Origin of the sequence: Pseudotenacibaculum sp. MALMAid0570 (assembly GCF_040151415.1) — a bacterium.
Taxonomy (GTDB): domain Bacteria; phylum Bacteroidota; class Bacteroidia; order Flavobacteriales; family Flavobacteriaceae; genus Polaribacter.
The window spans coordinates 288,356-344,624 of record NZ_JBDKWF010000046.1; the positions used below are offsets into that span (position 1 = coordinate 288,356).

Annotated in this window: 63 protein-coding genes and 3 tRNA genes (2 of these 66 cut by a window edge); 37 read left to right on the forward strand and 29 right to left on the reverse strand. The window is 32.2% G+C overall.

Annotation, left to right across the window (positions count from 1 at the left end; genetic code table 11):
- From pyrH to AAON49_RS06010, 6 genes are all read left to right on the forward strand, one after another.
- Positions 1-307: the final stretch of a UMP kinase gene (pyrH, locus tag AAON49_RS05985; protein ID WP_349553355.1), read on the forward strand. Its footprint begins 401 nt before the window's first position; 307 of the gene's 708 nt are visible here — the last part of the coding sequence; its start codon lies off the left edge, out of view; the stop codon is at positions 305-307.
- Positions 308-320: 13 nt separating this feature from the next.
- Positions 321-875 carry a ribosome recycling factor gene (gene frr / locus AAON49_RS05990; RefSeq protein WP_349553357.1) on the forward strand — a complete coding sequence of 185 codons (555 nt, stop codon included), beginning with the start codon at positions 321-323 and terminating at the stop codon, positions 873-875.
- A gap of 94 nt (positions 876-969) precedes the next feature.
- Entirely contained in the window at positions 970-3,339 is a 2,370-nt protein-coding gene (locus tag AAON49_RS05995; protein WP_349553359.1) for an efflux RND transporter permease subunit, read from the forward strand.
- Positions 3,340-3,449: 110 nt separating this feature from the next.
- Positions 3,450-4,883 carry an asparagine--tRNA ligase gene (gene asnS, locus AAON49_RS06000; protein WP_349553360.1) on the forward strand — a complete coding sequence of 478 codons (1,434 nt, stop codon included), beginning with the start codon at positions 3,450-3,452 and terminating at the stop codon, positions 4,881-4,883.
- Between the two features lie 28 nt (positions 4,884-4,911).
- The gene (gene rpoN, locus AAON49_RS06005; protein WP_349553361.1) at positions 4,912-6,369 is read left to right on the forward strand and encodes an RNA polymerase factor sigma-54; all 1,458 of its coding nucleotides are present in this window, start codon (positions 4,912-4,914) and stop codon (positions 6,367-6,369) included.
- Complete coding sequence (locus AAON49_RS06010; protein ID WP_349553363.1) at positions 6,369-6,971, forward strand: hypothetical protein; 603 nt, start codon at positions 6,369-6,371, stop codon at positions 6,969-6,971. Before rpoN ends, AAON49_RS06010 begins: the two co-directional genes overlap by 1 nt.
- Here the strand turns inward: AAON49_RS06010 and AAON49_RS06015 are convergent.
- From AAON49_RS06015 to AAON49_RS06040, 6 genes are all read right to left on the reverse strand, one after another.
- Complete coding sequence (locus AAON49_RS06015) at positions 6,963-7,637, reverse strand: porin family protein (RefSeq protein ID WP_349553364.1); 675 nt, start codon at positions 7,635-7,637, stop codon at positions 6,963-6,965. The genes AAON49_RS06010 and AAON49_RS06015 overlap by 9 nt on opposite strands.
- A 120-nt stretch (positions 7,638-7,757) precedes the next feature.
- The gene (locus AAON49_RS06020; RefSeq protein ID WP_349553366.1) at positions 7,758-8,222 is read right to left on the reverse strand and encodes an ExbD/TolR family protein; all 465 of its coding nucleotides are present in this window, start codon (positions 8,220-8,222) and stop codon (positions 7,758-7,760) included.
- Positions 8,223-8,242: 20 nt separating this feature from the next.
- Positions 8,243-8,875: an ExbD/TolR family protein gene (locus tag AAON49_RS06025; RefSeq protein WP_349553367.1), complete on the reverse strand. Its 633-nt coding sequence runs from the start codon at positions 8,873-8,875 to the stop codon at positions 8,243-8,245.
- A gap of 3 nt (positions 8,876-8,878) precedes the next feature.
- Positions 8,879-9,349, reverse strand: coding sequence for a hypothetical protein (locus tag AAON49_RS06030; protein ID WP_349553369.1), 471 nt, complete (start codon positions 9,347-9,349; stop codon positions 8,879-8,881).
- A gap of 9 nt (positions 9,350-9,358) precedes the next feature.
- Positions 9,359-10,072 carry a MotA/TolQ/ExbB proton channel family protein gene (locus AAON49_RS06035; RefSeq protein ID WP_349553370.1) on the reverse strand — a complete coding sequence of 238 codons (714 nt, stop codon included), beginning with the start codon at positions 10,070-10,072 and terminating at the stop codon, positions 9,359-9,361.
- Positions 10,073-10,294: 222 nt separating this feature from the next.
- Positions 10,295-11,323: an asparaginase gene (locus AAON49_RS06040; RefSeq protein ID WP_349553372.1), complete on the reverse strand. Its 1,029-nt coding sequence runs from the start codon at positions 11,321-11,323 to the stop codon at positions 10,295-10,297.
- Positions 11,324-11,415: 92 nt separating this feature from the next.
- Here AAON49_RS06040 and AAON49_RS06045 point away from each other — a divergent pair, with 92 nt between their 5' ends.
- The 4 genes from AAON49_RS06045 (at position 11,416) to AAON49_RS06060 (ending at position 16,457) form a co-directional block, all read left to right on the forward strand.
- Positions 11,416-12,123, forward strand: a complete 708-nt coding sequence (locus AAON49_RS06045) for a zinc metallopeptidase (protein ID WP_349553373.1) — start codon at positions 11,416-11,418, stop codon at positions 12,121-12,123.
- Between the two features lie 164 nt (positions 12,124-12,287).
- On the forward strand, positions 12,288-14,663 hold the full coding sequence (locus AAON49_RS06050) for a TonB-dependent receptor (protein ID WP_349553375.1): 2,376 nt from the start codon (positions 12,288-12,290) through the stop codon (positions 14,661-14,663).
- An 18-nt stretch (positions 14,664-14,681) separates the two neighbouring features.
- Positions 14,682-15,689 carry a sensor histidine kinase gene (locus tag AAON49_RS06055; protein ID WP_349553377.1) on the forward strand — a complete coding sequence of 336 codons (1,008 nt, stop codon included), beginning with the start codon at positions 14,682-14,684 and terminating at the stop codon, positions 15,687-15,689.
- 3 nt (positions 15,690-15,692) lie between these two features.
- A complete protein-coding gene (locus AAON49_RS06060) occupies positions 15,693-16,457 on the forward strand; it encodes a LytR/AlgR family response regulator transcription factor (RefSeq protein ID WP_349553378.1) in 765 nt (254 codons plus the stop codon).
- A 32-nt stretch (positions 16,458-16,489) separates the two neighbouring features.
- Here the strand turns inward: AAON49_RS06060 and lepA are convergent, their stop codons facing one another.
- Positions 16,490-18,286 (reverse strand): translation elongation factor 4, encoded by a 1,797-nt coding sequence (lepA, locus tag AAON49_RS06065; RefSeq protein WP_349553380.1) that lies wholly within the window; start codon positions 18,284-18,286, stop codon positions 16,490-16,492.
- Between the two features lie 84 nt (positions 18,287-18,370).
- Positions 18,371-19,474 (reverse strand): TolB family protein, encoded by a 1,104-nt coding sequence (locus AAON49_RS06070; RefSeq protein WP_349553382.1) that lies wholly within the window; start codon positions 19,472-19,474, stop codon positions 18,371-18,373.
- A 175-nt stretch (positions 19,475-19,649) separates the two neighbouring features.
- Between AAON49_RS06070 and AAON49_RS06075 the strand changes: the two genes are divergently transcribed.
- On the forward strand, positions 19,650-20,873 hold the full coding sequence (locus tag AAON49_RS06075) for a M28 family peptidase (protein ID WP_349553383.1): 1,224 nt from the start codon (positions 19,650-19,652) through the stop codon (positions 20,871-20,873).
- Between the two features lie 6 nt (positions 20,874-20,879).
- Here AAON49_RS06075 and AAON49_RS06080 read toward each other — a convergent pair whose 3' ends face one another.
- Genes AAON49_RS06080 through AAON49_RS06095 form a run of 4 tightly spaced genes read right to left on the reverse strand, consistent with a single transcriptional unit; the run spans position 20,880 to position 23,116 of the window.
- Positions 20,880-21,596, reverse strand: a complete 717-nt coding sequence (locus AAON49_RS06080) for a VOC family protein (RefSeq protein WP_349553385.1) — start codon at positions 21,594-21,596, stop codon at positions 20,880-20,882.
- A gap of 5 nt (positions 21,597-21,601) precedes the next feature.
- Entirely contained in the window at positions 21,602-22,555 is a 954-nt protein-coding gene (locus AAON49_RS06085; protein ID WP_349553387.1) for a sterol desaturase family protein, read from the reverse strand.
- Between the two features lie 43 nt (positions 22,556-22,598).
- A complete protein-coding gene (locus AAON49_RS06090) occupies positions 22,599-22,853 on the reverse strand; it encodes a hypothetical protein (protein ID WP_349553388.1) in 255 nt (84 codons plus the stop codon).
- Positions 22,853-23,116, reverse strand: a complete 264-nt coding sequence (locus tag AAON49_RS06095) for a hypothetical protein (RefSeq protein WP_349553390.1) — start codon at positions 23,114-23,116, stop codon at positions 22,853-22,855. The genes AAON49_RS06090 and AAON49_RS06095 overlap by 1 nt, the downstream gene beginning before the upstream one ends.
- A gap of 131 nt (positions 23,117-23,247) precedes the next feature.
- Between AAON49_RS06095 and AAON49_RS06100 the strand changes: the two genes are divergently transcribed.
- The 6 genes from AAON49_RS06100 (at position 23,248) to AAON49_RS06125 (ending at position 27,131) form a co-directional block, all read left to right on the forward strand.
- A complete protein-coding gene (locus AAON49_RS06100; protein ID WP_349553392.1) occupies positions 23,248-23,634 on the forward strand; it encodes a hypothetical protein in 387 nt (128 codons plus the stop codon).
- Positions 23,631-24,782, forward strand: a complete 1,152-nt coding sequence (locus AAON49_RS06105) for a hypothetical protein (RefSeq protein WP_349553394.1) — start codon at positions 23,631-23,633, stop codon at positions 24,780-24,782. Before AAON49_RS06100 ends, AAON49_RS06105 begins: the two co-directional genes overlap by 4 nt.
- 196 nt (positions 24,783-24,978) lie before the next feature.
- Entirely contained in the window at positions 24,979-25,335 is a 357-nt protein-coding gene (locus tag AAON49_RS06110; protein WP_349553395.1) for a hypothetical protein, read from the forward strand.
- A gap of 5 nt (positions 25,336-25,340) precedes the next feature.
- Entirely contained in the window at positions 25,341-25,886 is a 546-nt protein-coding gene (locus AAON49_RS06115) for a YceI family protein (protein WP_349553397.1), read from the forward strand.
- Positions 25,864-26,253: a hypothetical protein gene (locus AAON49_RS06120; protein WP_349553399.1), complete on the forward strand. Its 390-nt coding sequence runs from the start codon at positions 25,864-25,866 to the stop codon at positions 26,251-26,253. Before AAON49_RS06115 ends, AAON49_RS06120 begins: the two co-directional genes overlap by 23 nt.
- Before the next feature lie 8 nt (positions 26,254-26,261).
- Positions 26,262-27,131: a DUF5777 family beta-barrel protein gene (locus AAON49_RS06125; RefSeq protein WP_349553401.1), complete on the forward strand. Its 870-nt coding sequence runs from the start codon at positions 26,262-26,264 to the stop codon at positions 27,129-27,131.
- Between the two features lie 52 nt (positions 27,132-27,183).
- Here the strand turns inward: AAON49_RS06125 and AAON49_RS06130 are convergent, their stop codons facing one another.
- Positions 27,184-27,744 (reverse strand): Crp/Fnr family transcriptional regulator, encoded by a 561-nt coding sequence (locus AAON49_RS06130; RefSeq protein ID WP_349553403.1) that lies wholly within the window; start codon positions 27,742-27,744, stop codon positions 27,184-27,186.
- Positions 27,745-27,827: 83 nt separating this feature from the next.
- Here AAON49_RS06130 and dusB point away from each other — a divergent pair, with 83 nt between their 5' ends.
- Positions 27,828-28,829 (forward strand): tRNA dihydrouridine synthase DusB, encoded by a 1,002-nt coding sequence (dusB, locus tag AAON49_RS06135; RefSeq protein WP_349553405.1) that lies wholly within the window; start codon positions 27,828-27,830, stop codon positions 28,827-28,829.
- On the opposite strand, the gene AAON49_RS06140 is transcribed toward dusB, so the two are convergent.
- The 5 genes from AAON49_RS06140 to AAON49_RS06160 all read right to left on the reverse strand — a co-directional run bounded on the left by AAON49_RS06140 (position 28,807) and on the right by AAON49_RS06160 (position 33,229).
- Entirely contained in the window at positions 28,807-29,931 is a 1,125-nt protein-coding gene (locus AAON49_RS06140; protein WP_349553407.1) for an ABC transporter permease, read from the reverse strand. The two genes, dusB and AAON49_RS06140, sit on opposite strands and share 23 nt — an antisense overlap.
- Before the next feature lie 198 nt (positions 29,932-30,129).
- A complete protein-coding gene (rbfA, locus tag AAON49_RS06145; RefSeq protein ID WP_349553408.1) occupies positions 30,130-30,525 on the reverse strand; it encodes a 30S ribosome-binding factor RbfA in 396 nt (131 codons plus the stop codon).
- Between the two features lie 19 nt (positions 30,526-30,544).
- Positions 30,545-31,186, reverse strand: a complete 642-nt coding sequence (locus tag AAON49_RS06150) for a response regulator transcription factor (RefSeq protein ID WP_349553410.1) — start codon at positions 31,184-31,186, stop codon at positions 30,545-30,547.
- Positions 31,183-31,968 (reverse strand): sensor histidine kinase, encoded by a 786-nt coding sequence (locus AAON49_RS06155; protein WP_349553411.1) that lies wholly within the window; start codon positions 31,966-31,968, stop codon positions 31,183-31,185. The genes AAON49_RS06150 and AAON49_RS06155 overlap by 4 nt, the downstream gene beginning before the upstream one ends.
- A gap of 613 nt (positions 31,969-32,581) precedes the next feature.
- Complete coding sequence (locus AAON49_RS06160; RefSeq protein WP_349553413.1) at positions 32,582-33,229, reverse strand: hypothetical protein; 648 nt, start codon at positions 33,227-33,229, stop codon at positions 32,582-32,584.
- A gap of 182 nt (positions 33,230-33,411) precedes the next feature.
- Between AAON49_RS06160 and mce the strand changes: the two genes are divergently transcribed.
- The 6 genes from mce (at position 33,412) to AAON49_RS06190 (ending at position 37,060) form a co-directional block, all read left to right on the forward strand.
- The gene (gene mce / locus AAON49_RS06165; RefSeq protein WP_349553414.1) at positions 33,412-33,813 is read left to right on the forward strand and encodes a methylmalonyl-CoA epimerase; all 402 of its coding nucleotides are present in this window, start codon (positions 33,412-33,414) and stop codon (positions 33,811-33,813) included.
- Positions 33,814-33,876: 63 nt separating this feature from the next.
- Positions 33,877-34,755, forward strand: a complete 879-nt coding sequence (locus AAON49_RS06170; RefSeq protein ID WP_349553416.1) for a cell division protein FtsX — start codon at positions 33,877-33,879, stop codon at positions 34,753-34,755.
- A gap of 4 nt (positions 34,756-34,759) precedes the next feature.
- Positions 34,760-35,005, forward strand: coding sequence for a DUF3098 domain-containing protein (locus tag AAON49_RS06175; protein ID WP_349553418.1), 246 nt, complete (start codon positions 34,760-34,762; stop codon positions 35,003-35,005).
- 2 nt (positions 35,006-35,007) lie between these two features.
- Positions 35,008-35,799 (forward strand): undecaprenyl-diphosphate phosphatase, encoded by a 792-nt coding sequence (locus tag AAON49_RS06180; protein ID WP_349553420.1) that lies wholly within the window; start codon positions 35,008-35,010, stop codon positions 35,797-35,799.
- Complete coding sequence (gene truB, locus AAON49_RS06185) at positions 35,799-36,491, forward strand: tRNA pseudouridine(55) synthase TruB (protein WP_349553421.1); 693 nt, start codon at positions 35,799-35,801, stop codon at positions 36,489-36,491. The genes AAON49_RS06180 and truB overlap by 1 nt, the downstream gene beginning before the upstream one ends.
- Before the next feature lie 29 nt (positions 36,492-36,520).
- Positions 36,521-37,060, forward strand: a complete 540-nt coding sequence (locus AAON49_RS06190; protein ID WP_349553423.1) for a putative outer membrane beta-barrel protein — start codon at positions 36,521-36,523, stop codon at positions 37,058-37,060.
- 9 nt (positions 37,061-37,069) lie between these two features.
- On the opposite strand, the gene AAON49_RS06195 is transcribed toward AAON49_RS06190, so the two are convergent.
- The 3 genes from AAON49_RS06195 to AAON49_RS06205 form a co-directional block, all read right to left on the reverse strand.
- The gene (locus AAON49_RS06195) at positions 37,070-37,567 is read right to left on the reverse strand and encodes an ABC transporter ATPase (RefSeq protein WP_349553424.1); all 498 of its coding nucleotides are present in this window, start codon (positions 37,565-37,567) and stop codon (positions 37,070-37,072) included.
- 61 nt (positions 37,568-37,628) lie between these two features.
- Positions 37,629-38,216, reverse strand: coding sequence for a thioredoxin family protein (locus AAON49_RS06200; RefSeq protein ID WP_349553426.1), 588 nt, complete (start codon positions 38,214-38,216; stop codon positions 37,629-37,631).
- 47 nt (positions 38,217-38,263) lie between these two features.
- Positions 38,264-39,232: an NAD-dependent epimerase/dehydratase family protein gene (locus AAON49_RS06205; RefSeq protein WP_349553427.1), complete on the reverse strand. Its 969-nt coding sequence runs from the start codon at positions 39,230-39,232 to the stop codon at positions 38,264-38,266.
- A gap of 174 nt (positions 39,233-39,406) precedes the next feature.
- On the opposite strand from AAON49_RS06205, the gene AAON49_RS06210 reads away from it, so the two are divergent.
- On the forward strand, positions 39,407-40,063 hold the full coding sequence (locus tag AAON49_RS06210) for a hypothetical protein (RefSeq protein WP_349553429.1): 657 nt from the start codon (positions 39,407-39,409) through the stop codon (positions 40,061-40,063).
- Positions 40,041-40,574, forward strand: coding sequence for a nuclear transport factor 2 family protein (locus AAON49_RS06215; protein WP_349553431.1), 534 nt, complete (start codon positions 40,041-40,043; stop codon positions 40,572-40,574). The genes AAON49_RS06210 and AAON49_RS06215 overlap by 23 nt, the downstream gene beginning before the upstream one ends.
- On the opposite strand, the gene AAON49_RS06220 is transcribed toward AAON49_RS06215, so the two are convergent.
- From AAON49_RS06220 to AAON49_RS06240, 5 genes are all read right to left on the reverse strand, one after another.
- Positions 40,567-41,034 carry a regulatory protein RecX gene (locus tag AAON49_RS06220; RefSeq protein WP_349553432.1) on the reverse strand — a complete coding sequence of 156 codons (468 nt, stop codon included), beginning with the start codon at positions 41,032-41,034 and terminating at the stop codon, positions 40,567-40,569. The two genes, AAON49_RS06215 and AAON49_RS06220, sit on opposite strands and share 8 nt — an antisense overlap.
- A gap of 65 nt (positions 41,035-41,099) precedes the next feature.
- Complete coding sequence (locus AAON49_RS06225; RefSeq protein WP_349553433.1) at positions 41,100-44,582, reverse strand: efflux RND transporter permease subunit; 3,483 nt, start codon at positions 44,580-44,582, stop codon at positions 41,100-41,102.
- A gap of 6 nt (positions 44,583-44,588) precedes the next feature.
- Entirely contained in the window at positions 44,589-45,779 is a 1,191-nt protein-coding gene (locus tag AAON49_RS06230; protein ID WP_349553434.1) for an efflux RND transporter periplasmic adaptor subunit, read from the reverse strand.
- Between the two features lie 7 nt (positions 45,780-45,786).
- A complete protein-coding gene (locus tag AAON49_RS06235) occupies positions 45,787-47,193 on the reverse strand; it encodes a TolC family protein (protein WP_349553436.1) in 1,407 nt (468 codons plus the stop codon).
- Between the two features lie 3 nt (positions 47,194-47,196).
- Complete coding sequence (locus AAON49_RS06240) at positions 47,197-47,793, reverse strand: TetR/AcrR family transcriptional regulator (RefSeq protein ID WP_349553438.1); 597 nt, start codon at positions 47,791-47,793, stop codon at positions 47,197-47,199.
- Between the two features lie 85 nt (positions 47,794-47,878).
- Here AAON49_RS06240 and AAON49_RS06245 point away from each other — a divergent pair, with 85 nt between their 5' ends.
- The 3 genes from AAON49_RS06245 (at position 47,879) to AAON49_RS06255 (ending at position 49,296) form a co-directional block, all read left to right on the forward strand.
- Positions 47,879-48,895, forward strand: a complete 1,017-nt coding sequence (locus tag AAON49_RS06245; protein WP_349553440.1) for a polyprenyl synthetase family protein — start codon at positions 47,879-47,881, stop codon at positions 48,893-48,895.
- 62 nt (positions 48,896-48,957) lie between these two features.
- Positions 48,958-49,031: transfer RNA gene (locus tag AAON49_RS06250), tRNA-Ile, on the forward strand.
- An 85-nt stretch (positions 49,032-49,116) separates the two neighbouring features.
- The gene (locus AAON49_RS06255) at positions 49,117-49,296 is read left to right on the forward strand and encodes an Fjoh_0651 family PID-CTERM protein (RefSeq protein WP_349553442.1); all 180 of its coding nucleotides are present in this window, start codon (positions 49,117-49,119) and stop codon (positions 49,294-49,296) included.
- Here AAON49_RS06255 and AAON49_RS06260 read toward each other — a convergent pair.
- A complete protein-coding gene (locus tag AAON49_RS06260; RefSeq protein WP_349553483.1) occupies positions 49,293-49,883 on the reverse strand; it encodes a riboflavin synthase in 591 nt (196 codons plus the stop codon). The genes AAON49_RS06255 and AAON49_RS06260 overlap by 4 nt on opposite strands.
- 57 nt (positions 49,884-49,940) lie before the next feature.
- On the opposite strand from AAON49_RS06260, the gene pdxA reads away from it, so the two are divergent.
- The 7 genes from pdxA (at position 49,941) to AAON49_RS06295 (ending at position 55,458) form a co-directional block, all read left to right on the forward strand.
- Positions 49,941-50,978, forward strand: a complete 1,038-nt coding sequence (gene pdxA / locus AAON49_RS06265; RefSeq protein WP_349553443.1) for a 4-hydroxythreonine-4-phosphate dehydrogenase PdxA — start codon at positions 49,941-49,943, stop codon at positions 50,976-50,978.
- Positions 50,979-51,055: 77 nt separating this feature from the next.
- A complete protein-coding gene (locus tag AAON49_RS06270; RefSeq protein WP_349553445.1) occupies positions 51,056-51,604 on the forward strand; it encodes a YceD family protein in 549 nt (182 codons plus the stop codon).
- A gap of 1 nt (position 51,605) precedes the next feature.
- Entirely contained in the window at positions 51,606-51,800 is a 195-nt protein-coding gene (gene rpmF, locus AAON49_RS06275) for a 50S ribosomal protein L32 (RefSeq protein ID WP_349553446.1), read from the forward strand.
- A gap of 181 nt (positions 51,801-51,981) precedes the next feature.
- Positions 51,982-52,977 (forward strand): beta-ketoacyl-ACP synthase III, encoded by a 996-nt coding sequence (locus AAON49_RS06280; RefSeq protein ID WP_349553447.1) that lies wholly within the window; start codon positions 51,982-51,984, stop codon positions 52,975-52,977.
- Between the two features lie 27 nt (positions 52,978-53,004).
- Complete coding sequence (gene accB, locus AAON49_RS06285) at positions 53,005-53,496, forward strand: acetyl-CoA carboxylase biotin carboxyl carrier protein (RefSeq protein WP_349553449.1); 492 nt, start codon at positions 53,005-53,007, stop codon at positions 53,494-53,496.
- A 50-nt stretch (positions 53,497-53,546) separates the two neighbouring features.
- Complete coding sequence (gene accC, locus AAON49_RS06290) at positions 53,547-54,887, forward strand: acetyl-CoA carboxylase biotin carboxylase subunit (protein ID WP_349553450.1); 1,341 nt, start codon at positions 53,547-53,549, stop codon at positions 54,885-54,887.
- Between the two features lie 109 nt (positions 54,888-54,996).
- Positions 54,997-55,458, forward strand: a complete 462-nt coding sequence (locus tag AAON49_RS06295) for an Lrp/AsnC ligand binding domain-containing protein (RefSeq protein WP_349553451.1) — start codon at positions 54,997-54,999, stop codon at positions 55,456-55,458.
- A 35-nt stretch (positions 55,459-55,493) separates the two neighbouring features.
- Here the strand turns inward: AAON49_RS06295 and AAON49_RS06300 are convergent.
- A tRNA-Leu gene (locus tag AAON49_RS06300) sits at positions 55,494-55,579 on the reverse strand.
- A 23-nt stretch (positions 55,580-55,602) separates the two neighbouring features.
- Positions 55,603-55,674, reverse strand: a tRNA-Gly gene (locus AAON49_RS06305).
- Between the two features lie 172 nt (positions 55,675-55,846).
- Between AAON49_RS06305 and cyoE the strand changes: the two genes are divergently transcribed.
- Positions 55,847-56,269 carry the 5' portion of a heme o synthase gene (cyoE, locus tag AAON49_RS06310; protein ID WP_349553452.1) on the forward strand. It continues 480 nt past the right edge of the window, so the window shows 423 of its 903 coding nt (coding positions 1-423); its start codon is at positions 55,847-55,849; its stop codon lies off the right edge, out of view.

Sequence of the window (56,269 nt, forward strand, 5' to 3'; positions counted from 1 at the left end):
TCCGTATTTCACAACTGATACCGCAGCTGTTCTAAGAGCTATTGAAGTTAATGCCGATGCCATATTAAAAGGAACTCGTGTAGATGGAATCTACAATGCAGATCCTGAAAAGGATAAAAATGCTATCAAATTTGACACAATTACATACAAAGATGTTCTTAACAAAGGGTTAAAAGTGATGGATATGACTGCTTTTACTTTGAGTGAAGAGAACAAATTGCCTATTATTGTATTTGATATGAACAAAAAAGGAAACTTATTAAAATTAGTTTCTGGTGAACCAATAGGAACAATCGTTAATCAATAAAAGATTTTTAGCAATGAATGAAGAAATAGAATTTATTATTGACGCTGCAAAAGAACAAATGCAAAGCGCAATTGATCATTTAGCAAAAGAATTAAGAAGTATTAGAGCTGGAAAAGCTTCTCCATCTATGTTGGCAAATATTACTGTAGACTACTATGGTTCTCAAACTCCTTTAAGTCAGGTTGCCAATGTAAATACTCCCGATGCTAGAACAATTAGTATTCAACCTTGGGAAAAACAAATGCTTCAAGAAATTGAAAAAGCAATTATGATTGCTAATATTGGCTTTAACCCAATGAACAACGGAGAGAGTATCATCATTAATGTTCCTCCTTTAACAGAAGAAAGACGTAGAGATTTGGCAAAGCAAGCCAAAGCAGAGGCAGAACATGCAAAAGTTGGTGTGAGAAATGCTAGAAAGGATGCTAATAATGATGTAAAAAAATTAGATGTTTCTGATGATTTGAAAAAAAATACGGAAACAGACATCCAAGATTTAACTGATTCTTACGTAAATACAGTAGACGAAATGTTTGCTGTTAAGGAAAAAGAAATTATGACAGTTTAAATTCAATATACATATATAGTAAAAGAGTGCAATTGCACTCTTTTTTTATGCTCTCTAATCACTTCAAATAACTACCTTTGCTAAAATTTTTGAAATGGATTTCTGGTCTAGAGTATCAAGAGTTATTTTAAGGAATAGATATCTGGTACTCATTCTTATAGCTGCTTTTACTGCTTTTTTGGTAACCCAAATGAAGTATATGAAGTTTTCATATACAGAAGCCAATCTTCTCCCAGAAAATCATGAAGTAAATATTCAATACAATCAGTTTTTAGAAATCTTTGGTGAGGAAGGCAATTTAATTATTCTTGGAATAAAAGATTCTACTGTTTTTACTCCTGAAAAATTCAATGCTTGGAATCAATTAGCAAAATCGTTAGACACATTAAAAGAAGTTGATTTTACAGTTTCTATAGCTGATGTTAAAAGATTACGAGCCGACAGAAAGAACAGAAAATTCATCTTAGAACCTTTATACAATAGTGTCCCTGACACAAAACAAGAGGTAAATGAAGTGAAGAAACAGCTTTTTGAAAAGCTTCCGTTTTATGACAATTTACTCTATAATAAAGAAACGGGAACTCTTCAAACTGCTATTTATTTAGACAAAAAGATTGTAAACACTCTGGCTCGAAAAACATTTGTTTTTCAAAAATTAGATCCCATTATAAAGGCATTTGAAAAAGAACAAAGCTTAGATGTTAGAGTATCAGGAATGCCCTATATCAGAACAGTGAATTCACAAAACATTGTTGATGAAATTGGTCTTTTTGTTGGAGGAGCTTTACTGATTACTGCATTAATATTCTTCTTCTTTTTCCGTTCGTTTAGAGCCACCTTTATTACTCTTTTAGTGGTAACAATTGGGGTAACTTGGGCCTTTGGATTTATTGGTCTTTTAGGATATGAGATTACTGTATTAACTGCTTTAATTCCTCCACTTATTATTGTAATTGGAGTTCCAAATGCTGTATTCTTAATTAATAAGTATCAGCAAGAAATTAAAAAACACGGTCAGCAGGCAAAAGCTTTACAGCGCGTGATTAGTAAGATTGGAAATGCCACTTTAATGACAAATATTACAACTGCTTCAGGGTTTGCAACCTTTGTTTTTGTAAAAAGTCAACTGTTACGTGAGTTTGGTATTCTAGCTTCATTAAACATCATTAGCATTTTTATTTTAGCCCTTTTAATTATTCCTATCCTATATAGTTTTATGGCTACGCCTAAAGAAAAACATTTAAATCATCTAGAGAGACAATGGATGGAAAATGTGGTGAATTGGATGGAAAAAATGGTGCGAGAGCAAAGAATTGCTGTGTATATTACTACAGTTGCCATTATCATACTAGGAATTATAGGATTGTATCAAATTAGAGTTTCTGGAAGCCTCATAGAAGACATGCCTAAGAGCAAAGCTTTTTATAAAGACATCAAATTTTTTGAAAATGAATTTGGAGGAATCATGCCTCTAGAAATTTTGGTCGATACGAAAAAAGAAAAAGGAGTCATGAAGCTTTCCACTCTGAAAAGAATGGAAAAAATCAATGAAGAAATAGGATCATTTCCGGAGCTATCCAAACCAATATCTATAGTAAACTTGGTAAAATACTCTAAACAGGCTTACTACAAAGGAAACCCAAAATATTATCAATTACCCTCTTCACAAGAACAGAGTTATATTTTTGCTTACACAAGAAATTCTGATGGAAATGCAGACATGCTTAAGAATTTTGTTGATTCTACTGGTAGATATGCAAGAATTACAACCTTTATGAAAGATATTGGAACAGATAAAATGGACAATATTCAAGAGAGGTTACAGCAAGTAATAGACAAAGAATTTCCTAGCAAACGTTATAGTGTTTCACTTACTGGAAAAGCATTGGTGTTCTTAAAAGGAACCAATTATTTAATTAGTAATTTGGTCTTCTCACTTTCTCTTGCTATTGTATTAATCTCCTTATTTATGGCTTGGATGTTCCGATCATTACGAATGATTCTGATTTCCATCATTCCAAATATGTTGCCACTTCTTATTACTGCTGGATTAATGGGATTCTTTGATATTCCTATAAAACCTTCAACTATCTTAGTTTTTAGTATAGCTTTTGGGATCTCTGTTGATGACACAATACACTTTCTTGCAAAATATCGTCAAGAGTTAATCGCAAATAATTGGGCAATTCGAAAATCGGTATATGCTGCTTTAAGAGAAACTGGAGTGAGCATGTTCTATACATCTATTGTACTCTTTTTTGGCTTTTTAGTCTTTACAGTATCTAGCTTTGGAGGAACGATAGCCCTAGGTGGATTGGTATCTATTACCTTGTTATTTGCAATGGTATCTAACCTGTTATTACTTCCTTCATTGTTGCTTACTTTTGAAGACAAGATTGCTAATAAGAAAGTCTTTAAAGAACCTGCAATTAAGATCATTCCACAGGAAGAACAGAACAAGTAGTTTTCTAACAACATCTTACCATTATTCCTTAGGCATTCATTGCTCATTTTCTGCCAAAAAAGTATCTTTGTGCCTTTGGTAACAAAATCAATTATTGAATTATAGAAGAAATGAAAGTAAGTAGCGTAGCCGAATTATTAAAATCGGATTTATTTTTACAAGAAGTAGCTGTTAAAGGATGGGTAAGAACATTTAGAAGTAATCGTTTTATTGCTTTAAATGATGGTTCGACTATTCATAATATTCAATGTGTTGTTGATTTTGAAAATACTGATGAAGCTCTTTTAAAGAGAATTGCAACAGGAGCTGCTGTAAGCATTATTGGGACTTTGGTTGAGAGTCAAGGAAAAGGACAATCTGTAGAGATTCAAGTTACTGAGCTTGAAATTTTGGGAGATTCAAACCCCGAAGAATATCCAATACAGCCTAAAAAACACAGCATGGAGTTCCTACGCGAAAATGCACATTTACGTGTAAGAACTAATACTTTTAGTGCGGTAATGAGAATGCGTTCAGCGCTGTCATTTGCTGTTCACAAATATTTCCAAGAGAACGGCTTTAACTATGTACATACACCTATTATCACAGGGTCTGATGCTGAAGGGGCTGGTGAAATGTTTCGTTTAAGCACATTAGATCCAACTAAAATCCCATTAACTGAAGAAGGTGAGGTTGATTATTCACAGGACTTTTTCGGAAAAGAAACCAACCTTACAGTTTCTGGACAATTAGAGGCAGAAACCTATGCAATGGCATTAGGAAAAGTATATACTTTTGGCCCTACATTTAGAGCTGAAAACTCGAATACAACACGTCACTTGGCTGAGTTCTGGATGATTGAACCTGAGGTAGCGTTTATGGATTTGGATGGAAACATGGATTTATCTGAAGATTTTATCAAATCTGTTTTAAGCTATGTTTTAGAAAACTGTAAAGAAGATTTAACTTTCTTAGACCAACGTTATGCAAAAGAAGAAAGTCAAAAACCACAAGCGCAAAGAAGTGGTATGGGACTACTAGAAAAACTTCATTTTGTAGTAGACAACAATTTTAAAAGAGTAAGTTATACTGAGGCTATTGATATTTTAAGAAACTCAAAACCTAATAAAAAGAAAAAGTTCCAATTTCCAATCAACGAATGGGGAGCTGATCTACAATCTGAACACGAAAGATTTTTAGTAGAAAAGCATTTTAAATGCCCAGTAATCTTATTTGATTACCCTGCTTCTATAAAAGCATTTTACATGCGTTTGAATGACGATGGTAAAACAGTAAGAGCGATGGATGTTTTATTCCCTGGTATTGGAGAAATTGCCGGAGGTAGTCAAAGAGAAGAGCGTTTGGATGTTTTAAAAGAAAAAATTCAAGCCATGGATATTGATGAAAAAGAATTGTGGTGGTATTTAGATCTTAGAAAATACGGAACTGCAGTTCATTCTGGTTTTGGACTTGGTTTTGAACGTTTGGTTCAATTTGCAACAGGTATGGGTAACATTAGAGACGTTATTCCTTTTCCAAGAACACCTCAAAATGCTGAGTTTTAATTAGGCTTCTTTTTGTATCTTTAATCATATGCTTAAACAAAGTTTACAACAAAAACTTTTACAAAAACTATCTCCTCAACAAATTCAGTTGATGAAACTTATTCAGTTGCCAACTCAGGCATTTGAAGAGCGTCTAAAACAAGAAATTGAGGAAAATCCTGCATTGGATACTGGAAAAGAAGAACCTGATAGTTTTGAAGATTCTTTAGCAAATGAATATGATGATGACGGAACAGAAAAAATAGATACTGAAGACATTAATATTGATGAGTATCTAAGTGATGACGAGATTCCTAATTACAAAACACAAACAAATAACTACTCTGCTGATGATGATGAGAAGCATATTCCTTATGCAGCTGGAACTACCTTTCATCAATCGTTAAAAAATCAATTGAATACTTTTCGCATTGATGAAGAAGAGCGTTCTATCTGTGAGTTTTTAGTGGGTAGTATTGACGATAGTGGTTATATAAGAAGAAGCATTATTGATCTTGTAGATGATCTTGCTTTTACTCAAAATGTTTTCACAACGGAAGAAAAAGTTGAAGGACTTTTAACCAAAGTTGTTCAAACTTTAGACCCTATTGGTGTTGGAGCTAGAGATTTAAAAGAGTGCTTAATTATTCAGCTTAAGGTTAAAAAGGAAGATGTTACTCGTAACCTTGCTATTAATATATTAGAGAATGCTTTTGATCACTTTGTGAAAAAGCACTATAAGAAGTTATTGGAAAAATTTGATATTTCTGAAGAGCAATTAAAAAATGTTATCACAGAAATTTCAAAATTAAATCCGAAACCAGGCAGTTCTTATGCTGGTAATAATAAAATAGCAGAACAAATTGTTCCTGACTTTACCATTCGAATTTTAGATGGTGAATTAGATTTAACGTTAAATGCAAGAAATGCTCCTGAGCTACATGTTTCAAAAGAATATAACAACATGTTAAAAGGATATCAAGAATCTTCTGAGAAAAGTAAATCTCAAAAAGACGCAGTACTTTTTATCAAGCAAAAGTTAGATGCAGCCAAGTGGTTTATTGATGCTATTAAACAAAGGCAACAAACACTTTTGGTAACGATGAATTCTATCATGCATTATCAATATGATTATTTCCTAACAGGTGATGAGCGTAAGTTAAAGCCTATGATTTTGAAAGATATTGCAGACCAGATTAATATGGATGTATCTACAGTATCTAGGGTTGCCAATAGCAAATATGTTTCTACTCCTTATGGAACAAAACTGATTAAGGAGTTTTTCTCTGAATCGATGAAAAACGATCAAGGGGAAGATGTTTCTACCAGAGAAATTAAAAAGATTTTAGAGACTGTAATTGGTGAAGAGGATAAAAAGAAACCTTTAACGGACGAAAAGCTTTCAAAGCTTTTGAAGGAGAAAGGGTATCCAATTGCAAGAAGAACTGTAGCTAAATACAGAGAACAGTTAGATATTCCTGTAGCTCGACTTAGAAAGGAAATCTAATGAGATTTCACAAGGTAATATCTACTATTTTACATCCTATCGTAATTCCTACTTTAGGAGTTTTGCTTTACTTTATTTTTGTCAACCAATCAGTCACTCAAAAACAACAACTTTTGCTGTTAGCTTTGGTTTTTGGAATCACATACTTAATTCCTTTACTCGCTTTAATTGTGTTAAAATCGCTTGGAATTATTGAAGACTTTCAAGTTAAGACAATCAAAGAAAGACGATTTCCTGTTATTTTTATGATTGTCTTGTTCTACTTATTAGGAAATACTTTAGCAAATCTTCCAACATTGCGAAATTTAGGATTGTTATTTTTTGGAACATCACTAAGCCTTGTTATTATTTACCTACTTTTTAGTTTCAAATTAAAATCTAGTTTACACTTAGTTTCAATGGGAAATGCCGTAAGTTTTTTTCTAATTATTTCTAATATCTATTATCTATCATTACTTCCCATTGTAATGGTCTTAATTTTATTGTCAGGACTCTTGGCCAGTTCTCGTTTGTATTTAAAAGCGCATACACCTCAAGAACTAGCTTTAGGTTTTTTCATCGGAATGATAAGTCAGTTTGCTATTTTTTCTTTCTTACAATAGATAGAAAATCAATCCTATCTTAATAATTTTTGTAGAAATATCCGTTGTTCCAATTGAAGAGTCTTTAAGAATTGGTGTTAAACCATAGTAAACATGTGCTGTAAATGCATCGTATCCAACAGACATTGTTAATCCGTATTGCCATTGATTAAACCTTGAAACATTTTTAAAGGAGAACGTTTGAGCCCCATCATTATATCTAAAAGTATTAGATAAGTTATAGCTTACTTTGATTCCAGTATATATCCTCCAATAACTATATTTATTTGCATTAGAGTCTCTCCATCTAATCTCTAGAGGAAATTCTAAACTATGAATAGAAAGTTTATTAGATGTAATTGTATTGTCTACTTCAAAGGTAATTGCATTGTTAATTTCAGAGACTTTAAGTCCATGATTAAAAGAATCAAAACTATATCCAATACCAATTCCAACAGATACGCTTCCTCTTTTATTTAAAATAAAGTCTTTAATGAATCCAGAAGAAAGTCCATACGAAAACCCACTTCCTCCTACTTGACTTGGCTGATCAAATAGTTGATCATAAGCAATAAGAAAGTACAGTTGATCTTCTGCATATCGATCACCTAACTGCAAAGAGTCTTTTTGAGCATTTCCAATACTAATTGACAGTACTAGAAAAAAGAAGAGTATTGTTTTTTTCATTTAGCTTTTAAGGTTCTACTCAAAAATACAACTTTGGAATAATTAGATTATTGTTATTTGTACAAAATAAAAAGGGAACTCATAATTGAATTCCCTTTTTTATAACTTGATGACAAATTTTTAGTTGTCTGTACCTGTATTAGTTGAATAACTCAACTTTAAGGCATTAACATCTCTTAATTTTAATCTGATATCGGTAATAATACCAACACTAGCTTCTCTGTCTGCTTTGATAGAAGTTGTCATAAAAGGAATTTCTCCTTCTGATACATCTTCTCTTTCTCTAAAGATAAATGCCGGAACATCATCAGGTGTAGCAATCTTATCATTCAATTGAATTCTATTGTACCCTGTACCGTATTTTGCATCTTTAGCTTTTCCTACATAAATAGTACTTACCAAACTTTTGTGCTCTAATTTTTTAATTTCAGTAGCACTTGGTAGTCTTGGCGTATCTATTAACAAAGAAGTCTCTCTCATTGTTGTTGTTACCATAAAGAAGAACAACAACATAAAAACGATATCTGGTAAAGCGGCAGTATTTACTGCTGGCATACCTTTTTTCTTCTTTTTAAACTTAGACATACTCTATAATTTTAAAATTGTTAATTAGAAGAAGTTGGTTCTGCGTCAGAAATAATTTGAGGGTATGAAGTTTTAATATCTTCAACCTTCTTTTTTAGATCTTCATCTTGACGTTGACTATCTTTATATGCTTTTTCCAACTCAGTATACAACATTCCATATCGTTGTTGAGACAATCTATTTCTTAATACAGTATAAGCTTTCAACAACTCATTCTGTACCTCAATATATGTGCCATATTCTGTACCACGGTCACTTTGAACCGAAATAATTGCTTTGTTAGGGTGGTCTGAAGAAGACTCACTTCTTTCTCCTTGACAATAATCACAAGGTGATCCTGGTGTTCCATCTTCTCCTGGTTTTCCAACTCCTCCACCATTATCAATAAATTTAATGGCAGCTTCTTTCAAGTCTTTTATTTCCATCAACTCACCTTCTACCAACAGTTCATTATTTCTGTTGATGTTTACCTCAAAGATGTTTTTCTCTTTGATAATAGGCGGTTTATAATCTGGCGGTGGTTTCTCTGATAACTTCTTAGAAATTCCTGAATCAACATTCATTGTTGTGGTTACTAAGAAGAAAATCAATAACAGAAACGCGATATCGGCCATAGACCCCGCATTAATTTCTGGTATATCTCTTCTTGCCATATTCTAAGATTTTACTAAACTTTTTACCATATCTACTAGGAACATTCCTAATCCAACAGCACCAAGAATTACGCTAAACCAAATTCCTGTACTAGACCAAACATTTGAAGTTTCTCCTTGAGCTCCTCCATCTAACACTTTTCCTGAAGCATCTACTACTTCTGAAGCATCATGTAAGAAATAAGAAATCACCAACACTACGGCTAATGCTCCTATGCTTAAAAGAGTTTTCTTTAACTGCTCTGGTTTTTTGATTAAACTAGAAATTGATGAAATTAATGACGCTGCAACAGCAATTCCTAAAACTATAATTGTAACCCAAACGAATGGAGAAATAATAGAGTTTTGTAAATCAGCTGTACTTTCGATAGCTTCATCACCAGCAGATAAAATTCTGATGTAGAAAAAAGCACCTATTAACGCTATAACAACAGCTACAATAGTAAGTACTTTTGTTAATTTATTATTATTCATAATTACTTACTATTTTTTATATTTCACTAATAAGTCGATTAAAGTGATAGAAGCATCTTCCATGTTGTTTACAATGCTATCTACTTTAGAAACTATGTAATTGTAAAATATCTGTAAGATAATTGCAACAATTAAACCAAATACTGTTGTTAATAATGCAATTTTAATACCGTCTGCTACAACCGCAGGAGAGATATCGTTTGCAACAGCAATTTTATCAAAAGCTTCAATCATACCAATTACAGTTCCCATGAACCCTAACATCGGTGCTAGTGCAATAAATAAAGATAACCAAGAAACATTTTTCTCTAGTAATCCCATTTGAACTCCACCATAACCAATTACAGCTTTTTCTGCAGCTTCTACTCCTTCATCAACTCTATCTAAACCTTGGTAAAAGATAGATGCAACTGGCCCTTTAGAATTTCTACAAACTTCTTTTGCAGCTTCTACACCACCAGAACTTAAAGCATCATCTACACTAGCAACTAATTTCTTAGTATTTGTTGTAGCCATGTTTAAATAAATAATTCTTTCGATAGCAATTGCTAAACCTAATATTAGAGCAACTAATACAATTCCCATAAATGAAGGTCCTCCTTCAATAAAACGTTGTTTTAAAATTTGGTGAAAAGTTTGTTCAGCTTCTTGTGCAGAAATAGACTGAATGGCTCCAAAAAACATAAATCCTGTAACTGTTAGGACATTTACTACTTTTTTCATCGTTGTTATAATTAATTTTTAATAGTTAACGGGTTAAATATATGAAATTTTACTTGCAACAAAATAAAATCACATGTGTCTAAGTCCTTCAAAAATCAAGCCAAGACAATACTTTATCCTATTGCGGACAGCAAGTAACAAAAAATAGTTGGTTTCTTAAAAAAAAATATAGGGTATTTCTGGGAGATTTATGAAAAACAAAAAGATTTAACAATTTCCTTGTTAATTTGAAATTTCTCCACGTAAAGATTCTTGGTAATACTTTACAAATTCTTCTTTATTCAAACCTGCACCTAATAAATACATTAATTTGGCAATAGCAGATTCCGTAGTAATATCACTTCCTCCAATAACTCCAATTTCTTTTAACCGAGTACTGGTTTCATAGTGACCCATAATCACAGAACCTCCAGAGCATTGAGTTACATTAACTATGTGTACTCCTTTTTTTACCGTATCAGAAAGCAAATCTATAAACCAATCTTCAGTAGGTGCGTTACCTGCTCCGTAGGTTTCCATAACAATTCCCTTTAAATTTGGAATGTTTAAAATACTTTCTACTACATTTTTTGAAATTCCTGGAAATAATTTTAAAATAGCAATGTCTGTAACCAAGTCTTTCCTCACAATCAAACTTTCCTGTTTTGATTTTAATAATAAGTTTTCATTAAAGTGAAGGTGCACTCCACTTTCTGCTAATGGTGGATAATTCATTGAAGCAAATGCTTCAAATTGTTCTGCACTTAACTTTGTTGTTCTATTTGCTCTATATAGTTTGTACTCAAAATACAAACAAACTTCACTTATAATAGGCTTACCATTATTATAAGCACTAGCTATCTCTATGGAAGTAATTAGGTTCTCCTTAGCATCTGTTCTTAGATATCCTATTGGTAGTTGAGATCCTGTAAAAACAACTGGTTTTTGTAAATTTTCTAACATAAAGCTAATTGCAGAAGATGTGTAAGACATCGTATCTGAACCTGTTAAAATCACAAAGCCATCAAATTTTTTATAATTCTCTTCAATCACTTCTACAATCTTAACATAATAATGAGTATTCATGTTTGACGAATCTATAGGTTCATCAAAGGAAACCGACTCAATATCACAATCTAATTGATTCAGTTCTGGAATATTATCAAGGATTTGAGAAAAATTAAATGCTCTTAATGCATTCGTGTCATAATCTTTTATCATTCCTATCGTTCCTCCAGTATAGATCAATAGTATATTTCTTTTGGTTGCCATTTTGTCATTCATTTTAATGATAAAATCAATTGGAATAATTTATGCTATAAATTTACTGTACAAAAGTCGAATAAAATTTTAAAATACATACTATGATATACGATCCAATATATTTATTAATAATAGGAGGAATTACACTTTTTAGTTGGGCAGTAAGTAACACCTTAAAAAGAAAGTTCAAACAATACTCTAAAGTTCAATTAAGGAATGGAATGAGCGGGGCAGAAATTGCAGAAAAGATGTTAGCCGATCATGGAATTCGAGATGTGAAAGTCATTTCTACACCTGGAATGTTAACCGACCATTATAATCCTAAAAACAAAACAGTGAATTTAAGTGCTGGCGTTTACAATCAAAGAAATGCAGCTGCTGCAGCCGTTGCAGCACATGAAGTTGGGCATGCTGTGCAACATGCTAATGCTTACCAATGGCTCACCATGCGTACACAATTGGTTCCTGTTGTTAATGTTTCTTCTCGTTTTTCGATGTGGCTGGTTATTGGGGGAATTATTCTAGGAGCAGCGACATCAAATACAGGAATGGGTTTTAATATAGCTATCGCTGGTCTTGTTTTAATGGCCATGGCAACTATATTTAGTTTCATTACACTGCCTGTAGAATACGACGCCAGTAATAGAGCTTTAGCATGGTTGAAAAATAAAAACATGGTAAGTCAACAAGAATATGAAGGCTCTAAAGATGCATTAAAATGGGCCGCAAGAACATATTTAGTAGCTGCTTTAGGATCCTTAGCAATGCTACTTTACTGGGGATTCCAAATTCTTGCCAATAGAGATTAATAAAAAAGTTTTGAAGTTATAGGAGACGCTTTCAGTTTTGAAAGCGTCTTTTCTTTTTAGTAGAGGTTAAACATCTATTCAACTTGAATTTAACCCAATTCATCAGAATTTGATTTTATACCTACTTATAAATGAGAATTTTTACAACGTCAAAACAAAATACCATGAAAACCAACCTAACATTTGTCTTTATTTTTTTTCTAGGACTTTTTTCTATTCAATCTCAAAACTCAATTAGCGGAAAAGTCCTAGACACAGAAAATCAGCCATTGGCATACGCAAACATTGTACTATATTCTATTAACAAAGACGCATCTCCTAAAGGAGCTGTGTCTGATGATAATGGGAGCTATCAGTTTGAAAACATCCCTAATGGAACTTACAAAATAGAAGTTTCTATGCTTGGTTTTGAAACCAAAGAAATCAAAGAGTTTGAGTTGAACAGCAACAAAACTTTCAATATTACATTAAAAGAAGAGAGTCAAACGCTTAATGAAGTAGTAGTAAAAAGCAAACGTCCGGTTATTAAACAAACAGCAGAAAAGTTGATTGTTGATTTAGAAAAATCAGAAATGCTAAATACCAATTTACAAGATGTAATGAGGAAAATTCCAGGTGTTTTGGTTACTAATAACGGTATCTCTATTGCAGGTAATAGAGGTGTTCGAATTCTAATCAATGGGAAAACCACAGAATACATGGATGTACAAACATTACTGAGAGATTTTCCTGCTGACAACATTGCTAAAATAGAGTTGGTAGAGCAACCAGGAGCAGAGTATGAAGCTTCGGGATCTGGTGCTATTATTAATATTATTTTGAAAAAGAATGTTCGATTAGGTACTCATGGAAGCACTCGTTTTTGGGTTGGTGAAGACGAAGGATTTGAATATGGTACAGGATTTTCTATTGCTAGCTACAAAAACAAATTAAACTGGCAAACTAGTGTAAACTATTCTCAACCCACATGGAGAGACGATCTGTTTCTTGTTAGATCTGTTGGTAATGAAACGTATGATCAAGTAACCAAAGAACCTTATGATCCTGACAATTTCAACATTAGTGGAAGTCTAGATTATTATATCAATGAAAAAAATTCAATTGGAATTGGAGGTCGTTGGAACAACCGAAAATCAACAAGAATTGCTCGAAGCACAACTGTAATATCTGATGCAACGAATTCCAATACATTATTCTCAGAAAACAGTTTTGATAGAGATCGCGTAGATTATAATATCAATCCTTATTATGAGTATAACTCAGATACTGAAAAATTAGTTATTGATTTTAATTTTGTGGATTTTACAAATGATAATACAAATACCTTATCTGATTTAGTTGGTAGTACAGTTCCTTTTACAGATAGAAGATATATTCAAGATGGAAACTACAACATTAAAACCTACAGAGCAGACTACTCAAAAACATTCTCCGAAAACCTAAAGCTTAGTTTTGGAACTCGATATGCAGATGTGGCTACAGATAATGATTTACAATCCTTGTTAGAAAACAACTTAGGTAATTTCGACCTTGTTGCAAATGAGAGCAGTAGATTCTTAATAGATGAAACCATCTTTGCTTTATACTCTAAAGTAAACGCTAGCTTTGGGCAATGGTCTTTCTCGGGAGGACTAAGATATGAAGACAGTAATACCGAAGGAACTTCACGTTTCATGGATAACAATATGTTGGTAGAACAAGTGCAACAAAGACCTATTAAAAAATTATTTCCAAGTGCATCATTAAGTCGAAAATTGACAGAAAACTTAGGTGCTAGTTTATCTTATAGCTATAGAATTCAAAGACCATCATATAATAGCTTAAACTCGTTCGCGACATTTTTAGATCCATTTTCTGCCGGTGAAGGAAATCCGAATTTAAAACCATCATTCACCAATAACTATCAATTCAATTTAACCTATGATGGGCAGCCATTCTTTACTATTGGTTATAGTAAAACTAAGGATGTAATCTTTCAATTAATTCAACAAGACAACACAACTGCTCAGATAAGACAAAGAGAAGTAAATGTTGAAAATAACACCAACTGGAACTTCCGATTATTTGCTCCTTTAAATTTTGTAAAAGGCTTAGAAGGATATACAGGTTTTATCGTAACCCACACAGACTTTCAATCATCAACATATAACGTAGATTTAGATAAATGGAATTTATTCTGGTTTGTTCAAGCGAGTTATCAATTGCCTTGGGACATCAATTTTGAGGTAAGCGGTAACTATGGAACTGGTGCTTTGGAAGGTCAAATAGATGTAGATTGGTTGGCAAACTTAGATGCTTCTTTCGGGAAAAAGTTTATGAATGACAAACTAAAAGTGAACCTAGGAATTAACAAGGTGTTAAACAGAGGTTTTGTAGGAACCATCGATTACGGAAACGGAAATGCGAATGTAGAGAGTAATGGTTCTAGACAAAATATTCAACTACGATTTGTATATAGCTTTGGTTCTCAGTTTGGCAAAAAGAAGGCGAAAAGAAATTCATCAAGAGATGAAGAAAACCGTATCAATGATAATAACTAGTTGTATATTTAACTCCTGATGAATAGAAAATTAAACAAATCCGATGTTTTATTACTGGCAGCATTTTATAGTGTTTCCTCTGGTTTGGCCATATACGATTACTACAAATCAGACAACGCACTTATTGAATACCTTATAGATATTCCTTTAGATGTATTGCTTTCATTCGGACTTGTTTATATTTTCACCTTCTGGTTGATTCCAAAGTATATTGTAACACAAAAAAAGTATCTATATTTTGTTGTTTTTGGACTCATTTCTTTAATCATAGCTGGAGTAACCGATTATGCAACTGGTTTTTGGACTGGTAATAATGATTGGGCTAAATTCCCCAAAGGTTTTAGGTTCTTAATAATTACTATTGATGTAGGATCGGATTTGGTTGCTTTCCCATTAGGAATTTTACTTACTAAGAAATTCTACGAAGGAAGAACTCAACTTCTTACGATTGAAAAGCAACAAAAAGAAAACGAACTAAAATTATTGCGTTCTCAAATAGATCCTCATTTTCTATTTAACAACCTGAATACACTTGATTCGCTTATCGACAGTGATTCTGAAAAAGCAAAAGAATATATTAATAGGCTCTCATTAATCTATCGATATTTAATTCAAACCAAGGATGCTGAAGTAATGGAGTTAGAAAAAGAGATTCAGTTTGCAGAAAATTATATTTTCTTGATTGAAACTCGTTTTGGAAATGACTATGAATTTACCATTGAAAAAAACACATCAATTCAAGATAAGTTCATCCCTACAGGATCCATCCAAACATTACTTGAGAATGTAGTAAAACATAATAAACCCAAAAGCAATGGTTCTATAAAAACTTCTATTTCCATAGAAAGTGAATGGCTGAACATTGCCAATCAAAAATCAACAACAAACTTTAAAAGCGAATCACTAGGAACTGGCCTTGACAATTTGAAAACAAGGTATCAACTCCTTTCAGACAAGAAAATAAACATTGACGATTCTGAAAAAGAATTTCGTATTGCAATTCCCATTATTAGCTTAAGTGAATAACTCATGAAAGTTCTCATACTAGAAGATGAAATACCAGCATATCAAAAACTTGTTTCTTACTTGAACGAGTATTTCGAAAATTCCTATTCTCATCATTGGTCTAGATCTATTGCCGATGGAAAAGAGTTTTTAAAAGGTAATTCGTACGATTTTATCTTGTCTGATATTCAGTTGTTGGATGGGCTTTCTTTTGATCTTTTTAATATTTCAAATCCCAACTGTCCTATCATATTTTGTTCTGCTCATGACGAATATTTGTTTCAAGCATTTAATACGAATGGTATTGCTTATATCTTAAAACCTTACTCTGAATCTGATTTCGCCAAAGCATTACAGAAATACGAATCTTTATTTCAAAAAGGGGAATACGATTCTTTAAACTCAAATACTATTTCTGAACTGAAGTCTGCCTTGCAAGAAGAAAATTCTAATTTCAAAAAGAGATTTGTCATTAAGAAAACCAAAGGAATTCAGTTACTAAATGTCTCAGACATTAGTATAATTTCTGCCTCTGGAGATTTTTGCATGGCAACAGATCAACATGGGAAAAGACATCCAATTTCTCAAAACCTTGGGTCTATTCATCAAAAATTGAACCCTGCAAAGTTCTTTAAAATTAACCGAAGTGAAATTGTTCAAATCGATTTTATCGAAAATATTGAAAGTCATTTTAAGAATCGATTGCTAATTACAATGAAAGGCACTAAAGAAAAAGTAATGACAAGCTCTTCTACAACTTCAGATTTTAGGAAATGGCTGGAACAGTAATTTACTGTAGTACTTTAAAAATCTCTAAAAGACTAGTCATTTAACTTTAAGACCGCCATAAATGCCTGTTGTGGAATCTCAACATTTCCAACTTGACGCATTCTTTTCTTACCTTTTTTCTGCTTTTCAAGTAGCTTACGTTTACGAGAAATATCTCCACCATAACATTTTGCCGTTACATCTTTTCGTAATGCTTTTACAGTTTCTCTGGCAATGATTTTTGCTCCAATAGCAGCCTGAATAGGAATATCAAATTGTTGTCTTGGAATAAGCTCTTTTAATTTTTCACAAATTCGTTTTCCAATTGTATACGCATTATCGGCATGTAATAATGCAGAAAGAGCATCTACAGGTTGACCGTTTAACAACATATCAACACGAACCAATTTCGATTTTTTCATTCCAATTGGATGATAATCAAACGATGCATATCCTTTAGAAACTGTTTTCAATCGATCATAAAAATCAAATACAATCTCAGCCAAAGGCATGTCAAAAATTAATTCAACCCTTTGGGGAGTTAAATATGTTTGATTTACAATCTGACCTCTTTTTTCTATACACAAACTCATTACTTGTCCTACAAAATCGGCCTTAGTAATAATAGATGCTTTGATAAAAGGTTCTTCAACGCTTTCCAGTTTTGAAGGATCTGGCAAGTCTGAAGGATTGTTTACAATGATAATTTCTTCAGGATTTTTCTTTGTATTTGCATGATAAGATACGTTAGGAACTGTTGTAATAACCGTCATGTTAAATTCACGTTCTAAACGTTCTTGAATGATCTCCATATGTAACATTCCTAAGAATCCACAACGGAAACCAAATCCTAAAGCAGCTGAACTTTCAGGTTGAAACACTAAGGAAGCGTCGTTTAATTGCAACTTTTCCATTGAGTTTCTCAGTTCTTCATAATCTTCGGTATCTACAGGATAAATTCCAGCAAATACCATCGGTTTTACATCTTCAAAACCATCAATACTCTCTGTAGTTGGAGTTTTAGCATCTGTGATGGTATCTCCTACTTTAACTTCTTTTGCTGTTTTAATTCCTGTAATCAAGTAACCAACATCTCCTGTTTTGATAGATTGTTTTACAACCTGATTTAATTTTAACGTTCCAACCTCATCAGCAAAATATTCCTTATCGGTAGCCATAAATTTAATTCGCTGACCTTTTTTGATCTCTCCATCAATCACTCTAAAATAAGTTTCAATTCCTCTATAAGAATTGTAGACAGAATCAAATATTAAGGCTTTTAAAGGAGCATCTGGTTTTCCTTCTGGAGCAGGAACTCTTTCTATTATTGCTTCTAGAATTTTATCAACTCCAAATCCTGTTTTTCCACTAGCTGGAATTACTTCTTCTGCATCACATCCAAGAAGATCAACAATATCATCGGTTACTTCTTCTGGATTTGCTGAAGGCAAATCTACTTTATTTAATACTGGAATAATTTCCAGATCATTCTCTAAAGCTAAATATAAGTTTGAAATGGTTTGCGCCTGAATGCTTTGTGCAGCATCTACAATAAGTAATGCTCCTTCACAAGCTGCGATAGAACGAGAAACTTCGTAAGAAAAATCTACGTGACCAGGAGTATCAATTAAATTTAGAATATATTCTTCTCCTTCATGCTTATATTCCATTTGGATTGCATGCGATTTGATGGTAATTCCACGCTCACGCTCTAAATCCATATTATCTAATAGTTGGTCCTGCTTCTCACGTTCCGTAACAGCACCAGTATAATCTAACAATCTATCTGCCAATGTACTTTTACCATGATCGATGTGTGCGATGATGCAAAAGTTTCTAATATTCTTCATTTGTTAAATTGCTTTTAAGAGTCTGCAAATATAAGCTAATTAAAGGCTTCAGCAAGCAAGTTGCCTAATTTCAATTTTTCATTCTTAATCCTGCCATTCGGCAATAAATAAATTGGTGTCATGACCTCCACCATTATTTCGGTTCGAAGAAAAGATTAATTTCTTCCCATCGTTAGAAAAAACCGGAAATGCATTAAAGGAACCTCCATGAGTTATCTTTTCTAAATTCTTTCCATCAATATCTATCATGTATAAATCAAAGGGCCATCCTCCGTCATTTTCAAAATTAGATGAGAACAATATTTTCTTTCCTGATGGATGAAAAAACGGACTCCAATTTGCATTTCCTAAATGTGTTAATTGCTTTAAATCTGATCCATCTGCATTACAGATATACAATTCCATTTCTGTAGGTTGCACCAGTCCTTCCTTTAATAAATCTTTATATTCTTTAATTTCTGCATCCGTTTTAGGTCTAGAAGAGCGGAAAATAATTTTTGTCCCATCTGGCGAAAAGAAAGCACCTCCGTCGTATCCCAACTGATTGGTAATTTGCTTTACATCTGTTCCATCAATATTCATGGTATACAATTCTATGTCTCCACTTCTTGTTGAAGTAAACACTATTTTATCGCCTTTTGGAGATACTGTTGGTTCTGCATCATACCCTTTTTCATTGGTTAATTTTTGAATCACTTCTCCTTGTGGGTTGGCTACATAAATATCATACGTATTATAAATTGGCCAAATATATTTTCCGTTTTTCCTTAGAGGAGCGTCAGGACATTTGTGACCGCCTTCATGAGTTGATGAATAAATAATATTCCCATTTGGCAAGAAATAAGAACAGGTAGTTCTTCCTAAACCAGTACTAACCATTGGCGGTTTTTTATCTTTAAATGTTTCATCTGCATTCATAATAAACATTTGATCACATTCTACTCCCCACTTTTTGTTATTGGATTGAAAAATGATTTGTTTATCATCAAAACTCCAATAAGCTTCTGCATTATCTCCGCCAAATGTGATTTGTTTTATGGATTTGAAATGGGTCTCTTTAGGATAGATTAATGTGCCATCCCACTTTCTTGTCTCTCCAGATTTTGCATCTGTCTTATCATCTTTTTTTGTTTTACAAGACATAACAGATAGTGCTAAAACAAATAAAAACAGTACTCTAAACTTCATGTGAATTCGTTATTTTTATTCAGTAAAAGTAAATTTTTGTTTGAAAAATAATACAAAAACACACTTTACTTCATGAATCAATTCTTTAATGCATGATTTTGTTTTATTCATATGTTTTACAAATTTTAGAATTAAAAAAATCATGTACTTTTGAGCAAAAATAATAGTTAATCTCATGAGAAACATCATAATCCTACTGTTTTTATCAATATTTATCTCTTGTAATCAAGATGTTGAACTCAACAATAAAATAAAAGAAGATGTTGCTTTCTTAGCTGATGATCAACTTGAGGGAAGACAAACAGGAACTGATGGGGAGAAAAAAGCGGCGACTTATATTGCCGAAAGAATGAAAGAAATGGGGTTAACTCCAAAAGGAACTGAAGATTTTTATCAAGAATTTTCTTTTCTTCCTAAAACCGACCCGCATTCAGAAGTTGAGTTCACTAAAAATCAAGATGGTACCATTACAGGAAGAAACGTCATTGGATATATTAACAACAATGCTGAAAACACTGTAATTATTGGCGCTCATTTTGACCACTTAGGATATGGCGGAGAAGGTTCTTTATTTAGAGATTCTATAAAAGCTATTCATAATGGTGCAGATGACAACGCTAGTGGAACTGCTGTGATGCTTGATCTTGCTAGAAAATTAAAAGGCAAAAACACCAATAATAATTATTTATTTATGGCTTTTTCGGGTGAAGAAATGGGCTTGTTAGGCTCTAATTATTTTGTGAAGAATCCTACAATTAACACCAAAGCTGTAAGCTATATGATAAATATGGATATGGTGGGGAGATTGAAAAAAGATAGTACGTTAGCTGTCTATGGAACTGGAACTTCGCCAATGTTCAAACAAGTATTAAATGCTCATAATAATAAGTTTAAACTCATTGAAAATGAATCTGGAGTAGGGCCTAGTGATCATACGAGTTTCTATTTAGCTGATATTCCTGTATTACATTTCTTTACTGGACAACATTCTGATTACCATAAACCTGGAGACGATTCAGAAAAACTAAATTATGAAGGCATGGATAGAATTTCTGCCTACATTTTTGATGTAATTTCTGATTTGAACGACAATGGGAAATTAGCCTTTAGAAAAACTAAAAACGAAAGCGAAAGTACTCCAAGATTTAAAGTTGGTTTAGGTGTAGTTCCTGATTATTTGTATGATGGAAAAGGCATGCGAATTGACGGTGTTTCTGAAGGGAAACCAGCCATCAAAGCAGGTCTAAAGAAAGGTGATGTTGTTATTCAGTTAGGAGACAGTCTTGTAACTGACATGATGAGTTATATGAGAGCTTTATCTGTTTTTGACAAAGGAGATAAAGCAAAAGTTGTTGTTGATAGAAATGGTAAAAAGGTAAAAGCTCAGATTCAGTTTTAATAGAGACTAGATTTCCTGAATATAAAAAAAGGCTTCAGATCCATCAGAGCACATAATCTTATCATCTTCATTAAAAACTATAATTCCTTGGTTCTTTTTAATCTTGTTAATTGTTTTATCCAAGTTTTCAACTCCAAAAGTACATACCCAGTATTCATACTTTCCTCTTATAGAATCATCTAATTGACGAATACTAGCAATTTCTTCGTTAGTTTTATTGCAGTAAATAGTTACAGAGAACTTAGAATTCCATTCAACCTTCCAACTGAATAATTTTTGATAGAACTCTACTGCTTTTTCAATATTAGAAACCTGTAGCTCATTATAAATTAATGTATTTGGTTCTGATTTGGTTCTTGAATTCAAAGAATTCCCTTCATATATAGTAAATCCTGCACCTAAATTATCCCTTATCAAAGCAACACCTCCAATAGGATTCTTTAAATCGATTAACTCAATAACTCCTCCTAACTCTTTTGCTTTATTCACAGTTTCTACAACACTTTCAACCTGTATATATGACATCCAAAAAGAAGGCATTTTCATTTTCTGAAACATTTCTGGTGTCTGATACAATCCTACAACTTCTTGGTTTCCTTTATAAGCAGTTAAGTAGTAATTATTATCGTAGTATTTCCAGTTAAATACCTCTTCATAAAAACGCTTTGTTTTGTTCGGGCTGTAACTAGATAAATCTGCCCAAATAAATTTATTCTGTATCATTTTTACTAACCTTTAGGCATCCAATCTGGCGGCTTTATTAGCACCAAGATTTTATTTTTAACTCCTTTCACTTTTCCTATTTTTCTAGCTAATCTAGATAATCCATGTAAAAACACTTTCAATGGATTTACACTATTTAGAGGTTCCGAAACCCCATAAACAACCTTCTCTACTTCTGGTTCAAATGTTCCCAAGATTCTATCCCACAGAATCAATATTCCTCCATAATTCTTATCCCAATATTGTCTATTGGATCCATGATGAACTCTATGATGAGATGGGGTGTTAAAAATGTATTCAAAAGGTTTAGGAAACTTTCCAATTATCTCTGTATGTAATAATGTTTGGAAAACTTGTACGAAAATTTCACTTGCTAATAACAAAAAAGGATTAAATCCTAATAATACTGCTGGTACAGAAAAAAACAATGGAAATACAGAATCTAAAGGACCAAATCTATAGGCTACCGACATATTAAAGTGTGGTGAACTATGATGCACAGTATGTGTAGCCCAACCTACTCCAATTCTATGCATTAATCTATGTTCCCAATAATAAAGGAAATCTGCTAAAACAATACAACTAATAATTGTAATCCAATTAATAGGAAGCTCAGGCAAAATAGCATAATATGATGCATACGCATATAATTTTATAACCAAGAGAATCCCTAAAATATATTCTATCCCAATAAAAAAGAAAAAGGTAATAATATTGGCTATAGAATCTAAAACCAAATCTTTATTCATTCTCTTCAGAACAAAGTATCTAATTAATTCTATGATAAAGAATGGAATGACAATGTATACCAAACTCAAATCATTGAATATATAGAACAGGTACTCAACCCATTCTGGATTTGGAATTTCCAAATCAAAATTGGCGTTAGCTAAATGTGGAAAACCAACCACAGCAACTATAATAACAATGCTATAAATTAATAATCGTATTCTACTCATCTTCTAAAGATTTTATGATACAAAAGTCTTTTTTTATTGTGATTTAATTTTTGACATAAGTCAAAATATCCAAATAACTTAACATAGAGTACAATGCTAAGAATGACCAAATAAACACCATAGTCCAAAAGAGTTTTGGAGTTTCTTTTTTATCTACAGATTCTACAAAATGAATCTTCCCACTTCGTATAACATGTATAAGTCCTAGTAATATAAAAACAGCCCAGAACCAGTTCCATTCAAACAAAATGGCTAAAGCCATGAAGATAAGAGACAATATTGTTTTCCACTTTTTCATTAAAAATAATATGAATTATAATCTATTAATAACACAGATAGAGAGTAAAATGCCAAAACAATCCAAGTAATAATAATAACCCAGTAAAGTGTGGGATTCTCTCTTTTAAAAATAGGCTCTATAAAGTATGTAACTCCAGAAAAAATATCGGGAATTACCCAATAGAGAAATAGAATTCCCCAAATCCATTCCCAACTCATAAAGATTGCAGTATACATAAGAGCTAATGCTACAACCGTTCTCCATTTTGATACTTTCTTCATGTATGTTGTTTGTCATTAAAGATATCCTTTTTTTAAAAATCTAATGTAAAAGTACTTCTTGATCTCGATTTTGATATAGGTCAAAAAACCTTATCTATAATTCTTTCACTTTTGTTGCATCATTATTTTATATGAAAAGAAACTTCATTTTTTTATTGATACTCTTATTCCTGTCTTGTTCAAAAAACCCTAAAGAACTTGTTGGTATTTGGACCGTAAAGAGCCCTCATTACAGAGCTATTTATTCTATAGAAGAATATAATGGTAATGTTGTTGGAAAAATAAAATATTACAACGACGACACTTATGTTTATAAAGAAACGAATACAGAAAAAGACATATTTCTACATAAAATAAAGCGCAAAGACAGTATTTATATTGATGCTATTTCTGGTGCTACTATTACCAAAAACAAATTAACCATCAAACAAAAAAATGAAGACACTTTAGAAGTAACCACCTACATAAGAAATAAACCTTTAAAAGAATTTTGGATTAAAAAGAAGAAAAAACCATGAGAAATAGAATATATGTAAGCATCATTTTAATAGCCTTTGCTATAATAAGTTGTGAAGACGGAATTAGAGATATTACTGGAGGTAATAACACTACAAATCCAACCAACCCAATTACTGAAGTTAATCCAATAAACATTTATGAAGATGGATTTGATTTTTTAGACAAAATGCAAGGACATTGGACAGGAAGAAATTTAGTCATCGCAGATGATTATCCCTGGTTTGCTTTTGATTACAGAGCTATTTCACCTTCTCATATACACGGAATTCATGAAAATGGAACTCACGGAAATCTATTAACCTCATTTTTTGTTACAGATTTTAAAGATACTAGAACTATTATGGCAAGAAACGGAGGTCTCTTAAATGGAATCTACCGTTCTAGTTATTTTGTTATGGATAGTCTTAGTAATATCTCTTCCAATGAAAAGTATTTCCGTTTTGTAGATGCTAAAGGAGGAAAAGGAGTTATGTTCTTTGAGCTACGATTCAAAAATGATAGTCTCTATTTCAATGCATACACCAGTCGATTAGGAATTAATCCAATTCCAACTAGGCATATGACTTTTAAGGCAAAAAAGAGGGATTTAGAATTGTCTCAAAATGCAGCAATAGCAACAGGTTTTCCTCAAAATATTAGTGCTTGGGATTTTTCAGAAGGTTTTCAAGAAGGAAATCTTTATATAGCTCCTGGAAATGAAAATGCTCGTTCAGCAACTTTTTTATCGCAGGGCGATGCTAATGCAACTGTGTATGATCTGGCTCCAATTTCAGGAGATCCTTTTACCATTACAGATCATCCTCATTTAGGTTCTTTAACTGTAAACATTACACGAAACTCGCAAATCACTAATGATGTTTTATTGGCGTATCTATCTAAGAAACCTTTAACAGATAATAATGGATTATTTACTATAGATCCTGATGCTTATGAGAGTATTTTACACTTTCCAGTATTATCTAATGGAGAAAACCAATTCTTTTATTCTTATTTACATCCTGGGAATTACTATCTTACAATTGTAGCTGATAAAAACGGAGATATAACTCCAAGTCAAGGAGATATTACTAGTATTAGCAAAACTATTTCTATTGGAGTTGAAGAAAATAAATCGGAGACAGTAACAGATATCAATGTTCAAAATTAATCCTTAAATTTACTGTTATTCAATAATTTATAATGAAACTCTATTAAAACAGTGTTCCATTTTAAGGTTTATTTTTCCGTTTTACTAACTATTTATCGTTCTAAATTTAGAATATGTGGTTAGTTTGTGATAAATACTTTCAGCAACAACTGAATTGTTTTAAAAAATTTAAATAAATCATTCAAAAAGACTACTAATGAAAAAATATCATTTCACTATTTTGTTGTTCACCATAGGCTTATTTATAAGTTCATGTACAACCGCTGAGATTCCTTTAGAAGAAGATCCAGATCCAATAAATGAAACCATAACTTATGTGGATAATGTAAAAACCATTATAGATAATAACTGTACTACTTGTCATGGAGCTGTAAATCCAAATGCAGGTTTAAGTTTAGTTACGTATTTGCAAGTAAGGAGTGCTGCAGAGAACGGTAACTTAATTCCAAGAATGAATAACGCAACAAACCCTATGCCTCCAAGTGGTGTTTTACCAGCTGCAACTAGAGCAATTATAGACAAATGGAGAGACGATGGGTTTTTAGAAAACTAATAGATATGAAAAAGTTTATCCTAACCATCATTTGCATGGCAGCTTGTCAAGTTGCTTTATGTCAAACATATTTTACCAGAACTGGGTTTACTGAGTTTAAAGCATCTGTTGAAGCATTTGAGCCTGTTGAAGCAAAAAACAATAGCACAACAGCAATCTTAAAAACCCAAACAGGAGATATTGCAGCACAGCTTTTTATCAATGCTTTTAAGTTTCGAGTGGCCTTAATGCAAGAGCATTTTAATGAGAACTACATGGATTCTGATAAGTTTCCTAAAGCTGTTTTTAGAGGAAAAATAAAAGATTTTAACTTTGATCAACTTTCCCAAGAAAAAGAATACGACTTATCTGGAACTCTAACAATTAGAGGGGTTAAAAAAGAAGTCAATACAAAAGCAACAATTAAAAAAGAGGGTGAAAAAATACTTTTATCTTCTAATTTTACTGTTCTGCCTAAGGATTTTAACATAAAGATTCCTAGTATTGTTAGTAAGAAAATTGCAGACAAAATTAATATAACTTTGAACTATGAACTTGTCGAAAAAAAGTAAAATTATTCTAGGACTATTGATTTTCGTAGCTATTTCTGTAGTTGTTGTATATCAGTATTCTATGAGACCGCCTGCAAAAATTGAAACTAAAAAAGTAGATTTTACTGGAACCTCAGATGCACTTTTATCAAAAGTAAAAGAAGACTTTTCTGTATGGCAAGATAAAGTTGTTGTGCTTACAGGAAGTATCACAAATAGTGACGCTAATGGAGTCACATTAAGTAATCAAATCTATTGTCAATTTAGAGATACTGCTGACGTTAAATCTTTTCAAAACAACCAAGAAATAAAAATAAAGGGACGTGTTATTGGTTATGACGACCTTTTAGAAGAATTAAAATTAGACCAATGTATTATTCAACAATAAACCAAACCATGACTAAAAAGTATATTTTATTTTTCGCTGCATTCTTTCTCTTTGCTTTTTCAATACAAGCACAAGATGATCTTTTAGATGAGTTAGACAAAGAGACTAAACCAGGGACAAAATTCGAATTACCTGCTTTTAAAGCAATGAAAATAGGTAATTTACAATCGACAAAGGTTGCCGATAAAGGAGACTTTTATTTGTATGTTTCTCACAGATTTGGAACACTTCAAGATGGGTTTGAAACTTTCTTTGGATTTGACAATGCCAACACAAAAATTCAGCTGGTTTATGGGTTCTGGGAAGGAGTTCAATTAAGTATTGCTAGAGAATCTCTTAGACAAACTTATTCATATTCTATAAAAACTCGTTTGGCTAGACAATCAGATAAAATGCCTTTCAATTTAGTTGCTTATGCTACAGCCAATATGGATACTCAATTAGATAAAAACCAATTTCCTGCTTTAAAATCTGGAGACAGAATGAGCTATGCAACTCAATTGCTAGTTTCAAGAAGATTTTCCGATAAATTTTCATTCTTGATTGCCCCTTCTTACATTCGTCAAAACTTACAGAATCTTAATTTAACAGGAGCAAGTAATCACAATCAATTTGCTATGGGGCTTGGTGGTCGTTTAAAAGTAAGTAAGCGAATGAGTATTAATATGGATTATGCTTACAATTTTAATCGTGATAGCAACTCGGTTTATAGCGATCCAATAACTATTGGTGTAGATATTGAAACTGGAGGGCACGTTTTTCAGTTACTTTTTTCTAATGCTCAATCTACAAATGAACCTGGATTCTTAAGCAATGCTGAAGGTAATTGGGGTGACGGGCATGTTTTCTTTGGGTTTAATATTGTGAGAGTATTTTAAATTTAAATTATACCCCAGATATAAAAAGAGTCTCTGTTGATAGAGGCTTTTTTTATTTTCCTCTAATTCTACTCAAAGTCTCCTGAGTAATTCCTAGCATAGATGCAATGTGGCCTAAATTCGCTCTTTGAACAATTTGTGGAAGTGCAGATATTAATAATTCATATTTCTGTTTCGCAGTTAAGAAATAGTACCCTTTATAAAACTCATCAATTATCGACATTTCTTGTTCTAAAATAATTCTAGAAAACCTTTCCAGTTCTGGATGCTTCTGATATAGAATTTCCCATTCTTCCTTGGAGAGTCTAACCAGCTCAGAATCTTCTGTTAACTCAATATATTCAGAACCAGGTTTTTCTTGAACGTAACTAAACCAAGAAGTAATTAAAGAATTTTCTAGTGATATCCAATGAGTTATATCCTTTCCATTCAAATACAAATATGTTCTTGCTACTCCTTTAGCTAAAAAATACATATATTTTGATGTTTTACCTTCTTCAGCAAGTAAATCTCCTTTCTTTTTAGTCACTTCTTTTGCTGTAGAACGAATTGAAGCTTCTGCTTCAGAAGAAAGCTCTATATAATTTCGAATAAATACAAGAAATTCATCCATGGCATGCAAAGTAAACAAAATAACTAATACATCACTAAATACAAAATTGACAGTTTATTGTTACTTTTGCACAAAATCTAAGTATGGTAAAAATAGACAACATAGAATTACCAGATTTTCCATTGTTGCTTGCTCCAATGGAAGATGTAAGCGATCCTCCTTTTCGTGCATTGTGCAAAGAGAACGGAGCTGACGTTGTCTATACCGAGTTTATCTCTTCTGAAGGGTTAATTCGTGATGCTGCTAAAAGTGTTATGAAATTGGACATCTATGAAAAAGAGCGTCCTGTTGGAATCCAAATATTTGGAGCCAATTTAGATTCTATGTTGCAATCTGTAGAGATTGTAGAAAAAACAAATCCGGATATAATTGATATCAATTTTGGTTGTCCCGTAAAGAAAGTTGTTTCTAAAGGTGCAGGTGCAGGTATTTTAAAAGATATCGATCTTATGGTGAAATTAACTGAAGCCATGGTAAAGCACACCAAACTTCCTATTACAGTAAAGACTCGTTTGGGCTGGGATCATGATTCGATTCGAATTGTAGAAGTTGCAGAACGATTGCAGGATGTGGGTTGTAAAGCAATTTCTATTCATGGAAGAACACGTGCTCAAATGTATAAAGGAAATGCAGATTGGAAACCTATTGCTGAGGTAAAAAACAATCCAAGAATGCACATTCCAGTTTTTGGAAATGGAGATGTTACTACTCCTGAAAGAGCAAAAGAGATGCGTGACATTTATGGATTAGATGGTGCTATGATTGGAAGAGCTTGTATTGGTTATCCTTGGTTTTTTAATGAAGTAAAACATTACTTTAAAACTGGAGAGCATTTGGCAAAACCTACCATAGCTGAACGTGCAGAAATGGCTCGCCGTCATTTACAAATGTCTATTGATTGGAAAGGAGAACATTTAGGTGTTGTAGAAACAAGAAGACATTATACAAACTATTTTAAAGGGATTCCTCATTTTAAAGAGTATCGTCTTAAAATGGTAACTTCAGATGATCCAAAAGACGTTTTTGCTACTTTTAATGAGGTTGAGGAAAAATTTGGGAATGTTATGATTCCAAAAATTGGTTAGAAATTCTGCTGCTAGCAACTTTTGCAGCTAGAAAACCTAACACAGAAATTGTTGACATTACAATTAAGAGATTAGACCATCTAAGTTCAACAGGATAAGCAATATTTGCTGTAATCATAAAGAACTCAAACTGTTGTTGAATTACTACAAGAAGTAACGCTAACGAAAGCCCAATTGTCATTCCAACAAGTGTTAACAGAAATCCTTGTAAGACAAAAATTCTTTTGACTTCTTTTAGTGTAGCGCCTAGATTTAGAATCGTTTTTAAATTCTTCTTTTTATCAATAATCATCATAATAATTGCTCCAACTACATTAAACATTGCAATAATCATGATCAACGTAAAAATCAAATAAGAAACAAAGTTTTCTGTATTAATTACTTTATAAAAAAGCTCATTGAGTTGCGCTTTGGTTTGCACCTTAAACTTACTTCCTAATTGCTTTTGAAGTTCCTCAGAAAAATCATCAGCATCAACATCTTCTTTCAATTTAATTTCAATTGCGGTGTATTGGTTCTCTTTATAATTCAAAAGATGTTGTGCTTGCATATTATTTACAAAAACATATTTGTTTTCAAACTCTTCAGTTCCTGAATAGATTCCAACTACTTGCGTTCTTATATTTCTAGAACTGTTTGGGTTTAATAATCCTGTGCCAGTTTTAGGAACTACTATTTCTAAAGATTCTGTAAAACTTAAAACACTTAATGATAGTTTGAACGCCAATCCATTACCTAAAACACTTGTATTGGTATAGTTTGGATCTAACCATGTGCCGACTTGAATGGCTGAATCTAATTTTACAACATTTACATAGTTATAATCTACTCCTTTTATATATGCAATTTGTTGTTTATCATCATTTCTTAAAAAAACACGTTCTTCAATGACTCTTGTATATTCTGCAATATCTTTATTAGTAGCAAGAGTTTCTTTTAGTTTGTTGTTATATAAAAAGTTCTTCCCTTTTGAAACTGATACTTTGACATCTGGGTCAGAAATATTTAACAATGAAGTACTAAATGTTCTCAATCCTGAAAAACCAGACAGAATAATAAAGAGCGCAGCGGTTCCTACAATAACTCCCAATGAAGCAATCATTGTAATTATATTAATAGCATTGTTACCGCTTTTTGAAAAGAGGTATCTTTTAGCTATGTAGAAAGGAAAACTCAATCAGATATGAATAACAATTATTAAAAGAGTAAATATACCAATGTATTATACTTCGCAGAAAGTTTCAAAGTTAAAAATTGAAATAAAAACAAAACCTAATGAAATAAATCTAGAGTGCAAACTCTATCTCTTTTGTCTTTTTGGAAGTAAATCGGGATTTTGAATAGGGTTTTCGTCTTCTCCTTTTAAGGATTTATCAATCTCTTCAATGTAGTCTAGAGAATCATCTCCGAAAAATAAAAGCTCAGGCATTCTACGCAACTGATTTCTTGTTCTTTTTGCCAGCTCATGTCGAATTAAAGGAGCGTTAGATTTAACTCCTTCAACAATTTCGTCTCTTTTTTCAGAGGGGAATATGCTTAAGTAAACTTTTGCAACACCAAGATCAGGTGTGACAGAAACTTTAGAAACAGAGATAATAACTCCTTGCATTCCATCTTGAGCTGCTTTTTGTAAAACATCTACTAAATCTTTCTGTAAAACACTTGCTATTTTGCGCTGTCTGTTGGTTTCTTCCATGCTGCAAATTTACGCAAATTTATGGAGTATATATTTTATTTTTTATTGCATACATAACCAATCCTACTCTATTCTTTACATTCAGTTTTGTAAACAATACATCTCTATAACCATCTATAGTTTTAGGACTTAAACACATTCTATCGGCTATTTCTTTATAAGTAAGTTCTGTACAAGCCAATTTCATAAACGTTATCTCGTTTTCTTTAAACTCTATATTTCTTTTGCTCTTACCAGAAATAGATTGCAACAAAAGATTGGTAACATTCTTGGTGTGAAAGAATCCGTTCTCTACTACTTCTATCAAAGCGTGTTCTAGCACTCTTTTTTCGGTATCTTTTAATAAATACCCTATCGCTCCTGCTTTTAACATTTTTAAAATTGTAGTATCGGCATCTTCTACTGATAATGCCATAACATTAACCGTTGGGTGGTTTTTATTAATCCACTCGGTAGTTTCAATTCCATTCATAATGGGCATATTAATATCCATTAAAACCACATTAGGAACATTGGCTGGGATTTCGGAAAATTTCTCGATCAATTCTTTTCCATTTTTACATGTATAGAGAACTTTGAATTTATCAAAGGTATCTACCATAGCTCCAATTGCCTGCGAGAGTAGTGTATGATCATCCACTATGACTACTGAATATTTCATTCTTTATGATAATAATTTATACTTAGTTGAGTTCCTTCATTAGGAACCGACTTCAATTTTACTTTTGCTCCAATTAGGTTTGCTCTATTCTCTATGTTTTTCAGTCCTAATCCAGCTTCTTTGGTTTCTTCTTTATTAAAACCAATACCATTGTCTTTTGCTATAATTTCTAGCTCATCTTCTTTGTAATTCAATTCAACTTTTAATGCAGTTGCCTTAGAATGTTTAATTGTATTTGAGAAGAATTCTTGTAGTACTCTAAAAATAATAATACTTGTCTTCTCATTAATTTTTCTTTCATTTCCACAAACTTTTAAGCTCGCTTCTATAAAATTTAATCGATTAAAACGATCTATTTCTAATTGAATAGCATCTTTTAGTTGGATGTTTTTAATGAACTCAGGATTAATCAACTTAGACAAAGCCCTGAGTTCATTTAAACTTTTGGTAATAATTTCTGAAACCTCTTCTATATTTTCTCCTGAACTGTTCTGTAACTGAATTTTAGCCAACGTTAACGATTGGCCGATATTATCATGTAACTCCCAACTGATATTTCGTAAGGTTTCTTCTCTAATTTCTATTTGAGTCTCAGCAATTTCACTTTCAAATTTCTTTTTTGCCTCTTTCTGTTGTTCTAAAAGTTTATTTTTTCTTCCTTGAAAAACAGAAAACAAGACTACAACAAAAATGTTAATCAATACAATAACAACTGTAGATACAATTATAACCTCATCTCTTAATATTTCGCCATTTAAAATTATGTCTCTTCCTTGCTCCATAAAAGTCCGAATATAAAACAACTATGCATGATATAAATAATAATCATTTGAACAGAAAATAAATTTCTATTAGTTAAACTCTCTCTAATAAATTGAAATGGCACCGAAGAGAGATAAAAAATTATAAATCCCGCTGTGATCCAAAAAGGTAAATGCCTTTTATAGTTTAATATCTTGTCTGAAGTTAAAAGTTCTCTTAGATAAGCAATAAAGAAAACACTTACTACTAAAGATAATATTGTAATTGTATAACTCTGTAAAGGTTTATAGATGAAACTAACAATATAAATCACATTGAATATCACGTTTAAAAACTTAATTAAATGTATTGTCTTTCTTTCTTTTATTAGACTCAAATACATTAACGTGACTAGATTGAATTCTAAGAACGTATAAATATTATAGACTTCAAAACTATATTCTTCAATAACTTTTAAATAATACAATCCTATTAATTCAACTAGTACAGTTACGTATATAAAACAAAGGAAATAAAAGCTAAATCGTGATTTGTAATACTTGTATCTAAATGTTATAACAAATAATGTAATTATTTGAAATAAGATAGCTACATAGTATAAAATTTCAGTCAGTTCCATAGGCTAAATATATTTTATAAAGGAGGGCTAATGCCCGCTCTATTTGCTCCAGAGCTTAATCCTTCTCCTCCACCGCTTTGTTTCCCCATTCTCATTTCATTTGAATTCCCCATTTTCATTTGTCCATCATATGACCACATATAACCATATTGCATTAACATTTCAGCCAAAGTTTTTGGAGTTCCTTTCTCTGAGTTTAATGGGTCAAAAGAAACATTTTCTCTTCCATCTATTTCTGTTGTTGGCATTAGAATTAAAGTTTGGTAATTTCTCTTAATTGAATCGTGATGATTATCTGGATACGCTGCAGAAATAATATTGATTCCTGTTAATTTAATCTTTTTCTCTTTAGATAGTTTTTCTACATACGCCAAATACGCTTTTAAATCTTCTATTTTGAAAAAGTTTACTCTTGTATCTTCTTTACCATGAGCTGCTTGAAGTGCTCCTTTTTTTGTTTGATCATATTGATTTAACATACTCACCAATTCATTATACGTTAAGGCAATGTCGGGTCTACCTTGATATTTATAACAGTATTTCCCTTTCTTTTCATGATTTTCATGATTTTCATGCTTGTTATTATCTTCCTTCTTACAACCTACGGTAAGAAATAAAGCAAAAAAAGCTGAAACATACATAAGTTTGACGATTGATTTCATTGTGTTCGGTTTTTAAAGTTATCACTCCGAAATTACCGTTTTCATTCTTATTTATAACAATATTCTCTATGAGTCATCCATTTTGGAGGAAAAACCCAAATTGAATAGGTGATTTTCCTGTACATAGTTGATGCTTTTCACTAAGTCCTTTTTCCTTTAATTTATAGATGTATCTTTGAACCATGGAGAAAATTGAACACATCGGAATTGCTGTTAAAAGCCTTGATGATTCCAATAAATTGTTTGCTGCTCTTTTTGGCAAACCTCATTATAAAATAGAAGAAGTAGAAAGTGAAGGTGTGAGAACTTCATTTTTTGAATCTGGTCCTAATAAGATAGAGCTTTTAGAAGCCACGAACCCTGATAGCCCTATTGCTAAATTTATCACTAAAAAAGGAGAGGGAATTCACCATATTGCTTTTGCTGTTTCAGACATAGTTTCTGAAATTGATCGTTTAAAAAAAGAAGGATTTATTGTGTTGAATGAAACACCAAAGAAAGGAGCAGACAATAAACTTGTTGCTTTTTTACATCCAAAATCTACCAATGGCGTCTTAATAGAATTATGTCAAGAAATTGAGTAATTTTTAACAAAAGTGTTGCCTCTTAATTTTTGTATCTTGCGGGCAGCTATCTAATTTTCATGTATGTCATCTAAATTTGATTCTTATCAAAAAAGGCGTTTAAGATCGTCTTACTTCTCTGTAGTAATTAGCATTGCATTGGTGTTATTTATGGCAGGTGTTTTAGGATTGATTCTTTTGAAATCGGGTAGTTTAGCAAATCAGTTGAAAGAGGAAGTTGCTGTGACGCTTTATTTGAAAGATGATGTTTCAAAAGAACAGATTGAAAATCTAAGAGAATCTTTGCTAAAAGAAGATTTTACACGTCAAATTGTTTTTATTTCTAAAGAGGAAGCTGCTAAATTTTACAGCAAGGATTTAGGTGAAGATTTTGTAAGCTACCTAGGAACTAATCCGCTTAAAAATAGTATTGACATTTATTTGAAGGCTGATTTTGTTGCTCCAGAAAAAGTAAAAGAGATCTCGGATAGATTTCAGAAAAATGCTTTTGTTTTTGAAGTTTCATACGATGATATTCTTGTAAACTCTTTGACAAAAAATATTCGGAAAATAAGTTTTTGGTTGCTTATCGCTTGTGCTTTCTTTGGGTTAATCGCAATTTTGCTAATTAATAGCTCTATTAGATTATCAATCTATTCAAAAAGATTTAATATAAAAACCATGCAAATGGTTGGAGCCACAAAAAGCTTTATTAGAAGGCCTTTTATTTGGGATGGCATACGATTAGGAATGTTAGGTGCGTTATTAGCTTTAGGAGGATTAGCTGTTGCCATCTATTTTATAGATCAGAAGATTTCCTCTTTACAATTATTAACTGATTATCTAACTTTAACATATTTAGGTTTAGGTGTTGTTGCTGTTGCTTTTATAATTACTTGGTTAAGTACTTTTTTTGCAACACAACGTTTTCTAAACTTACAAACAGACGAATTATACTATTAACGATATGAGTACAGAAGATAAAAATTCCAAACCTCAATTTCTTTTTGGAAAAAGAAATTACCTTTTCATGTTTATTGGCTTAGCATTTATTGCTATTGGATTTATCTTAATGGCTGGTGGCGGAAGTGATGATCCTGCTATTTTTAATAAGGACATCTACAACTTTCAACGAATTCGATTGGCTCCAACATTAATTATTATTGGATTAGGGATTGAGATTTACGCCATCATGTTGAATCCTAAAAAATAAGAATGAATTCAATTGAAGCAACAGTTCTTGGAATCATTCAAGGACTCACAGAATTCTTACCTGTTTCTTCTAGCGGTCATTTAGAATTAGCTAAAACTATTTTAGGAAGTAACTCTATTCCTAAAGAAAGTCTAGCTTTTACCATCGTATTGCATTTTGCTACCGCTTTAAGTACAATTGTTGTTTTTAGAAAAGAGGTTTTTCAAATATTTAAAGGGTTGTTCCAATTCAAATGGAATGAAGAAACTCAGTTTTCTTTAAAGATTATTGTTTCAATGATTCCAACTGTTTTTATCGGTTTGTATTTTGAAGAAGAACTTGCTACTCTATTCGGAGGCCAAATCTTATTAGTTGGGTTTATGCTTTTTATTACTGCACTACTTCTTTTATTAGCTGATAAAGCAAAAGACACAACAAAAAATGTTTCTTTTTTAAACTCTCTAATTATTGGTATTTCTCAAGCCATAGCCGTTCTTCCTGGGATTTCTAGATCTGGAGCTACAATATCTACTTCTGTTTTGTTGGGAGTTGATAGAGCAAAAGCTGCTCGTTTTTCTTTTTTAATGGTTGTACCTCTTATTGTTGGAAAGATGATTAAAGATATTTCTGGAGGGGATCTTAATTTTGCTTCCTCAGAAGCTCTTCCTTTAACCGTTGGCTTTTTTGCTGCATTTATTTCTGGAATTGTTGCCTGTAAGTGGATGATTGCCTTAGTGAAAAGAAGTAAACTTATTTACTTCTCTATATACTGTGCAATTGTTGGTTTAATTGCTATTATTTATTCTTTATTGTAATGAACGTTGAAGAATTTACTGAAGGAAAAGTATTACTAATAGACAAACCTTTGGAATGGACTTCCTTTCAAGCCGTTAATAAAATAAGGTGGCATATTAAAAAGAAGTTCGGATTGAAAAAAATCAAAGTGGGTCATGCAGGAACATTAGATCCATTAGCAACAGGGTTACTGATTCTTTGTGTTGGGAAGGAAACTAAAAACATTTCTACATATCAGGGACAGGTAAAAGAATACACTGGAACTTTTACTATTGGCGCAACCACTCCTAGTTTTGATTTGGAAACAGAAGTCGATCAAACTTTTCCAACAGATCACATTGATGAAAATCTTTTATATGAGTCTACAAAAAAATTTATTGGTGAAATAGATCAAAAACCACCTATTTTTTCTGCAATTAAAAAAGATGGGAAACGCTTATACGAATTGGCAAGAAAAGGTCAAACAACAGAAATTAAATCCAGAAAAGTTACCATTTCTGAGTTTGAAATCACAAAAGTAGAATTGCCTAATGTAAACTTTAGAGTTGTTTGCAGTAAAGGAACTTATATCAGATCCTTGGCAAATGACTATGGAACGACTTTAAATTCTGGTGCACATTTATCTGTTTTAAGAAGAACTAGAATTGGTAATTTTAGGGTTGAAGATGCAAATTCTATCGAAGAGTTTACTCAAAAATTAGAAATGGAATAGTTTTTGTCTTATAGGGCAAAACTCATTCTATGAAGAAAATATTACTTTTCGTTTTTGCGCTTTTTATTTTTCACAACTTCTCTGCTCAAGAGAAAAATAGCCATCCTTTTTTTACAGGCTCGTTTAAACTTACCTTAGCTGTAAATGAAAACTTTACTCTTGATCCTGACGATGATGAAACCTTTTTAAAACCTACAGCTACTTTTTTTAGATTTGGTGTTGGATATCAATTTGGAAAGCGATTTTCATTAAGTCTAAACGCTGGATACGACCATCATTTTCCTTACGCCATTAATGCATTTCCTACCTATGTAACCGCTAGATATAATTTATGGGGAGACATTGAACGCTCATTCTTCACACAATTTAGTAGAGGAAAAATGTGGCGTCCTTCTTCTCGTTTTGAAGATGGAGATTATTATAATTTTGGTATTGGTTGGCAATTATTTGCTGACAGTAGATGGAAACCTGTGATCAAGCTGCTTTACCATAACAAAAAAATTCGCGGCTTTGAAGACAGTGGAAACCTTGAAAGCATTTCTGTAGGAATTGGATTTCGTTTTCTGTAGTTCTTATTCTTATAAAAATCTATTATACCAACTTTCGGTAATGGGAACTTCCCAAAAATTTTCTAATTCTTCTTTTGTTTGAATTAAATTATCAAAGACAACTGTTTTAGCTGAAACCGATTTGTTTTTAAGTAACTTTTTAAATTCTTTGACTTCTTTGTACTGTACAAACTCGCCTTGCTTGAAACAAACATTCATTCGATCTAAAAGTTCTACTTCATATTCTGTTTGAAGTTTTAAAATAAATCCGACCAATTCATCAATATGTTTGTTTGTGAGTTCTCCACATTCATCTTCTGCTAAAATGATGATAAATCTATTGTACAAAAACTGGTACGATGCCTGAAAATCTTTGTCTTCGCTTTTCCATTCATTTACAAAGTTTTTAATCTTATTCTCTAAGGTTTCAAGTTCTTCTTTGTAGAATTTTCTACTTGAAGGATAAATCCAAACTTTAGCAGATTCATCAAGAGATTCATAAGGTGCATACATATCGCAAATATACATAAACAAAAAACCCTTAAGTTAATCTTAAGGGTTCAAATTGTACTTAATTCATTTTTAAATTCTAAAGCAATTTCAACATATCTTCTTGAGTATTCTTTCCTTTGTCTTTATTATACCAAACCTGAAGATCTTTTTTAAACTCATCATCTAGCTTCCCTTTTTGTTCCTTATAATCTTCAACCATTTTAGTTGGAATAGAAGGCCTAGGTCCCCAAGAATTAACAACCTCATTATTTTGATCTAAGGCAATCAACTTAGGAATTGATTTCCCTCCATTGGTCAAAAACTGATTCATCAAATCTTCATTTTCGTCTCGTAGAACAATTTTGAGGTCTATTTGGCTACTCTCGTTCGCAATTTTATTGATTATAGGTAATGTTTGTGCCGCATCACCACACCAACCTTCTGTTAATACCAACCAAGTAACTGGTTGTTTTAGCTCTTTAGCTGTAGCTATAGTTTCTTGGGAAAGTTGAATCGTTTTGTCTAGTCGTTTCATCCTTCTGTCGTTTAACATACTATAATTTAAAAGAGATTCTGACTGAGTAGCACCCGTAGACTTTCCCTCTTGTAAAAGATCACTGACAAGCTTTCTATACTGGTCATATGAAATTCCTTTTTGTAAACTATTTTCTATTATTTTTTTCATCTAAAAATTCTCCTTTCGCAATTTTAGACGTAGCTTAAAAAGTAAACTTACACAGTTTTTAATTCCTGATTTTTTTGAGCTTGTAGATTCTTAATGATATCTTTAGACATAGATGATAAGTCATGTTTATGAGCCCATTTCCAGTCTAATCTTGCTTGAGAATCATCTATGGTTTGAGGCCAACTATCTGCAATTTCTTGTCTAGAATCTGGCTTATAAGTAATTGTAAATTGTGGGATGTGTTTTTTAATTTCATCAGACAATTCTTTTGGCGTAAAGTCTATTGCCGATAAATTATATGAGGTTCTAATTTTAATATCTTCAGAAGCAGCTTGCATGATTTGTATTGTAGCATCTACTGCATCCTCCATATACATCATAGGTAAGCGAGTGTTCTCATTTAAAAAACATTCATATTTTCCTTCTTCTATGGCTTTGAAGAAAATGTCAACTGCGTAATCTGTAGTTCCTCCTCCAGGTTTTGTTTTCCAACTTATGATTCCTGGATATCGTAAACTTCTAACATCAACTCCGTATTTTTCATGGTAATAATTGCACCAAAACTCTCCAGAAATCTTACTGATTCCATAAACAGTGGACGGCTCCATAATTGTTTTTTGAGGTGTATTGTTTTTAGGTGTTGTTGTTCCAAAAACAGCTATCGAACTAGGCCAGTAAACTTTATCTATATATTTTTCTTTTGCTAAATCTAGTACTGCCAAGAGTGAAGTCATATTTAAATCCCACGCTTTTTGAGGATACTTTTCTCCTGTTGCAGATAGCATTGCTGCCAACAAATAGATTTGAGTGATATTGTACTTTTTTACAATTTCTAAAATGGCTTCTTTATTGGTAGCATCTACAATTTCAAATGGCCCTTCTAATTGTTTATGGAAATTGCTTTCTCTTATATCAGATGCAATTACGTTCGCATCTCCATAAATTGATCTAAGTTTTACAGTTAACTCTCCACCTATTTGTCCTCCTGCACCTAATATTAATATGGTCTCACTCATTCCAAAATTGTGTTTTTCTCAATTTCAAAGGTACTTAATTTCGCTTTTCATAAAAAGAGATTAAATAAAAAACATTTTATTTCATTATTTGTAAAAACCTTGTTAAATCTTATTCCAGTTCGTTAACGTTGATTCTCAATGAAATTGCGTATTTTTAGCTCCTAATTTTTGAATATGAGATATCTATTTGTGTTGTTTATTTTTGTGTCTTTTTTTTCTTGTCAGGGAAAAAAGCAAGAAGGTGATGTAGCTGTAGAAAAATCAGAGTTTAGTATTCCTCAGAAACATAAAAAAACACAAAGTTTACATTCAAAGACATTAAAAGAGATTGATAATTGGCAAGAGTATGAAGCAGTAAAAGATTTTTTAGAAAAGTTTCATTCAATATCTCCAAATGAAGCCTTAAATAATTCAAAAGAGTTAAATGATCTTGTTAAGAGTTTTCGCGATAGTATTAAACCTTCTTTTTTAGAGTCTCCAGCTTTTAATGCTAGAGTTAGTTTACTTCACAATGAAACTCTAAGAATGTATGATATGTCTTCTATTTCGTCTATTAAAGTAAATGAAGTAAATCTTCAAGTAGATAAAGTCTTAGATGCTTTTTCTTCGATAAATTCTAAGATGAATACGATCATAAAACAAATTGAATTAGATAAGGATGTAAATGATCCTAAGTTTAACAAATCATTAAAAAAGGTTGATACAGTTCCTCTTCAGACTAAAGAAAAGACGTTAAAAAAACAACCTATGTTAAAAGTAGATAAGAAGTTAAAAGAGAAATCTCTTCCACTTAAAAAAACTAAAAAAGATGGTTTTAAAAAAAGCAACTAAGGTTATTTTATTAGTAATATTCACTGTCGTAATTTCATGCAACAGTAAGGATTCTCATAAAGAGACTATTGAAAAAGAAGCAATTATTAATAACGCAGATGCTTTTTTAACTCAATGGCACATGGCTGCTTCGGAGGCAAATTTCGATGGTTACTTTAACAAGATGGATAGCATCTCTATTTTTATTGGCACAGACGCTTCTGAAAATTGGAATAAAAAAGAATTTGTTGGTTTTAGTAAACCATATTTTGATAGAGGAAAGGCTTGGAGTTTTAAAGCGATAGATAGAAATATCTATACAAATGAAGATGGTTCTTTTATTTGGTTTGATGAACTTTTATCAACATGGATGGGGCTTTGTAGAGGCTCTGGAGTTCTAGAGAATAAAAACAATCAACTTACCTTAAAACATTATGTTTTATCTGTAACCGTTCCTAATGATGATATTCAAAAATTGATTGAGATTAAAAAAGAAAAGGATTCTATATTAGAACAATCTTTTATTAAATAATTTCTTTAATTACTTGTTGTATTAAGTCAGATTCATATCCTTTTCTATATAAGAATTGGTAAAGCTTTTGCTTCTTTAGATATTCATTCTTCTCATTTATAGATTTTAATTTTATCTCAGCAATTTTTTCTAATGTAGTTAGGTATTCCTTCTCTTCGATTTCTTTAAGTGCCGAATTGATATTATATGTAGTAATCTTCCTGAATTTTAACTCTTGAATAATTCTTTTTCTTCCCCATTTTTTTATTCTAAACTTTCCTCTAGCAAAGCTCTTAGCATAACGCTCTTCATTTAAGAAGTCGTGCTGCATTAAGTGCAAAAGTATGAGTTCTCTAGCTTCAGGAATTAAGCGAAACTCAGAAAGCTTTTTCTCAACTTCTTGATGACATCGATCTTGATAAACGCAGAAATATTCTAACTTCTTTTTTATTTCATCTACTGTAAATACTTTTTGAGTCATGATGCTAAAATAAAAAAAGGGTTGAGAAAATTCTCAACCCTTTCAATTTAAAAATAGGGGGACAGTTATGCCATTTTTATTCTAAGCCACATTTTAAACTTCGTAATTAAGAAGAATAAAATTGGCACTACTATTAAGGTTAAGAATGTAGCTATAAACAATCCGTATATTACTGTCCATGCTAATGGACCCCAGAAGATTACGTTATCTCCTCCAACATAAATATGAGCATTAAACTCACTAACTAATGTAAAGAAGTTGATGTTTAATCCTGTTGCTAAAGGAATCAACCCTAAAATCGTGGTAATTGCCGTTAACAATACTGGACGTAAACGAGCTTTTCCTCCTTTAATGATTGCTTCACTTAAAGTATTTACATCAACATAATCGTTTTCATCAACATTGTTCTCTACCTTTTTTCTATCAATTAACAATTGAGTATAATCTAATAGTACAACTCCATTGTTCACTACAATTCCGGCTAATGAGATAATACCCATCATAGTCATCATAATTACAAAAGGTTTTCCAGTTATAATTATACCGCCAAATACACCAATCAAACTCAAGAAGATTGCTAGCATAATAATTCCAGGTTTGGAAATAGAGTTGAATTGAAAAATTAAGATAAAGAAGATTAATGCCAATCCAGTGAAAAATGCGCCCATTAAAAATGCTTGCTGTTTATCTTGTTCTTCTATTTCTCCTGTATAATCTACTTTTACTGTTTTCGGTTTGTTAGGAAATGTTTCCATTTCTCTTTTGATCTGGTCAACAATCACTTTAGCATTTCCTCCTGGAGCCAAAGCAGAATACAACAAGGCAACTCTTTTTACACCATCGTGTTTGATAGAATTAAATCCTGATGTGTTTTTTTGTTTTGCAACTGCTGATACTGGAATTTCTTTAACCTGACCTGATGCTTGATCTCTAAAAATAATTTTCTGATCAAAAATTGCGCTGGTATTATATTTATCCTCTTTATTGAAGCGAACATAGATATCGTAATCATCACCATCTTCTTTGTAAATTCCGGCTTTTGCGCCAAATACAGCATTACGTAATTGTTGTCCTACTTGACCAGTGCTTACACCTAATTCTCCAGCTTTTTTACGATCAACTTCTACCAACATAGAAGGTTTTGCCTTGTTTACATCAATCTTTAACTCATCTATTCCTTTGATATTTTTAGAGTTGATAAAATCACGCATTTCTTGAGCTGTCTTAATTAGCTCATTGTAATCTTTTCCTTCTAATTGGATACTAATTGGGTATCCTGCTGGTGGCCCAACCGCATCTTTTTCTACAGAAATAGAAACCCCAGGGTATATATCTTTTAAAGCTTCTTGAACTTTAGCCTGTAACTCTTTTGATTTTGCACCTCTTCTAAATTTAAACTCACGCATGGTAGCAGTAATCTTTCCTTTATGAGGCATCTCAGCAGCAGAACCTCCATCCGTTTGAGGGTTTCCAGCACCTGCTCCTACTTGAGAAACTGCGCTTTCTACTAAGAAATTATAATCTCCATCTACGTATGCTTCATCATTTAGTACAGCATATACTCTATTTTCTATTTGAGTTGTAATCTCATTTGTTTTTTCAATATCAGTTCCTTCAGGATATTCGACATAAACAATGATCTGATTGGGTTCGTTATCAGGGAAGAATTCTACTTTCGTTCTTTCTGCTTTCATTGACTCGCCGAACCCCCATCCAGCAGATATTAAAAGCAAAAATGTTCCTAGTACAATAAAATATGGTCTCCAGCCTTTTAAAGCTACACTTATTGCTTTTTCATAAAAACGCTCCCATCTTGGTAAGATTTTATTTTGGAATCCGTTTGCCATAGGTCTTAATGCTAAACGATATATCCAAAGCATGATTGCCGTAAATAGCATAATGGTTCCCAAAGCACGGTAACTTCCTCCAAATATGAGAATGATTAATCCAAATGCAATTAAAATAACAGAGATAGCTATAATTCTTTTGAGCGGCATATCTTTATCTTCCGTTGTCATAAACTGTGACACCATTACTGAGTTAAAGAAGATTGCCACAAAGAGTGAAGATCCTAATACAACCGATAAGGTTACAGGGAAATAAATCATAAACTGCCCCATTACACCAGGCCAAAGTCCTAATGGAACAAAGGCTGCTACTGTAGTTGCTGTTGAAATTATGATAGGAAATGCAATTTCTCCAATTCCTTTTTTGGCTGCTTGAATCCTTGTCATTCCTTCTTCATCCATCAAGCGGTAGACATTTTCTACAACCACAATTCCGTTATCTACTAACATTCCGAGTCCCATGATTAATCCGAATAGAATCATCGTATTCATGGTATACCCCATTGCGTTTAAGATCATCAAAGACATGAACATCGACATTGGAATTGCAAATCCAACAAACAATGCGTTCTTAAATCCTAAGAAGAACATTAATACAGTTACTACTAAAATAACTCCAAAAATGATGTTGTTTACAAGATCATCAACCTGACCAATGGTTTTAGAAGATTGATCGTTAGAAATGGTTACTTTTAAATTGGCTGGAAACACATTTTCTTTGGTTTCCTTTACAATTTTTTGAATTTGCTCAGCTGCCCTAACCATATTCTTTCCTGCTCTCTTCTTCACATCAAGCATTACAACTGGAGTTCCTTTCTTAAGCTCAGAATCAAACTCACGTGCGTAAGTAGTTTTTTCTTTATCTTTAAATGTAACTTCTGCAACATCTCTAAGGTAGATTGCTTTTCCTTTTTCAGTTTTTACAACGAAGCTTTCTAACTGACTAGGCTTATCAATTTCTCCGATAATCCTTATCGTTCTACGTTGTCCGCTGGCAATTAAATTTCCTGCAGACATGGTAGCGTTTCCGTTTTGGATAGCTGTTGTAATGTCATTAAAACTAACTTTAGCAGCCATCATCTTATAAACATCAACAGCTACTTCAACTTCTTTATCTTGGGCACCACGGATATCTACTTTCTTGATTTCAGATAAGTCTTCAATCTCATCTTGTAAGTATTCTCCGAATTCTTTTAGTTTATCAACGGGATAATCACCACTAATATTGATATTAAGAATTGGAATCTCTTCCGACATACTTAACTCAAAAATATTTGGGTCTACTTTAGCTCCATTAAATGTTGGCCAGTCTTCACCAGAAGTTTCCGAGTCTACTTCATCTTTTACTTTTTGTTTAGCTTCTTCTACAGTTGTTTTTTCATCAAACTCAACAATAATCATCGAGTAATCTTCTTGAGATGTAGAAGTAATATCTACCACTCCGCTTAGCGTCTTTAATTTATCTTCTAAGGGATCTGTAATTAACTTCTCTACATCTTCTGCTGTATTTCCTGGATATAAAGAACTGATGTAAATCTTTGTCTCTTTAATTTCAGGGAAGTTTTCTCTTGGCATGCTTAAAAAAGCTGATAATCCCAAGAAAAAGATCAGTACCATGAGTACATAGATTGTTGTCTTGTTGTTAATTGCCCAAGACGACAGTCCAAATTCTTTATCTACTTTTTTCTGTTGATCTGTCATGGTTTATTACTTTTTTTCTTCGGTATCAATTTTTACCTCTTGCTTGTTTTTTACACTACGTGCGCCTGCATCAATAATGTTGTCTCCAACATTGATTCCTTCTAAAACCTCAATGTTATCTCCTTGTGTTTTTCCAACCTTAATGATTTTTTGAACAGCAGTACCGTAAGTAGCATCATTCTTTTTATTCTGATTTGTTACCGCATATACATATTGCTGACCACTTGCATTTTCTGAGATAATACTTAACGGAATTAGAATTGCATTCTTATTTGTGTAGTCATTAATTTTTAACCTTGCAGTTAAATTTGGTTTTACATTTTTACTTCCGCTTGGTACAGGGATTTCAACTCTAAATGTTCTATTTGCTGGATTGATAAAATTTCCTGCTTGACGAATTTTAGAATCAATAGTGGTTCCTAAAATTGGGAAATTGATTACTACTTGTTTTCCTTTTGTTACATTTTTGATATAGGTTTCTGGAACATCAGTTTCTATAAACATGTTGTTTAAGTTTACAATTCTGAAAACTTCAGCTCCTTGTCCTGGCGCTACAATCGTTCCTTCATCTTTAATGACCTCATCAATTACACCATTAAATGGTGCTGTAATCTTAGATTTATCTAGTTGTTTTTTCAGTTGCTCAACTGAATTCTTTTTAGCTAAATAATCTGTTTTAGATTGTAAATATTGAATTTCAGAACCAATCTTTTGGTCCCACAATCTTTTTTGGCGTTCGTAAGTTGTTTTTGCCAACTCTGCTGTTGCTTCGGCTTGAGCCAATTGTTGCTGCATTCCACCATCATCTATAGTTGCAAGTAATTGCCCTTTAACTACTTTTTGACCTTCAGTTACATATACTTTTTCTAGCAATCCTGCCATTTCAGGATAAATTAAAACGTTTTGTCTTGTTTTTACATTTCCTTGCAATTCTAGGTAATGTGTAAATAGACTTTCTTTTGCTGAAAAGGTAGTAATTAGAGGAATATTCTTGTCTGGATTTAATTCATCTAGTCTCTCATTTAATTGCTTAATCTTAGCAGCAATCTTTTGTTGTTCTTCATCTAACTCAGATTTCTTTTGCTGAATTACTTTGGTGTCTTTAGATTTTAAAACTTCGTCTAAAGAACCTGTTTCTTTTTTCCCACATGAAACTAATACTAGTGTCATGATAAATATTGAATAGATCTTTCTCATTGGATGGTTATTTTACTGGGATGTTTAATGCGTTTTCTAATGCCGCTTTTTTAGCGATCACATCTAACATTGATTGAATGAATGTTTGTTGTTGACTATATAATTGATTTTGAGCTTGAGTGAGATCAAAGCTTGTAGACAATCCTTCAAAGAACTTGATACGTTGTTTTTTCTCAATTCTTTCTGCTAAATTCAAATTCTTTTTAGCTGTTTGATAATCTTCAATACTTAATTGATAATCACTTTTGGCTTTCTTAACTTGGAGCGCTAATTTTTCTTCTGTTTCTTTTAATCTAATATCAGCAATCTCAAGATTAATTTTAGCTCTTTGAGTTTTTGCTTTTCTTCCTAAACTACTAAAGATGGGAACTTTTAAACTTACACCTAATAGTGAATAATTAAACCATTCTTGATCTCCTTTTAAGAAAGAAAATGTGTCTGAATTGGCTTGACTTCCATAATTTACAAAGGCATTTAATGTTGGCAAGGCTTTACTTTGCTCTAACTTCATTAGCAATCTTTTAGATTCTCTATCATTCTCTGCAATCTTGTAATCTATGTGATTGTTTAAGTTGAAAGATTGACTAATTAATCCTAAATCTATGTTGGATTCAGTTAGTGAATCTAAACTATCTGTTAATGTAAGAACAGTATTAATATCGTTACCTAATGTAATATTTAGCATTTCATAGGCAATGTCTTTCAATCTTTTAACACTATTCAATTGACTTTTAATCGTCCCTAAAGTAATTTCTAGTTGTTCTACATCTTCCTCTTCATTTAATCCATTTTCATAGATTTTTTTTGCATCACTTAAATTCTTTTCTAAAATCTTCTTATTATTTTCTAAGATTTCTATGCTTTTTTCAGAAATTAAAACATTTCCATAAGCATTAATAACTGCTTCTCTTGTAAGCAATTCTGTTTTCTCTTTAGCTTGTTGCGAAATCTTCAAAAATGTTCTTGCAGATTGCAATCCTACTAAATAAGATCCATCAAAAATTAATTGCCTTAATGTAACTGCTGCGTTTACATTTTGTTTAGTTCCAAATCTTAAGGGAATAAAACCTTCTGGTGCTACTGGACTTCCAGTTCTTGTAATTCCAAAATATTGTTCTACAGTTTCTACGACTGAGGTAGAGTTATCAAATGCTGCAGCTGGCAATAAAGAAACTTGTTGTTTGAGCCAATTTTGATAATCTACAGTTGCTTCAACTTGTGGTAACCCCATCGTGGTGGTTTCCCATTTTTGTTGCTTAGCCGACTCTATATCTTTTTGAGCGACTTTGTTATCATAGCTGTTTTTAATAGCAAAATCTATAGCTTCTTGTAAAGAGAAAGTCATAGAAGACTCTTGAGCCTCTACAGATATTCCTAAAAAAATAGCAGTAATAATTACTAAATACTTTTTCATTGATTAATTGTATAATTGGTTTTCTAATTCTTGTATTCCTTTTTGTGTACAAATACCTCTCAAATGATACTCTAAATAGTAATTCATTAAGGTATTCATTGAATATTCTTGAAGAGGGAATAAGTCTTTATCTTTAATTCCCACCATACCATTAAAGTAAATTCTAGCGATAAAGTCTAAATCTATATTTTCTCTATAAAGTTTTTGCTCTATTCCTCTTCCTAGATTCTCTTTAATAGATTCCTGCATAACCTCAAACTGCTTTTGTTTAAGAGTTAAGTAAATCTTGGGATAATATTTTTGGAGTTGATATTGAGGCGATGATTTTTCATCTTTTAAATGATGTAACACAAACTTTTTAATCTCAAACAATTCGATAATTGGGTTTTGTTCTTGTTCATGAATCATATCAATTCCACAACAAATTGTATCAAATAAATAAGATGTTACCGCTTCAATTAGTTCTGTTTTGTTGCTAAAATGAATATAAATTGTCTTCTTAGAAACCCCAGAACTACTAGCAATATCATCCATAGTAACACTCTTAAATCCTAGATTTAAGAACATTTCAGCAGCATTATGTAGTATTTTTTCTCTCATAAAAACGTTGCAAATTTACAACAGGAAACTTTAGAAACCAAAAAAGTTTCCAAAGTATTAATGAATTTTTAACATTCTTAACTAAATGTCAAAATCCAAACATGTATTTTTACCAAAATTTTATAAGGCCTTGGATTTAACATCGTATCAAAAAGAATTTTTAGATTATTTAGAAAACATTAATTGGGTCAAAGAGCCAAAAAATCTCTATCAGCCAATAGATTATATTCTTCAATTATCTGGGAAGCGTATTCGTCCAATCTTGACTCTTATGGCTGCTGATATTTTATCTAATGGTTACAAACAAGCTATGCCTGCAGCGCTTGCCGTAGAAGTATTTCACAACTTTACATTAGTTCATGATGATATTATGGATGACGCTCCTTTAAGAAGAGGTAAAGAAACGGTTCATGAAAAATGGGATTTAAATACTGGTATTCTTTCTGGAGATGCCATGTTGATTTTAGCTTACCAATATTTTGAAAATTATGAGCCCGTAGTTTTTCAAAAACTAGCAAAGCTTTTTAGTAAAACAGCTCTTGAAGTTTGTGACGGACAACAATTGGATATTGATTTTGAGACTAGAAACGATGTTACTATTGATGAATACATTAATATGATTCGTTTAAAAACTTCTGTTTTGGTTGCTGCAGCTCTTAAAATGGGAGCAATAGTAGCAAATGCTTCTGATGAAGATTCAGACTTACTTTATGAATATGGTTTGAATCTTGGATTAGCTTTTCAATTACAGGATGATTATTTAGACACTTTTGGAAATCCAGAAACTTTTGGAAAGCAAGTAGGAGGTGATATTATAGAAAACAAAAAAACATTCTTATACTTAAAATCTCTTGAGCTATCAAACAAAGAAGATCAGCAAAAACTTCAAACTCTTTATCAGCAAAAACTTGAGGATAATACATTAAAAATAAGCGAAGTAAAAAGAATCTTTGAACGTTATGATATTCCTACAATTATCAAAAAACTAATCTCTGACTATACCATAGCTTCTTTTTCTTCGTTAGACAAAATGAATATTAGCAAAGAAAACAAAGAGAAGTTGAAAAACTTTGGGTCTTTTTTAATGGCGAGAAACAAATAATTTATTTTTAGAATAGCTATTTAAATATCTAAAAAGTTGTTACATTTGCCAACTGTTAGTCGGGACCCATAGCTCAGCTGGTTAGAGCACCTGACTCATAATCAGGGGGTCGAAGGTTCGAGCCCTTCTGGGTCCACTAATTTTTTGTTTGATGATGTAGATATAAAAGTTATATTTACACTTTAATAATAATTTCGAATTTTAATCTGGGGGGATATAAAATGAAGAAACGTAACCTAATTACTCTAGTAATAGTAGTATGCTGTTCCCTAATGGCGAATGGCCAAGCTGTTCCCCCGCCAATTCCACCTCCGCCTCCGCCGGGGTTACCAATTGATGGCGGAATTCTTTTTCTTCTAATTGCAGGTATTTTTTATGGCGTTAAGAAGACTAGAGACTAGTTTTTAAGCCCTTGTATCCTCGAAACATATTTTCCAATTACATCAAATTCTAAGTTAACAACTGCTCCTTTTTTTAAAGAATTAAAAGTTGTATGCTCCAAAGTGTAAGGAATTATAGCTACACTAAAACTGTTTTTTGTTGAGTTTACAATAGTTAAACTAACTCCATTTACAGTAATAGAACCTTTTTCTATTGTAATATTATTTAAACTACTATCGTATGAAAATGTAAAATAAGTACTTCCGTTAGCGTCTTTAATATCAATACATGTTCCTATTTGATCTACATGACCTTGAACTATATGTCCATCTAATCGATCACCCAATTTCATTCCTCTCTCTAAATTAACGTATTGCCCAACCTGAATTAAATCAAGGTTTGTTTTTTCTAAGGTCTCTTTAATAGCCGTTACAGTATATTCCGCTTCATCAATAGCTACCACTGTCAAACAAACTCCATTATGAGAAACACTTTGATCAATTTTAAGTTCATTAGTAAAACTACTCTCTATTGTTAAATGAAGATTCTCTTGATCCTTTTCAACCTTTTTAACCAAACCTAATGTCTCAATAATTCCAGTAAACATGTATATAAAATTAGTTACTTTTGCTATGTGCAAAAATAGAAATATTAAAGTTGACATATGAACAAAGCTGAGAAAATAGTTGTAGGAATTTCTATAGGAGATATAAATGGTGTAGGAATAGAAGTAATTCTAAAAACATTTGAAGACAAAAGAATGTTAGATTTTTGTACACCTGTTTTATTTGGCTCATCTAAAACAATCTCTTTTCATAAAAAAGCTCTTGGGATAGAAACCAATATTCATGGAATTCATTCTTTAGATTCTATTACACATGGTAAGATCAATTTACTGAATATCTGGAAAGAAGAAGTTTCGATTGAAATAGGAAAAGCAACAAAAACTGGAGGGAAGTATGCGTTTGAATCTTTAAATAAAGCTGTAAAAGCATTAAAAGATCAAAAAATTGATGTTTTATTAACTGCTCCAATTAATAAAGAAACTATACAATCTGACGAATTCTCGTTTTCAGGCCATACTGAGTTTTTAGAAAGTAATTTAGAAGGCAATAGTTTAATGATTTTAATGAACGACGCTCTCAAAATTGGCTTAGTCACAGGACATATTCCTGTAGCTAAAATTGCTGAAACTATTCAACCAGAGATTATTCAAAAGAAAGTAAAAATTCTACACCAATCTTTAATTCAAGATTTTGGCATCAACAAACCTAAAATTGCAATCCTAGGATTAAACCCACACTCTGGAGATAATGGTGTTATAGGAAAAGAGGAAGAAGAAATTATCAAACCAACCATTCAAAAAATAAAAGAGTCTGGCATGTTGGTTTTTGGACCTTATGCTGCTGACGGCTTTTTTGGTTCTGAAACCTATAAACAATTTGATGCTGTATTAGCTATGTATCACGATCAAGGCCTAGCTCCCTTTAAAGCCTTATCTTTTGGCAATGGCGTAAACTACACTGCCGGATTAGAAAGAATAAGAACTTCTCCAGATCACGGAACTGCTTTTGACATTGCCGGAAAGGGGAAAGCAAATCCAGATTCTTTCAAAGAAGCGCTTTTTACATCCATCAAAGTTTTTCAAAACAGAAAACAACATAAAGAACTTACTCAAAATGTTTTAACTCCTAAATCATAAGATAGTTTTTATATTATTTATTGATTGTTTATTGAAACATTTTATTATCTTTGCACGCTCAAATTCATTCATTTATAATGAGAGACTTGAAAGAATTCAATATTCCTTTTATAGGGTTAAAACAAGGAAGTCATTTATTTGAATACGAAATTGACAATAAGTTCTTTGAGGCTTTTAATTTTGAAGAGTTTCACAACAGTAAAATAAACATCTCTTTAGACTTTGTAAAAAAGAGTAGCTTATTTGAATTAACGTTCTCTGCAAAGGGAGTTGTAAATGTAGATTGTGACACATCTTTAGAACCTTATGATCAAGAAATAGACGGAAGTTTTTCAATGATTGTAAAGTTCGGCTCAGAATACAATGATGATAATGATGAAATTTTAATCATTCCTCATGAAGATTATCAGATCAATGTTGGTCAGTTTATATATGAACTAATTATTTTATCTGTTCCTTCAAAAAAAGTTCATCCAAAGGTATTGGATGGTACTATGGATTCTGAAGCTTTAAAAAAGTTAAAAGAACTTCAAATAGGAAATGAGAATCCTATAGAAAAGGAAGAGACAATAGACCCGAGATGGGATAAGTTAAAAGATTTAAGAATAACAGAAAAAAACACATAAAATGGCACATCCTAAGAGAAAAATATCTAAAACTAGGAGAGATAAAAGAAGAACACATTATAAAGCTTCTATGCCTCAGGTAGCTGTAGATCCAACAACTGGAGAAGCTCACTTATACCACAGAGCTCACTGGCATGAAGGAAAATTATACTACAGAGGTCAAGTAGTATTAGATTCTAGCGCAGCGGAAGCATAATTTGTGTAAAAAAATACGCAAAAACCCTCTTTTTAGAGGGTTTTTTTATGTTTTTAACCAAAAAATGGTCATTTTCGATTATTTTATTGAAAAAACCTAAAATAATTTTTAGTACATTAGTCACCTAGTTATAGAGAGGGTAACAAACAACTAAAATCTTTCTTCTAATTACGTTATAACTATGACAAAAAGAACTGCAGCTATTACAGCAGTTGGGAAATATGTTCCCGATTATATTCTAACAAACAAAGAGTTAGAAACCCTTGTAGACACCAACGATGAGTGGATTACTACAAGAACTGGGATTAAGGAACGAAGAATTCTTAAAGAACCTAATCAAGGTACGTCATTTATGGCAGTAAAAGCTGCTCAAGACTTACTTACCAAAGCAAATTTAGATCCAAAAGACATAGATATGGTTATCGTAGCAACTGCTACACCTGACCTTCCTGTAGCTGCAACAGCAGTATATACAGCCACAGAAATTGGAGCAACCAACGCATTTGCATATGATTTGCAGGCAGCATGCTCTAGCTTCTTATACGGTATGTCTACAGCTGCATCATACGTAGAATCTGGAAAATACAAAAAGGTATTACTTATTGGAGCCGATAAGATGTCTTCTATTATAGATTATACAGACAGAGCTACGTGTATCATTTTTGGTGACGGAGCTGGGGCTGTGTTATTTGAACCTAATGATGAAAACTTAGGATTACAAGACGAATATCTAAGAAGTGATGGAATTGGTAGAGAGTTCTTAAAGATTGATGCTGGAGGATCTATATTACCACCATCAGAAGAAACGGTTAAAAATAGGCAGCATTTTGTTCAACAAGAAGGAAGAACTGTATTTAAGTTTGCTGTTTCTAATATGGCTGATGTTGCAGAAAAAATGTTAACCAGAAATAATATCTCAAAAGAAGAAGTAAACTGGTTGGTTCCTCATCAAGCTAATAAAAGAATTATTGAAGCTACAGCCAATAGAATAGAATTGGATGCAGATAAAGTGATGATGAATATCCATAGGTATGGTAACACAACATCAGCAACTTTACCTTTATTACTAGCTGACTATGAAAAAGAACTTAAAAAAGGAGATAATTTAATATTTGCTGCATTTGGAGGTGGCTTCACTTGGGGAGCTATTTATCTTAAATGGGCTTATAATTCATAGAAAACTAAAACAAAAACTAATATTATAATGGACATCAAAGAAATTCAAAGTCTTATCAAATTTGTAGCTAAGTCAGGCGCAAGTGAAGTAAAGCTAGAAATGGAAGACGTTAAGATTACGATCAAAACGGGTTCATCTAAAACCGAGACTACTATTGTGCAAGCAGCTCCAGTTGCTTCAGTTCCTCAAGCTATGCCAGCTCCTGCTCCAGTAGCAGCTGCCCCTGCTTCAGCTCCTGCAGAAACTGCTTCAAATGATGCCGCAGAAGACACATCAAAATATATTACTATCAAGTCTCCAATTATTGGTACTTTTTACAGAAAACCGTCTCCAGACAAACCTAACTTCGTAGAAGTAGGAAGCGAGATTAAAACTGGAGATACTGTATGTATTATTGAAGCTATGAAGCTTTTTAATGAAATAGAATCTGAAGTTTCAGGTAAGATTGTTAAAATTCTTGCTGATGACTCTTCTCCTGTTGAGTTTGATCAACCTTTATTCTTAGTAGACCCTTCATAATTTTCTAACTTAATAGTTATCCTATTATGTTAGAATAAAACGTAACAAGTATGTTTAAAAAGATATTGATTGCCAATAGAGGGGAAATTGCTCTGAGAGTAATTAGAACCTGTAAAGAGATGGGAATTAAAACAGTTGCAGTGTACTCAACTGCTGATGCAGAAAGCTTACACGTTAAGTTTGCAGACGAAGCTGTTTGTATTGGTCCTGCACCAAGTAGTGATTCTTACTTAAAGATGTCAAATATTATTGCAGCAGCTGAAATTACAAATGCTGATGCAATTCACCCTGGATACGGGTTTCTCTCTGAAAATGCTAAGTTTTCTAAACTATGTGAAGAACATGAAATCAAGTTCATTGGAGCAACTGCTGAAATGATTGACAAAATGGGAGACAAAGCTTCTGCTAAATCAACAATGATTGCTGCAGGCGTGCCTTGTATTCCTGGCTCGGAAGGAATTATTGCTGATTTTGAAGAATGTGAAAAACTAGCTGATGAAGCTGGATACCCTGTAATGCTAAAAGCAACAGCTGGTGGTGGTGGAAAAGGAATGCGTGCTGTGTGGAAAAAAGAAGACTTGAGAGATGCTTGGGATTCTGCACGTATGGAATCAAAAGCGGCTTTTGGTAATGACGGAATGTATTTAGAAAAATTAATTGAAGAGCCTAGACATATTGAAATTCAAATTGTAGGAGATTCATTTGGTAAAGCATGTCATTTATCTGAAAGAGATTGTTCTGTTCAAAGACGTCACCAAAAGTTAACAGAAGAAACTCCTTCTCCTTTTATGACTGATGAGCTAAGAGAAAAAATGGGAGAAGCCGCTGTAAATGCTGCCGAATATATTAAATATGAGGGAGCTGGAACTGTAGAGTTTTTGGTAGACAAGCATAGAAACTTCTATTTTATGGAAATGAATACGCGTATTCAAGTTGAACACCCTATTACTGAAGAGGTAGTAAATTACGACTTGATTAGAGAGCAAATTTTAGTTGCTGCTGGTGTTCCTGTTTCTGGAAAAAATTACTATCCAAATTTACATTCTATAGAATGTAGAATTAATGCAGAAGATCCTTATAACGGATTTAGACCTTCTCCAGGAAAGATTACTACTTTTCATGCACCGGGTGGTCACGGAATTAGACTAGACACGCATGTATATTCTGGGTATATGATTCCGCCAAATTACGATTCAATGATTGCTAAGCTGATTGTAACTGCTCAAACCAGAGAAGAAGCTATTAATAAAATGAAGAGAGCATTAGATGAGTTTGTAATTGAAGGTGTAAAGACTACTATACCTTTCCACAGGCAATTAATGGACCATCCAGACTATATTGCTGGTAATTACACAACAAAATTCATGGAAGGTTTCGAAATGGAAGCTTAATGAGTGTTTCTACTTATATTAAATAATTAAAAGAAAGGGTATTTGTTTATATCCTTTCTTTTTTTATATTTGGTACCTTACAATCATTAATTAACTAAACTAAATATTTATGTCTGGGGGGATCAAAATAGATGGTATTGATAAAATTATTATCAAACGACTTGTAGAAGATGCAAGAACACCCGTTTTAGGAATTGCAAGAGAAGTAGGAATCTCTAGCGCGGCAATTCATCAAAGATTAAGAAAATTAGAAGATTCGGAGCTAATGGTTGGCTCAAGATTAATTCTCAACCCTAAAGCTTTAGGCTATACCACTACAGCTTTTGTTGGAATATTCTTAGAATCAGCCAGCATGTATTCTTCTGCTATTAAAAAACTACGTGACATTCCTGAAGTTGTTGAATGTCATTATACAACAGGAAATTGGTCTATTTTTATTAAAATTCTATGTAAAAATAATGAGGATTTAATGTATTTGCTCAATCATGATATTCAAAGAATCAAAGGAGTGGCAAGGACAGAAACTTTCGTCTCACTAGACCAACAGATTAATAGACAAATTAAGATATAAAAAAAAGCCTTCAAAAATTTTGAAGGCTTTTTTAGTACAGAAGGCGGGACTTGAACCCGCACGGACATTACTGTCCATTGGATTTTAAGTCCAACGTGTCTACCAATTCCACCACTTCTGCTTGGACTTATCTTTTAAGAATAGAGCGAAAGACGGGATTTGAACCCGCGACCCTCACCTTGGCAAGGTGATGCTCTACCCCTGAGCTACTTTCGCGTAGTCTTTGTAAAAGAACGTGCATTACTATCAATGCGGGTGCAAATTTAAAACAAAAAAAGAAACTACAAAGACTTTTAAAAAATATTTTACTCAAAATACTGCTTAATATCTTAGAAAAGCCATGGCTTTTTAATTATTATGAAATATCTTTGCACTCGATTTTAATCTAATGAACTCAATAGCAGCCATCGACACGAAAAGTTCTTTATTAAAAGTAATTTCAGACCTCAAACAACTTACCAAAGTTGGATTGTCTTTAAGTGTTGTTTTTTCGTCAATTGCAGGATATCTTTTAGCAGTTGAAACTGTTCATTATCAAACTTTATTTTTATTAAGTATTGGTGGATTTTTAATGGTTGCAGCATCTAATACTTTTAATCAAGTTATAGAGAAAGATACAGATGCTTTAATGAAAAGAACCATGAATAGACCTCTCCCTACAGGTAGAGTATCTGTTCCTGTCGCATTAGCTATTGCTATTCTATTTACAATAGCTGGAATAGCAATTCTTTACAGCATTAATGCTAAAAGCGCTCTTTTCGGAGCAATTTCAATTTTCTTATACACTTGTGCTTATACTCCTTTAAAAGCT

What these genes read in the sequence shown, in the direction of transcription:
- AAON49_RS06295 (WP_349553451.1), top strand. Translation starts at nt 54,997, where the DNA reads ATGTCTGGGGGGATCAAAATAGATGGTATTGATAAAATTATTATCAAA.
- rpmF (WP_349553446.1), top strand. Translation starts at nt 51,606, where the DNA reads ATGGCACATCCTAAGAGAAAAATATCTAAAACTAGGAGAGATAAAAGA.
- AAON49_RS06085 (WP_349553387.1), bottom strand. Translation starts at nt 22,555, where the DNA reads ATGAGTAGAATACGATTATTAATTTATAGCATTGTTATTATAGTTGCT.
- accB (WP_349553449.1), top strand. Translation starts at nt 53,005, where the DNA reads ATGGACATCAAAGAAATTCAAAGTCTTATCAAATTTGTAGCTAAGTCA.
- AAON49_RS06010 (WP_349553363.1), top strand. Translation starts at nt 6,369, where the DNA reads ATGAGATTTCACAAGGTAATATCTACTATTTTACATCCTATCGTAATT.
- AAON49_RS06105 (WP_349553394.1), top strand. Translation starts at nt 23,631, where the DNA reads ATGAGAAATAGAATATATGTAAGCATCATTTTAATAGCCTTTGCTATA.
- AAON49_RS06110 (WP_349553395.1), top strand. Translation starts at nt 24,979, where the DNA reads ATGAAAAAATATCATTTCACTATTTTGTTGTTCACCATAGGCTTATTT.
- AAON49_RS06095 (WP_349553390.1), bottom strand. Translation starts at nt 23,116, where the DNA reads ATGAAGAAAGTATCAAAATGGAGAACGGTTGTAGCATTAGCTCTTATG.
- AAON49_RS06210 (WP_349553429.1), top strand. Translation starts at nt 39,407, where the DNA reads ATGAGATATCTATTTGTGTTGTTTATTTTTGTGTCTTTTTTTTCTTGT.
- truB (WP_349553421.1), top strand. Translation starts at nt 35,799, where the DNA reads ATGAACGTTGAAGAATTTACTGAAGGAAAAGTATTACTAATAGACAAA.
- AAON49_RS06215 (WP_349553431.1), top strand. Translation starts at nt 40,041, where the DNA reads ATGGTTTTAAAAAAAGCAACTAAGGTTATTTTATTAGTAATATTCACT.
- AAON49_RS06260 (WP_349553483.1), bottom strand. Translation starts at nt 49,883, where the DNA reads ATGTTTACTGGAATTATTGAGACATTAGGTTTGGTTAAAAAGGTTGAA.
- AAON49_RS06050 (WP_349553375.1), top strand. Translation starts at nt 12,288, where the DNA reads ATGAAAACCAACCTAACATTTGTCTTTATTTTTTTTCTAGGACTTTTT.
- AAON49_RS06195 (WP_349553424.1), bottom strand. Translation starts at nt 37,567, where the DNA reads ATGTATATTTGCGATATGTATGCACCTTATGAATCTCTTGATGAATCT.
- AAON49_RS06030 (WP_349553369.1), bottom strand. Translation starts at nt 9,349, where the DNA reads ATGAATAATAATAAATTAACAAAAGTACTTACTATTGTAGCTGTTGTT.
- AAON49_RS06035 (WP_349553370.1), bottom strand. Translation starts at nt 10,072, where the DNA reads ATGAAAAAAGTAGTAAATGTCCTAACAGTTACAGGATTTATGTTTTTT.
- AAON49_RS06130 (WP_349553403.1), bottom strand. Translation starts at nt 27,744, where the DNA reads ATGGATGAATTTCTTGTATTTATTCGAAATTATATAGAGCTTTCTTCT.
- rbfA (WP_349553408.1), bottom strand. Translation starts at nt 30,525, where the DNA reads ATGGAAGAAACCAACAGACAGCGCAAAATAGCAAGTGTTTTACAGAAA.
- AAON49_RS06160 (WP_349553413.1), bottom strand. Translation starts at nt 33,229, where the DNA reads ATGAAATCAATCGTCAAACTTATGTATGTTTCAGCTTTTTTTGCTTTA.
- AAON49_RS06025 (WP_349553367.1), bottom strand. Translation starts at nt 8,875, where the DNA reads ATGGCAAGAAGAGATATACCAGAAATTAATGCGGGGTCTATGGCCGAT.
- AAON49_RS06040 (WP_349553372.1), bottom strand. Translation starts at nt 11,323, where the DNA reads ATGGCAACCAAAAGAAATATACTATTGATCTATACTGGAGGAACGATA.
- AAON49_RS06175 (WP_349553418.1), top strand. Translation starts at nt 34,760, where the DNA reads ATGAGTACAGAAGATAAAAATTCCAAACCTCAATTTCTTTTTGGAAAA.
- accC (WP_349553450.1), top strand. Translation starts at nt 53,547, where the DNA reads ATGTTTAAAAAGATATTGATTGCCAATAGAGGGGAAATTGCTCTGAGA.
- AAON49_RS06045 (WP_349553373.1), top strand. Translation starts at nt 11,416, where the DNA reads ATGATATACGATCCAATATATTTATTAATAATAGGAGGAATTACACTT.
- AAON49_RS06150 (WP_349553410.1), bottom strand. Translation starts at nt 31,186, where the DNA reads ATGAAATATTCAGTAGTCATAGTGGATGATCATACACTACTCTCGCAG.
- AAON49_RS06225 (WP_349553433.1), bottom strand. Translation starts at nt 44,582, where the DNA reads ATGACAGATCAACAGAAAAAAGTAGATAAAGAATTTGGACTGTCGTCT.
- rpoN (WP_349553361.1), top strand. Translation starts at nt 4,912, where the DNA reads ATGCTTAAACAAAGTTTACAACAAAAACTTTTACAAAAACTATCTCCT.
- AAON49_RS06140 (WP_349553407.1), bottom strand. Translation starts at nt 29,931, where the DNA reads ATGATTGCTTCATTGGGAGTTATTGTAGGAACCGCTGCGCTCTTTATT.
- AAON49_RS06015 (WP_349553364.1), bottom strand. Translation starts at nt 7,637, where the DNA reads ATGAAAAAAACAATACTCTTCTTTTTTCTAGTACTGTCAATTAGTATT.
- AAON49_RS06060 (WP_349553378.1), top strand. Translation starts at nt 15,693, where the DNA reads ATGAAAGTTCTCATACTAGAAGATGAAATACCAGCATATCAAAAACTT.
- AAON49_RS06080 (WP_349553385.1), bottom strand. Translation starts at nt 21,596, where the DNA reads ATGATACAGAATAAATTTATTTGGGCAGATTTATCTAGTTACAGCCCG.
- frr (WP_349553357.1), top strand. Translation starts at nt 321, where the DNA reads ATGAATGAAGAAATAGAATTTATTATTGACGCTGCAAAAGAACAAATG.
- AAON49_RS06235 (WP_349553436.1), bottom strand. Translation starts at nt 47,193, where the DNA reads ATGAAAAAGTATTTAGTAATTATTACTGCTATTTTTTTAGGAATATCT.
- AAON49_RS06075 (WP_349553383.1), top strand. Translation starts at nt 19,650, where the DNA reads ATGAGAAACATCATAATCCTACTGTTTTTATCAATATTTATCTCTTGT.
- AAON49_RS06270 (WP_349553445.1), top strand. Translation starts at nt 51,056, where the DNA reads ATGAGAGACTTGAAAGAATTCAATATTCCTTTTATAGGGTTAAAACAA.
- AAON49_RS06200 (WP_349553426.1), bottom strand. Translation starts at nt 38,216, where the DNA reads ATGAAAAAAATAATAGAAAATAGTTTACAAAAAGGAATTTCATATGAC.
- AAON49_RS06070 (WP_349553382.1), bottom strand. Translation starts at nt 19,474, where the DNA reads ATGAAGTTTAGAGTACTGTTTTTATTTGTTTTAGCACTATCTGTTATG.
- AAON49_RS06180 (WP_349553420.1), top strand. Translation starts at nt 35,008, where the DNA reads ATGAATTCAATTGAAGCAACAGTTCTTGGAATCATTCAAGGACTCACA.
- AAON49_RS06155 (WP_349553411.1), bottom strand. Translation starts at nt 31,968, where the DNA reads ATGGAGCAAGGAAGAGACATAATTTTAAATGGCGAAATATTAAGAGAT.
- AAON49_RS06205 (WP_349553427.1), bottom strand. Translation starts at nt 39,232, where the DNA reads ATGAGTGAGACCATATTAATATTAGGTGCAGGAGGACAAATAGGTGGA.
- AAON49_RS06170 (WP_349553416.1), top strand. Translation starts at nt 33,877, where the DNA reads ATGTCATCTAAATTTGATTCTTATCAAAAAAGGCGTTTAAGATCGTCT.
- mce (WP_349553414.1), top strand. Translation starts at nt 33,412, where the DNA reads ATGGAGAAAATTGAACACATCGGAATTGCTGTTAAAAGCCTTGATGAT.
- AAON49_RS06230 (WP_349553434.1), bottom strand. Translation starts at nt 45,779, where the DNA reads ATGAGAAAGATCTATTCAATATTTATCATGACACTAGTATTAGTTTCA.
- AAON49_RS06240 (WP_349553438.1), bottom strand. Translation starts at nt 47,793, where the DNA reads ATGAGAGAAAAAATACTACATAATGCTGCTGAAATGTTCTTAAATCTA.
- AAON49_RS06255 (WP_349553442.1), top strand. Translation starts at nt 49,117, where the DNA reads ATGAAGAAACGTAACCTAATTACTCTAGTAATAGTAGTATGCTGTTCC.
- AAON49_RS06055 (WP_349553377.1), top strand. Translation starts at nt 14,682, where the DNA reads ATGAATAGAAAATTAAACAAATCCGATGTTTTATTACTGGCAGCATTT.
- AAON49_RS06245 (WP_349553440.1), top strand. Translation starts at nt 47,879, where the DNA reads ATGTCAAAATCCAAACATGTATTTTTACCAAAATTTTATAAGGCCTTG.
- AAON49_RS06115 (WP_349553397.1), top strand. Translation starts at nt 25,341, where the DNA reads ATGAAAAAGTTTATCCTAACCATCATTTGCATGGCAGCTTGTCAAGTT.
- AAON49_RS06120 (WP_349553399.1), top strand. Translation starts at nt 25,864, where the DNA reads ATGAACTTGTCGAAAAAAAGTAAAATTATTCTAGGACTATTGATTTTC.
- AAON49_RS06190 (WP_349553423.1), top strand. Translation starts at nt 36,521, where the DNA reads ATGAAGAAAATATTACTTTTCGTTTTTGCGCTTTTTATTTTTCACAAC.
- AAON49_RS06125 (WP_349553401.1), top strand. Translation starts at nt 26,262, where the DNA reads ATGACTAAAAAGTATATTTTATTTTTCGCTGCATTCTTTCTCTTTGCT.
- pdxA (WP_349553443.1), top strand. Translation starts at nt 49,941, where the DNA reads ATGAACAAAGCTGAGAAAATAGTTGTAGGAATTTCTATAGGAGATATA.
- lepA (WP_349553380.1), bottom strand. Translation starts at nt 18,286, where the DNA reads ATGAAGAATATTAGAAACTTTTGCATCATCGCACACATCGATCATGGT.
- AAON49_RS06090 (WP_349553388.1), bottom strand. Translation starts at nt 22,853, where the DNA reads ATGAAAAAGTGGAAAACAATATTGTCTCTTATCTTCATGGCTTTAGCC.
- AAON49_RS06020 (WP_349553366.1), bottom strand. Translation starts at nt 8,222, where the DNA reads ATGTCTAAGTTTAAAAAGAAGAAAAAAGGTATGCCAGCAGTAAATACT.
- asnS (WP_349553360.1), top strand. Translation starts at nt 3,450, where the DNA reads ATGAAAGTAAGTAGCGTAGCCGAATTATTAAAATCGGATTTATTTTTA.
- AAON49_RS06220 (WP_349553432.1), bottom strand. Translation starts at nt 41,034, where the DNA reads ATGACTCAAAAAGTATTTACAGTAGATGAAATAAAAAAGAAGTTAGAA.
- AAON49_RS05995 (WP_349553359.1), top strand. Translation starts at nt 970, where the DNA reads ATGGATTTCTGGTCTAGAGTATCAAGAGTTATTTTAAGGAATAGATAT.
- AAON49_RS06280 (WP_349553447.1), top strand. Translation starts at nt 51,982, where the DNA reads ATGACAAAAAGAACTGCAGCTATTACAGCAGTTGGGAAATATGTTCCC.
- AAON49_RS06100 (WP_349553392.1), top strand. Translation starts at nt 23,248, where the DNA reads ATGAAAAGAAACTTCATTTTTTTATTGATACTCTTATTCCTGTCTTGT.
- dusB (WP_349553405.1), top strand. Translation starts at nt 27,828, where the DNA reads ATGGTAAAAATAGACAACATAGAATTACCAGATTTTCCATTGTTGCTT.